The following is a 55,142-nucleotide window of genomic DNA, read 5'->3' as shown; positions in this document are numbered from 1 at the left end:
CCAGCTGGCTCAGCTGGTGCAGCTCGTTGGAGGCGAAGCCCGGGGCGTCGACGTTGTCCAGGATGTAGGCGCCGTGCTTGTGGCAATCGCTGTGCGAGATCAGCGCGCCGATCTCGTGCAGCTGCGCCGCCCAGCCCAGCTTGCGCAGCGCGCGGCCGGCGCGGCTGGCGGTGCTGCCGCCCCGCGCGGCCGGGTCGAGCTGCACGTACAGCGCGGCCGCCGTCTCGCCGACCCGGCGCGCCTGCGCCGCGTCGGCAGCGAAGCGGGTGGCCAGCCGGGCCACGGTGGCGGCGCGCAGGTCGGCCACGCTGTCGTCGCGCTCCAGCAGCTCGTAGAGCACGCCGTGGCGCAGGGCACCCTGGGCGATCTTCATCTCGCGGATGTCGAGCAGGTCGAACACCGCGCGCAGCACGCTCACGCCGCCGCCGATCACGGCCTTGCGGTCCTCGCGCATGCCGTCCATGCGCAGCCGCTCGATGCTGCCGGCCTTGAGCAGGCGGTCGAGCAGCCAGTCGAGCCCCTCGCGCGTCACCAGGCCGGGTTCGGCGCCCGAGGCCGCCAGCACGTCGCCCACCGCGCCGATGGTGCCGGAGGCGCCGTAGGCCACGTCCCAGCGGTCGGCGCCGTAGCTCGAGAGCGCGTCGTCGAGCACGGCCTTGGCCGCGATCTCGGCCGCGCGGAAGGCCGGGGCGGTGAACTGACCCTGCGGGAAGTGCTTGAGCGACCAGGCGACGCTGCCCACGCGGTAGGACTCCATCACCTGCGCCTCGAGCGCGCGGCCGATGATCATCTCGGTCGAGCGGCCGCCGATGTCGACCACCAGCCGGCGCTCGCGGTCGGACACGTCGTTGTGCGGCAGCATGTGGGCCACGCCCTGGTAGATCAGGCGGGCTTCCTCGCGGCCCGGGATCACGTCGATGCCGAAGCCCAGCACGGTGCGCGCGCGCAGCAGGAACTCGTCGCGGTTGCGGGCTTCGCGCAGCGTCTGGGTGGCGACCACGCGCACCTGCGAACGCTTGAAGCCGGCCAGCCGCTCGCCGAAGCGCGCCAGCGCCTCCCAGCCGCGCTGCATGGCTTCCGGCGTCAGGTTGCGTGCGCTGTCGAGCCCGGCGCCCTGCCGCACGACCTCCTTGAGGTATTCGATGCGATGGATCTGCCCGTGGTCGACCCGACCGATTTCGAGGCGGAAGCTGTTGGAGCCGAGATCGACCGCAGCGAGGAGGGAGCCGTTTTGCATGGAGAAATAGGAGGCGATCGCTGGGAAATGGCGGGCTCCGATGGTAGCCGGGGCGGGGGTGTCGGATCGTGACGATTCTGTGACGGCGTCACATGTACACAGCGTCCCGGAGGCCTTTTTCATTGGGAAAAGGGGTGTCACATCGATGTCACACAAGCTTTCTAAAGTTCGCGGCAACCCCCAACCCGGGATTGCTGAACTTCACAAAGGAAGCCTCATGAAAACGACGATCAAATTTGCAGCAGCCAGCCTCGTGGCTGCCGCTTTCGCCCACGCGCCCGCCTTTGCGCAAGACGTGACCGGTGCCGGTGCCAGCTTCCCCGCACCCCTGTATTCCAAGTGGGCTTCGGACTTCAACAAGGCCACCGGCGTCAAGGTGAACTACCAGTCGGTCGGTTCGGGCGCGGGCCTGAAGCAGATCGAAGCCAAGACCGTCGACTTCGGCGCTTCCGACGCTCCCCTGAAGGACGAAGAACTGCAAGCCAAGGGCCTGATGCAATTCCCCACCGTCATCGGCGGCGTGATCCCGGTCGTGAACATCACCGGCATCAAGCCCGGCGATCTCAAGCTCAACGGCCAGGTCCTGGGCGACATCTACCTGGGCAAGATCACCAAGTGGAACGACCCCGCCATCAAGGCCCTGAACGGTTCGCTGGCCCTGCCGGACGCCACCATCGCGCCGGTTCGCCGCGCCGACGGTTCGGGCACCAGCTTCCTGTTCACCAACTACCTGAGCAAGGTCAACGCCGAGTGGAAGAGCAAGGTCGGTGAAGGCACGGCCGTCAACTGGCCCCTGGGCACCGGCGGCAAGGGCAACGAAGGCGTCGCCGCCTTCGTGAAGCAACTGCCGAACTCGATCGGCTACGTCGAATACGCCTACGTCAAGCAGAACAAGATGACGTACGCCCAGATGCAGAACGCCGCTGGCACCATCGTGTCGCCCGACGACAGCGCCTTCAAGGCCGCTGCTTCCGGCGCCGAGTGGAGCAAGAGCTTCTACCAGATCCTGACCAACCAGGCCGACAAGGGCGCATGGCCCATCACCGGCGCGACCTTCATCCTGATGCAGAAGGTGCAGGACAAGCCCGCCAACGCAGCCAGCGTGCTGAAGTTCTTCGACTGGGCCTACAAGAGCGGCGACAAGACGGCCGAAGACCTGGACTACGTGCCGATGCCCGACGTCGTGAAGACCTCGATCGCCAAGGCCTGGAACGACAGCATCAAGGACGCGTCGGGTAAGTCCGTCGCCGTCGCCAAGTAAGGTCCACCGGCGCGTCGCATGAGCCCTCATCCGCTCGACGACGCGCCGCCTTCCCCATTGCCGGAGCGACCCTTGTCATCCACCTTCCCCGCCAACGCCCAGACGCTCGACCTCGCGGCCGAGCGTGCCCGCGCTTCCGCCACCCCGCCGCCGGCCAAGCGCCCGCGCACCGGCGCCGCGACCGACCGACTGTTCGGCATGCTGGCCAAGGGCGCAGCTTTGCTGACGCTGGTCATGCTGATCGGCATCCTGTTGTCGCTGATCGTCGGCGCCTGGCCTGCGATCACCAAGTACGGCCTGGGCTTCCTGACCAGTTCCACCTGGGACCCGGTGCAGGACGAGTACGGCGGCCTGGTGATGATCTACGGCACGCTGGCGACCTCGTTCATCGCGCTGGTGATCGCGGTGCCGGTGAGCTTCGGCATCGCACTGTTCCTGACCGAGATGTCGCCGTCGTGGCTCAAGCGCCCGCTCGGCACCGCGATCGAACTGCTGGCCGCCGTGCCCTCGATCGTCTACGGCATGTGGGGCCTGCTGGTCTTCGGGCCGATCCTCTCGACCTACGTGCAGCAACCGCTGCAGAAGCTTTTTGACGGCGTGCCCTACCTGGGCGCGCTGGTGTCGGGCCCGCCGGTGGGCATCGGCATCCTGTCGGCCGGGATCATCCTGGCCATCATGATCATCCCGTTCATCGCCGCCGTGATGCGCGACGTGTTCGAAGTCACGCCGCCGCTGCTCAAGGAATCGGCCTACGGCCTGGGCTCCACCACCTGGGAGGTCGTCTCCAAGGTGGTGCTGCCGTACACCAAGGCCGGTGTGGTCGGCGGCATCATGCTCGGCCTGGGCCGGGCGCTGGGCGAGACGATGGCGGTCACCTTCGTGATCGGCAACGCCAACCAGCTCAAGTCGCTGTCGGTCTTCGAGGCCGCCAACAGCATCACCTCGGCGCTGGCCAACGAGTTCGCCGAAGCCGGCGCGGGCCTGCACCAGGCCGCGCTGATGTACCTCGGCCTCGTGCTGTTCTTCATCACCTTCGTCGTGCTCGCCCTGTCGAAGCTGCTGCTGCAACGCATGAAGAAGAGCGAAGGAACCAAGTCATGACCACCGCAGAACGCCTGTTGAGCATCAAGGCCCTCGACGAGACCCGCGCCGCGAAGTTCGCCGGCCGCAAGCGGGTCAACCAGATCGCGCTCACGCTGTCGCTGGCCGCCATGGCCTTCGGCGTGTTCTGGCTGGTCTGGATCCTGTGGGAGACGCTGCGCCAGGGCATCGGCGGCCTGGCGATCGCCACCTTCACCGAAATGACGCCGCCGCCCAACGAGGTCGGCGGTATCGCCAATGCGATCTTCGGCTCGGTCGTGATGGTGGCCATGGCCACCTTCGTCGGCACGCCGATCGGCATCATGGCCGGCATCTACCTGGCCGAATACAACCCCAAGGGCTGGCTGTCGAACGTGACGCGCTTCGTCAACGACATCCTGCTGTCGGCGCCGTCGATCGTGATCGGCCTGTTCGTCTACGCGGTGGTCGTCGCCTACTTCAAGAGCTTCTCCGGCCTGGCCGGCGGCCTGGCGCTGGCGCTGATCGTGATCCCGGTCGTGATCCGCACCACCGAGAACATGCTGCAACTGGTGCCGCCGGGCCTGCGCGAAGCAGCCTATGCGCTGGGCACGCCGAAGTGGAAGGTGATCCTGAGCATCACGCTGCGCGCGGCGCGTTCGGGCGTGGTCACCGGCGTGCTGCTGGCCGTGGCGCGCATCGCCGGCGAAACGGCACCGCTGCTGTTCACCGCGCTCAACAACCAGTTCTGGACCTCGGACGTGACCCAGCCGATGGCCAGCCTGCCGGTGACGATCTTCAAGTTCGCGATGAGCCCCTACGAGAACTGGCAGCAGCTGGCCTGGGCCGGCGTGTTCCTGATCACCGTCGCCGTGCTCGCCCTCAACATCCTGGCGCGCGTGCTGACGCGCAACAAGCTCTGAAAGCCCCCATGTCCGCTACTCTTTCGCAACCCGTGCGCTCCAAGCTCTCGGTCAAGGACCTGAACTTCTACTACGGCAAGTTCCACGCCCTCAAGGGCATCAACCTCGAGATCCCCGAGAACAAGGTCACGGCCTTCATCGGCCCCTCGGGCTGCGGCAAGTCGACGCTGCTGCGCACCTTCAACCGCATGTTCGAGCTGTACCCCGAGCAACGCGCCGAAGGCACCATCGCCCTGGACGGCGAGAACCTGCTGACCTCCAAGCAGGACGTGGCGCTGATCCGTGCCAAGGTCGGCATGGTCTTCCAGAAGCCGACGCCGTTCCCGATGTCGATCTATGACAACATCGCCTTCGGCGTGAAGCTGTTCGAGAACCTGAGCGCCAGCGACATGGACGACCGCGTCGAATGGGCGCTGAAGAAGGCCGCGCTCTGGACCGAAGTGCGCGACAAGCTGCAGCAGAGCGGCTCGGGTCTCTCGGGCGGCCAGCAGCAGCGCCTGTGCATCGCGCGCGGCATCGCCATCAAGCCGGAAGTGCTGCTGCTCGACGAGCCGTGCTCGGCCCTCGATCCGATCTCGACCGCCAAGATCGAGGAACTGATCGCCGAACTGAAGAGCGAATACACCGTGGTGATCGTGACCCACAACATGCAGCAGGCCGCCCGCTGCAGCGACTACACCGCCTACATGTACCTGGGCGACCTGATCGAGTTCGGCGCGACGGAACAGATGTTCTTCAAGCCGCAGCGCAAAGAGACGGAAGACTACATCACCGGCCGTTTCGGCTAAGGAGAAAGCGATGACCGAGAAACACCTTTCCAGCCAGTTCGACAGCGAACTCAACGGCGTCTCCTCGCGCGTGATGGAGCTCGGCGGCATGGTCGAGTCGCAGATCCACCAGGCGGTCTATGCGCTGGCGCAGTTCGACCCCGAAGCGGCCGACCGCGTGATGGAGACCGAGCACCGCGTGAACGCGATGGAGATCGAGATCGACCGCGAGCTGTCGTCGATCATCGCGCGCCGCCAGCCGACCGCGCGCGACCTGCGCCTGCTGATCGCCATCTCCAAGACCACCGCCAACCTCGAGCGCGTGGGCGACGAGGCCAACAAGATCGCGCGGATGGTCAAGTCGATCATCGAAAGCGGATCGGCGCGCGCGCTGCCCTCGACCGACCTGCGCATCGCCGCCGACATGGCCTCGGGCCTGCTGCGCAAGGCGTTGGACGCGTTCGCCCGGCTCGACACCGCCGCGGCGCTGTCGATCCTCAAGGACGACGACCTGATCGACAAGGAATTCGACGGCTTCGTGCGCAAGCTGGTCACCTACATGATGGAAGACCCGCGTACCATTTCGGCCAGCCTGGACCTGCTGTTCCTGGCCAAGGCCATCGAGCGCATCGGCGACCATGCCAAGAACATCGCCGAGTTCATCATCTACATCGTCAAGGGTGCCGACGTGCGGCACACCTCGATGAACGACATCGAAGCAGCGCTTCAGTAAGACAATCTGCGAATGAAGAAACCCCGCGTCCTGATCGTCGAAGACGAGTCGTCGATCGCCGAGCTGATCGCCGTCAACCTGCGCCACAACGGCTTCGAGCCGATCTGGTCGGAAGACGGCGTGTCGGCACAGCGCGAGATCGACGCCTTCCTGCCCGACCTGATCCTGCTCGACTGGATGCTGCCTGGCCAGAGCGGCCTGCAGCTCGCGCGCCAATGGCGCAAGGACCCGCGCACCAAGGCCATCCCGATCCTGATGCTCACGGCGCGTGGCGACGAACCCGACAAGGTGGCCGGCCTCGACGCCGGTGCCGACGACTACATCACCAAGCCCTTCTCCACGCAGGAGATGCTGGCGCGCATCCGGGCCGTGCTGCGCCGGCGCGCGCCCGAAGCCGTGGCGGAACGCGTCGAGATCGGCGAACTGGCGCTCGACACCGCCACCCACCGCGTGACCTGGCAGGGCGCGCCGCTGAAGGTCGGCCCGACCGAGTTCAAGCTGCTGGGCTACCTGATGCAGCATGCCGAGCGCGTGCACAGCCGCGCGCAGTTGCTCGACAAGGTGTGGGGCGACCATGTCTACATCGAGGAACGCACGGTCGACGTGCACGTCAAGCGCCTGCGCGAGTCGCTGGGCGCCGCCGCGCCGATGGTCGAGACCGTGCGCGGTGCCGGCTACCGCCTGACCGCCCAAGCCACGGTGTGAGGCGTCTCTCGCTTCGCGGCCGCGGCGGATAATCGCGCGCCATGCCTTTTCGCATTGCCACCTTCCTGATGGCCTCCGCCGTCGTGGCGGGGCTCGCCCAATGGTTCTTCGGCTGGCGCTTCGTCGGCTGGGGCGCCTGGATCGGCGCCCTGTTGTGGCTGGCGCTCGACGCCTGGCGCGCCGGCCGCCTGCTGGGCGTGCTGCGCCAGGGCGGTGTGGGCCTGCCGGCGCGCGGTGCCGGTGTCTGGGGTGAGCTCGCCGAACGCATCCGCAAGCTGCTGCGCGAACGCGAGCAGCAGACCCGCCAGGCCGAGGACCGGCTGCAGGAATTCCTGGCCGCGATCCAGGCCTCGCCCAACGGCGTGGTGCTGCTCGACGAGCAGGGCCGCATCGAGTGGTGCAACCAGACGGCGGCCGCGCAGTTCGGCATCGACGCCGAGCGCGATGTCCTGCAGCACCTGGCCAACCTGGTGCGCGACCCGGGCTTCGTCGCCTACCTGGCCTCCTGGAACTACAGCCGCGACGTGGTGATCGACGCCACCCATGCGCGCGGCCAGAGCGGCCATGCGCTGCGCCTGTCGGTGCAGGTGCATCCCTATGCCGGCAACCGCCGCATGCTGCTGACGCGCGACATCACCGCGCTCGAACAGGCCGAGGCGATGCGGCGCGATTTCGTGGCCAACGTCTCGCACGAGATCCGCACGCCGCTGACCGTGCTGGCCGGCTTCGTCGAGACGCTGCAGAACCTGCCGCTCGATGCCGAGGAGCGCGCGCGCTATCTCGCGCTGATGGCGCAGCAGTCGCACCGCATGGAAACGCTGGTCAACGACCTGCTCACGCTGTCGCGCCTGGAGGGCAGCGCGGCCCCCACGCTGATGCAGTGGACACGCGTGCGCGCGCTGATGGCGCAATGCGAGGACGAGGGCCGCGGCCTGTCGAGCCGGCTCGCGCCGCAGGCCGGGCATCGGCTGTCCTTCACGGTCGAGGGCGACCTGGAGATTGCGGGCGTGCCGACCGAACTGCAGAGCGCGATGTCGAACCTACTGAGCAATGCGGTGCGCTACACACCGGGTGGCGGCGAGGTCGCGGTGAGCTGGCGCCTGCTGCCCGACGGCCGGGCCGAGTACGCGGTGCGCGACAGCGGGCCGGGCATCGCCAAGGAACACCTGCCGCGGCTGACCGAGCGCTTCTACCGGGTCGACCGCAGCCGTTCGCGCGAGACCGGCGGCACCGGCCTGGGGTTGGCGATCGTCAAGCACATCGCGCAGCGCCACGGCGCCGAGCTGCGCATCGAGAGCACGGTGGGGAAGGGCTCGCGTTTCGCGATCCTGTTCCCGGTCACGCGCTTGCGGCCGGCGCGTCCAGCGGCGGGTGTGCCAGCCGTGTCCGCCTGAGGGTGTGCCAGAGCAGCGCCACGAAGAGCAGCGCGGTCAGCGCCAGCGCCGCGGCGCTCATCAGCCAGAAGGCCAGCGGTGACTGCATGGCCTCCCAGGGCCCGAGTCCGCGGTAGGCCAGCAGGTAGCTGCCGCCCAGCCCCACCACCCACAGCAGCGCGCAGTAGAGCAGCAGCGGCATGACCGTCACGCGGTAGCAGCGCAGCACGAACACGCACAGCGTCTGCACCGCATCGGCCAGGTGGTAGACGGCCGTCGCGAGCAGCAGGCCGGCGGCCACCGCGATCACCGCGGTGTCGTCGGAATAGATGCCGGCCAGCTGCCAGCGCAGCAGCGCCATCAGCGTGGCGACGACCAGGGCGCACAGCAGCATCAGCTCGAAGCCGCGGGCACAGGCGCGCCGCGCCAGCGTCGCGTCGCCGGCGCCCAGCCAGTAGCTCACGCGCGCGCTGGTCGCGATGCCGAGCGACAGCGGCACCATGTAGGCGGCGGCCGTGAGGTTCGAGGCGATCTGGTGCGCGGCCGAGGCGGCCGTGCCCAGCCGCGCGATGAACAGCGCCATCAGCGTGAAGGAGGTGACCTCGACCAGCACCGACAGGCCGCCCGGCACGCCCAGTTGCGCAAAGCGCCGCAGCTGCGCCCAGTCGGGCTTCTCCATGCGGGCCCAGAGCCCGTAGCTGCGGTAGAAGGGCTGGGTGCGCAGCAGCCAGACGGCCAGCACCACCTCGGCCCAGGTCACGACCAGCGTCGCCCAGGCACAGCCCACCAGGCCCATCGCGGGCAGGCCCGCGCCGCCGAAGGTGAACCAGATCGACAGCGGCACCTTGAACAGCAGCGAGCCCAGCTGCACCCAGGTGACCAGCTTCGGCTTGCCCAGGCCCTGGTTCAGCGTGCCGAAGAGCCGGAACAGCAGCGCCGGCGGCAGCGCGAAGGCCAGCACCGCCAGGTAGGCCTCGACGGCGCCGCGCATGGCATCGGGCACCTCGGTCCAGCGCAGCAGCGCGCCCGGCATCAGCAGCACGGTCATGCCCAGCACCATGGCGATGCCGCAGAGGTAGAGCGACTGCCGCACCGAGCGGCCGACGTCGGCCGAGCGCCGCGCGCCGTGCAGTTCGGCCCACACCGGCAGCAGCGCCTGCAGCACGCCCATCAGGGACACGAACACGCTGGCATAGATGGCGGCGCCGACCGACAGGGAGGCCAGCGCTTCCTGCGCATAGCGGCCGGCCACGATGGTGTCGGTGACGCCGAAGGCCATGGCCGCGAACTGGCCGGCCAGCACGGTGCCGGCCAGCCGCGCGATGCGTTGCCGCTCGCTCGTCACGGCGTGATGCGCTGGAACAGCAGGATGTCGTCGTTGGCGCTGGTCGGGCGCCGCACCGTGCCGGACAGGCGCCATTGCTTGAAGTCGACGGCGTTGCCGCGGCCGACCGCTTCCGGGCTCACCAGCAGCCAGGGGCAGGCGTCGGTGCCGTGGCCCGCGGTGTCCAGCGGACGCAGGTCGAAGTGGCCGTGGTAGCGCAGGGCCGCGATGTGCGGCCGGCTCAGCGACAGTGTGGCCACGCAGGGGGCCGAGCCGACGCGTTCGGAGATCGTGCGCACCTGCGGTGCGTAGCTCCAGGCATGGTCGAGCGCCGGCAGCCACAGCGTGGTGCCCAGCAGCCAGCACAGGGCCGCGCCGCCGCCCGGCAGCACCAGCGTCTTCCAGAGGGCCGCCTGGTGGCGCCCGGTGCGCCAGCGCACGAGCCAGCACCAGGCCGCCGTGGCCGCCAGCGCGAACAGCAGGGTGAGCCAGGAGAACTGCGGCACGAAGCCCGGAATCTGGCGCATGACGCTGGCCGCCATCTTGGGCGGCGTGCCTGTCAGCATGGCGATCCAGTAGGCCCAGATGATGAAGGCCACACCGCTGAAGAAGAGCAGGGTGAACCAGTCGATCAGCGCCGCGGCGCTGCGGCGGAAGGTGGGCAGCGCGAAGGCCGCCAGCGTCGCCAGCGCGGGCAGAGCGAGCAGCAGCGAGCGTTCGGAGAAATCGGTGGTCCAGGTCGCGGCCAGCGGTACCAGCGCGAACCACAGCGGCAGCGCCACATGGCGTGCCGTGAGCTGGCGGCGCCAGCGCCAGAGCGTCCAGAGGGCCAGCGGCCAGGCCGGCCAGGTGAACCACAGCAGCAGCTTGGCCTGGCTGCGGAGGTCGGCGATCAGGGTCTTGCCCGCATGCTGGCCCGGCAGCACGATCTGCCAGTGCCACAGGCCCAGCGCGATGACCAGGCCGGCGGCGAGCAGCGCCACCCCCGCGATCGTGAGCGCGGCGGTCGGGGCGTAGGCGGGGGCGTCGTCGACCTCCGCGCGGGCCTGGCGGTGCCGGTCGATCAGGACCAGCGCCACCGCACCGGCGCCCAGCGCCAGGCCGACCGTCGGCGCGCCGCTCAATGCCAGTCCGAGCGCGCCGACGCCCAGCGCGACGGTCGCGCCGGTGCGGTGGTAGGGCATGGCGGCCACGCCGTAGAACAGGTTCGCGACGAAGAACAGTTGCGCCAGCGCGGGCGTGGTCTCGTGGCCCAGCTGGGCCAGGCCCAGGCAGGCGATCAGCGCCAGCAGGGCGCCGTCCGCGATGGCGCGGGCGTAGTCGGTGGGATGGGCCTCGCCGCCGAAGGCGAAGGCCACCGGCTGGGCATTCGGCGTGCGCGCCAGGTAGTAGGCCGCGTACCAGGTGGCCGAGAAGGTGCACCACAGCAGCGCCGCGAAGACGATGCGCACCGCCAGGTCGGGGTGGACCCAGGCCGGCGCGATCTTGATGGCCAGGGCACCGAGCCAGTAGGGGAACAGCGCCGGTGTCTCGGGCCGCAGGCCCAGCAGCAGCGGATCGAGCCAGCGCATCCAGCCTTCGGTGCTGTGCGCCAGTTCGGCCATGTAGCCGTAGGCGGTCACGTCGGCGCTTTTCCAGGGACCGCGGCCGATCAGGCCCGGCAGCAGGTAGGCGGCGCACAGCAGCAGCAACGCCATGCGCGGCAGACGGCGCACGGCGCTCTGGGCAACGATGGCGGGCGTGGGTTGGCTCAACGGAAGTGGCGGTGGCGGTGCTGTTGTAAAGAAAAAGGGCAGCGCGGTAAACCGGGCTGCCCTCGACCTGGATGCGGCGAGCTTACTTGGAAGCGGTGCCGGTGGTCTTGCCGAAACGGTTGCGGAACTTCTCCACGCGGCCGCCCATGTTGTCCACCGACTTTTGGGTGCCGGTGTAGAAGGGGTGCGATTCGCTGGTGGTGTCGAGCTTGAACAGGGGCAGTTCGCGGCCGTCGTCGGTCTTGCCCATTTCCTTGGTGTTCGCGCACGAACGGGTCACGAACTTGAAGCCGTTCGACATGTCCTGGAACAGGACTTCGCGGTAGTTCGGGTGAATGCCTTCTTTTGCCATGGTGTTTCCTTTGGGGTCGATGCGAGAGCCACAAGCCGCCTGGGTCCGCCACCTGTGAAAGAAGGTCGGCGGGGCGTCGGTTCCGGGCCCTGCGCCCGGCTGCACTTTTCGCGAAGCCCGTGATTATCGCATACTGGCCCGTCCCGAGCTCCAGAACCCCTGCCATGTCTTCCTCTCCCTTGCGCGTCGGCCTGATCGGCTACGGTTTCGCCGGCCAGACCTTCCATGCGCCGGTGCTGTCGGCCGTGCCCGGCCTCGAACTGGCGGCGGTGGCCAGCTCGCAGCCCGACAAGGTGCGCGCCGACTGGCCCGGCGTGGCGGTCGAGCCCGACAGCGCCGCGCTGCTGGCCCGTCCCGACATCGACCTGGTGGTGATCGCCGCGCCCAACGCGCAGCACCATCCGCTGGCCCAGGCGGCGCTCGAGGCCGGCCGGCACGTGGTCGTCGACAAGCCCTTCACCCTCGACGCGGCCCAGGCGCGCGAGCTGGCGGCGCTGGCCGCGCAGCAGGGGCGCCTGCTCTCGGTCTACCAGAACCGCCGCTTCGACGCCGACTTCCTGACGCTGCGCGCGCTGCTGGCGAGCGGCCAGCTGGGCCGGCCGGTGTACTTCGAATCGCACTTCGACCGCTTCCGGCCGCAGGTGCGCGAGCGCTGGCGCGAGCAGGCGGTGCCGGGCGCGGGGCTGTGGGTCGACCTGGGCGCGCACCTGCTGGACCAGGCGGTGCAGCTCTTCGGCCGGCCCGACACGCTGCAACTCGACACCGCGGCGCTGCGCGACGGCGCGCAGGTCGAGGACTATTTCCACGCCGTGCTGCGCTACGAGACCGGGCCGCACGCCCCGCTGCGCGTGGTGCTGCATGCCACGACGCTGGCCGCCCATGCGGCGCCGCGTTATCTGGTGCACGGCACGCGCGGCAGCTATGTGAAACAGGGCGTCGATCCGCAGGAGGATGCGCTGCGCGCCGGCGCACGGCCGGGCGGTGACGACTGGGGCGTCGACCCGCTGCTGGGCGATCTGAAGGTGGTGGCGGTGGAGAACTGGGTGCGCGACAGCAGCGTGCCCAACCACCGCGGCAACTACGTCGCCTACTACGCCGCGGTGCGCGATGCGATCCTGGGCGTCGGACCGAATCCGGTGCCGCCCGAGCAGGCCGTGGCGCTCATGGAACTGCTCGACCTCGGCACTCGCAGCGCCCGCGAAGGCCGAGCACTCTCGCCATAGAAAAAGCGCGTCGGCCCGTGAGGGACGACGCGCTTCAGGCGACGATCGCGAGGGGGCTCAGCCGCCTCTGCGCATCATGTCGAAGAACTCGACATTGGTCTTCGTCGCCTTCATGTTCTTGAGCATCAGCTCCATCGACTCGATCTCGTCCATGTTGTACATCAACTGGCGCAGGATGCGGGTCTTCTGCAGGATCTCGGGTGCGAGCAGCAGCTCTTCGCGGCGCGTGCCGCTGCGGTTGAGCTGGATCGAGGGGAACACGCGCTTCTCGTAGAGGCGGCGGTCGAGGTGGATTTCGGAGTTGCCGGTGCCCTTGAACTCTTCGAAGATCACTTCGTCCATGCGGCTGCCGGTGTCGATCAGCGCGGTGCCGATGATGGTCAGCGAGCCGCCTTCTTCCACGTTGCGCGCGGCGCCGAGGAAGCGCTTGGGGCGCTGCAGCGCGTTGGAGTCGACGCCACCGGTCAGCACCTTGCCCGAGGAAGGCACGACGTTGTTGTAGGCGCGGGCCAGGCGGGTGATCGAGTCCAGCAGGATCACCACGTCCTTCTTGAGTTCGACCAGGCGCTTGGCGCGCTCGATCACCATCTCGGCGACGTGCACGTGGCGCGCGGCAGGCTCGTCGAAGGTCGAGGCAATGACCTCGCCCTTCACGGTGCGCTGCATTTCGGTCACTTCTTCAGGGCGCTCGTCGACGAGCAGCACCATCATGTGGACGTCGGGGTAGTTGGCGCTGATCGCATGCGCAATGTGCTGCATCATCACCGTCTTGCCGCTCTTGGGCGGTGCCACCAGCAGGGCGCGCTGGCCCTTGCCGATGGGGGCGATGATGTCGATCACGCGGCCGGTGATGTTCTCTTCGCTCTTGATGCCGTCGCGCTCGAGCTTCATCTGTTCCTTGGGGAACAGCGGCGTCAGGTTCTCGAACATCACCTTGTGCTTGTTCTGCTCGGGCGGGCCGTCGTTGACCTTGTCCAGCTTGGTCAGCGCGAAGTAGCGCTCGCCGTCCTTGGGCGTGCGCACTTCGCCCTCGACCATGTCGCCGGTGTGCAGGTTGAAGCGTCGGACCTGGCTCGGCGAGATGTAGATGTCGTCGGTGCTGGCGGTGAAGCTGGTGTCGGGGCTGCGCAGGAAACCGAAGCCGTCGGGCAGGATTTCGAGAACGCCATCGGCGAAGACCTGTTCGCCGGCCTTCGCGCGCTTCTTGATGATCGCGAACATCAGCTCCTGCTTGCGCATGCGGCCGACGTTTTCGATCTCAAGGGCTTCGGCCTGCTTGAGGACTTCAGACACGTGGAGTGCCTTGAGTTCGTTTAAGTGCATGGAGCGACCCCTCGCGGGGCGGTATCGAACGGAAAACGGGGGGAGGTTTCAGGAGAGGCGAGAACTGCCTCACGAACCGGGGAACTCAAACCGGGCGGGCCGGTGATCTGCAGGAGATTATGACAGGAAAAACAAGACGGCCGCCGCATTGCGCGACGGCCGCCGATTCGAAGCGACTCAGGCGAGTTGCTGATCGATGAAGGCGGTCAGTTGGGCCTTGCTCATGGCGCCGACCTTGGTGGCTGCCAGCTGGCCGTCCTTGAACAGCATCAGCGTGGGGATGCCGCGGATGCCGAACTTGGCGGGGATGTCGCGGTTCTCGTCGACGTTCATCTTGGCAATCTGCAGCTTGCCTTCGTAGGTGCTGGAGACTTCGTCGAGAATCGGCGCGATCATCTTGCAGGGGCCGCACCACTCGGCCCAGTAGTCCACCAGAACGGGCTTGCCGGACTTGAGCACGTCGGCTTCGAAGGAAGAGTCGGAGATGTGTTTGATGAGATCGCTTGCCATGATTTTTCCTTGTGACGCGAGTGGTTTCGGTGCGGCTAAAGTGCTGGTCATTGTGGCAGAAACCAAGTGTCGGCGTGGTGTGCGCACCCGCTATGGGCTCGATAGCCAAAGCCCTTCTTTCCTCTGAACTTGGAACCCCGAATGAGCATTGAAAACACCGTCGCCGTGATCGGCGGCGGCCCCGCGGGCCTGATGGCCGCCGAAGTCCTGAGCGCGGCCGGACGCCAGGTCCATCTCTATGACGCCATGCCCTCGGTGGGACGCAAGTTCCTGCTGGCGGGCCGCGGCGGCCTGAACCTCACGCATTCCGAAGACCTCGCGACCTTCGTGACCCGCTTCGGCGAGCGCCGCGCGCAGATCGAGCCGCTGCTGCAAAGCTTCGGCCCCGAGGCCCTGCGTGCCTGGGCCCAGGGCCTGGGCATCGAGACCTTCGTCGGCACCTCGGGCCGCGTGTTCCCGGCCGACATGAAGGCCGCGCCGCTGTTGCGCGCCTGGCTGCACCGGCTGCGCGCCGCGGGCGTGCAGTTCCATATGCGGCACCGCTGGCTCGGTGCTTCGGACGCAGCCTTGTCGCCGACCGCGCTGCGCTTCGCGACACCGGCGGGCGAGGTGCAGGCCGAAGCGTCGGCCGTGGTGCTGGCCCTGGGCGGCGCGAGCTGGCCCCGGCTGGGGTCCGATGGCGCCTGGGTGCCGTGGCTGCAGGCGCACGGCGTGGCGGTGGAGGCCTTGCAGCCGGCCAACTGCGGCTTCGACGTGGGATGGAGCGAACACTTCAGCACGCGCTTCGCGGGCCAGCCCTTCAAGTCTGTGGCCATCGCCTTCACCGACGGCCAGGGCCGCCACTTCGCGCGCAAGGGCGAGTTCGTGGCGACCGCGACCGGCGTCGAGGGCAGCCTGGTCTATGCGGCCTCCGGCCTGCTGCGCGACGAGATCGCGGTGCGCGGCAGCGCGACGATGCTGCTGGACCTGCTGCCCGACCGCAGCGCCGAGCAGGTGCATGCGGCCGTGATGCATCCGCGCGGCTCGCGTTCGTTGAGCAGCCATCTCAAGAGCCGCCTCGGCCTCGACGGCGTCAAGGCCGGCGTGCTGTACGAGGTGCTGGGGCGCGACGGCGTGCAGGCCGGCGAGGCCCTCTCGCGTTCGATCAAGGCATTGCCGATCCGGCTGGCGGCGGCCCGGCCCGTGGCCGAGGCCATCAGCAGCGCGGGCGGCGTGCGCTTCGACGCGCTGGACGAACAGCTGATGGCACGCGCGCTGCCCGGCGTGTTCTGCGCGGGCGAGATGCTGGACTGGGAGGCGCCGACCGGTGGCTACCTGCTCACCGCATCGATGGCCAGCGGCGCGGCTGCGGCCCGAGGGGTGTTGCAGCGCATGCAGGAATCGTCCTACAAGAGGTGAATACTTCCGGATTACATGCATGTGAAGTGTGACTCCCGAAAATCTTCGGTCACAAAAAGTTTCTCAAGCATGCATCCGCAAGTCGATATTCGCAAAATCCGCGACAGGTATTTCAACTATGGCGTCAGCATCGGCTCAGCCGACGATCGCCACCTGCGCGAGGGCCTCTGGTCCATCGCCGAGTGCCTGCACGACGCAGCCACCGCCCTGAGCCACCATTTCTCGGTGGCCGTCCTGAGCTACGAAGGGCGGCAGCTCGGCGCCTACCGCATTGCCGCCATGGAGCACGAAACGCTGGCGCTGGCGGAGACGCTGGCGGCCAAGTTGCGGGTCCGTGAGGCGGGCGCCTGCTTCCGCGCCGGTGCATCGCTGTCCAGTTGAGGCGCGCAGGACCACGTCCTGGCTCCGGTCGAAGCCGCTGATTTTTGCGCTTCGATTGCCCCGATCCGGTCGGTGCCCTTTCTTTGGGCAATGTGGCGGCAGGCCTTATGGCGCCTCGATTTGGCCCCCCTTGCCCCGGCAGAACTCACAGCTTTATCCACAGAAGAAGAGAACAACTTGGGGGTTGACGGCCGCGTCGGAATGATGGATGTGGGGCCGCACCCAGCCCCGTTCGGCTGCAAGCGGAGGGCCGTTTCTGTCTGGCGGGATCAGGCGAAGGATGTCGTCGAGGCGAGTTCGGGCCCAGCGATGGCGCGAGCCCGCGGGGGCTGGCCATGTCCGGCATCGACACTGGGGAGGGAGAGCTTTCGGGGCGCGGTGCGCCGCGCTTCGGGGTGGCGCTCGAGTTGTCCACAACTCAAGGCTTTTGGATGTGAGGTTGACGAGCCTTACCCCCGGCACTGACTACGCAGTTAGGGCTGCTTGGTTCCCCATCTGACCCGGTTGGCCGCTTCACCATGCGGGGAGGCCCGTCAGCGCCCATTGTAGCCGCCCCGGAGTACACGCCCCGCCCCGCATCTCCATATCCCTGCGGGGACATGCCCTTGTCCGGACCGCTCGGTTCGCCGCATTCAAGGCATTCGGCGGGAAGGGGGCGTCGCGCCTTTTAGAATGCCTGCAATGTCCTATCTCGTGCTCGCCCGCAAATACCGGCCCCGTAATTTCGAAGAAATGGTCGGCCAGGAGCATGTGGTCCAGGCCCTGTCGAACGCGCTGACCACTCAGCGGCTGCACCACGCCTACCTGTTCACCGGCACCCGGGGTGTCGGCAAGACCACGGTCTCGCGCGTGCTGGCCAAGTCGCTCAACTGCCAGGGCCCGGACGGGCAGGGCGGCATCACGGCCACGCCCTGCGGCGTCTGCCAGGCCTGCCGCGATATCGATGCGGGCCGCTTCGTCGACTACACCGAACTCGACGCGGCCTCGAACCGCGGCGTGGACGAGGTGCAGTCGCTGCTCGAGCAGGCGGTCTACAAGCCGGTCCAGGGGCGCTTCAAGGTCTTCATGATCGACGAAGTGCACATGCTCACCAACACCGCGTTCAACGCGATGCTCAAGACGCTGGAAGAGCCGCCCGAATACCTCAAGTTCGTGCTGGCCACCACCGATCCGCAGAAGGTGCCGGTCACGGTGCTGTCGCGCTGTCTGCAGTTCAACCTGCGGCCGATGGCGCCCGAGACCGTGCTGGACCACCTCACGCAGGTGCTGGCCGCGGAGTCGGTCGAGGCCGAGCCGCAGGCGCTGCGCCTGCTGGCGCGCGCCGCGCGCGGCTCGATGCGCGATGCGCTGTCGCTGACCGACCAGGCCATCGCCTTCGGCAACGGCCAGCTGCAGGAAGCCAGCGTGCGCCAGATGCTGGGCAGCGTCGACCGCGGCCATGTGTTCCGGCTGATCGATGCGCTGGCCCAGGGCGACGGCAAGACCGTGGTCGAAACCTCCGAGGTCCTGCGCCGCGACGGCCTGTCCGCCGCGTCGACGCTGGAAGAGATGACGACCGTGCTGCAGGGCATGGCGGTGCTGCAGGCGGTGCCCGCGCGCGCGGCGGCGGCTTCCGGCGACACCGATCCCGATGCGGCCGAGACCGCGCGCCTGGCCGCCACCATGCCGGCCGACGAGACCCAGCTGCTCTACAGCCTCTGCCTGCACGGCCGCGCCGAACTGGGCCTGGCGCCCGACGAGTACGCGGCGCTGACCATGGTGCTGTTGCGGCTGCTGGCCTTCAAGCCCGCGAACGCATCGGCGGCTGTGGCTTCGGCCTCCCCGGAAAAAAAAACTCTGAATGAAGGGTCGGCGGCCCCGCCGCCACCCGTTTCGGCCCCCCTTCCTGCCCCGGCCGCGGCCCCGGCCCGTCCATTGGCCGTGCGTGAGATGAGCGAGCCGGCGCCGGCGCCCAGGGTCGCTCCCGCTCCTGTGGCGCCGCCTGCGGCCGTCGTCGCCGCGCCCGCCCGGCCGGTGCCGTCCACCCCGCCGGGCCATCGCCTGCCGGTGCGCGAATCGCCGCCGTCGGCCGACGGGCCGCCGGCCTACTTCGATGACATCCCGATGGAAGAGCCGCCCGCGCGCGTGCTCGCCATGCCGGTGCGCGTGCAGCCGGCCTCGGATGCGCGCGAGCAGCCACGGGGCGCCGACAGCGTGGTCTCATCGCCCATTCCGCCCAGCGAGGACGGCGACTTCTGGTACGCGACGGTGACGCAGCTGGTGGTTGCCGAGGCCATCACCGCGCTGGCGCGCGAGCTGGCGCTGCAGTCGCAGCTGGTCGCGCGCGATGTCGACCAGTGGCTGCTGCGCGTCGAGCGCGAGACGCTCAATCAACCCGCGAGCCGGGAGAAATTGCAGGTCGCGCTTGCCGCGCTCGGCCATGGGGTGAGAATCGCCATCGAGATCGGCGGCGTGAGCGACAGCCCGGCGCGCCGCAACAAGCAGGCGGCCGATGCGCGCCAGCGCGCGGCGGAAGAGGCCATCCATGGCGACCCCGAAGTGCAACAGCTGATGCGCGACTGGGACGCGAAGGTCGTGCCCGGTACGCTGCGGCCCGTCTGATTTTTTCTTTCTTTCTTTCACCCACCCAACCTATCAGGACCAACGATGTTCAACAAAGGACAACTGGCCGGCCTCATGAAGCAGGCGCAGGCAATGCAGGACAACCTCAAGAAGGCCCAGGAAGAACTGGCGCACATCGAGGTCGAGGGCGAGTCGGGCGCGGGCCTGGTGAAGGTCGTCATGACCTGCAAGCACGACGTCAAGCGCATCACCATCGATCCCAGCCTGCTGGCCGACGACAAGGACATGCTGGAAGACCTGGTCGCCGCCGCCTTCAACGCCGCGGTGCGCAAGGCCGAGGAAACCAGCGAGCAGAAGATGGGCAAGCTCACCGCGGGCATGCCCGGCATGCCGGCCGGCATGAAGCTGCCGTTCTGATGGCTTCACCACCCCGCCCCCCGGGGCCGGGGTTTCCATGTCTCTTTCTCCGTGAGGTGACTGTTGGCTGATTCCAGTTCCCTCGACATGCTGATCGAAGCGCTGCGTCGCTTGCCGGGCGTGGGCATCAAGTCGGCGTCGCGCATGGCCTTCCACCTGCTGCAGCACGACCGTCCGGCCGCGCAGATGCTGGCGCGCGCATTGCAGGAAGCGGCGGCCGAGGTGCGGCACTGCGAGCGCTGCAACACCTTCACCGAGGCACCGATCTGCCAGGTCTGCAGCGATCCGCGGCGCGATGGCAGCAAGCTCTGCGTGGTCGAGACGCCGGCCGACCAGGCCGCGCTCGAACGCACCGGCGCCTTCCATGGCTACTACTTCGTGCTGATGGGACGCCTGAGCCCGCTCGACGGCATCGGGCCGCACGACATCGGCCTGCAGAAACTCTTCGACCGCGCGCTCGACGGCAGCGTGGTCGAGGTGATCCTGGCGACCAACTTCACCGCCGAGGGCGAAGCCACGGCCCACGTGATCGGCGAGACGCTGCGACAGCGTGGCCTCACGGTCACGCGGCTCGCGCGCGGCGTACCGGCCGGCAGCGAACTCGAGTACGTCGACCTCGGCACCATCGCGCATGCGCTGGTCGACCGTCGATAGGACGTGTTTTCCACCGGAGACATCGCATGAGCCTGCCTTTCCTGCCCCTGGCCTACTGGTGCGTACTGGTCGCCGCCTTGCTGCCCTATGTGTGTACCTGGATCGCCAAGGCCGGCAGCTTCGGCCCGCGCGACAACGTCTCGCCGCGCGACTGGGCCTCCAAGCAGAACGGCTGGCGCGCCCGCGCCAACGCGGCGCAGGCCAACAGCTTCGAAGGCCTGCCCTTGTTCATCGGCGCGGTGCTCATCGCGCACCAACTCGATGCCGCACAGGCGCGGACCGACATGCTGGCCGTGGCCTATGTGGTGCTGCGCGTGATCTACATCGCGCTCTATGTGCGCGGTGCGGGCACGGCGCGCAGCGCGGTCTGGGCGCTGGGTCTGCTGGTCAATATCGCGATCGTTTTCGCGGGTCGCTGATCGTCCTTCGGGAGGGCCATGACCCTCCTTTTTGCTTACGTGGAAACCCCCACGGGATGTTCCCGATGCAGCGGGTGCATGCGCGCGCCTAAGCTCGATTCGGTCTTCAAGCCGAACGACAAACCAGGGACCCAAGCGCCATGCTCAATCGCCGCACCTTCACCTCCGCCGCCGCGCTGGGCGCCGCATCGATCGCCGTGCCGCGGGTGGTGGCACAGGCCAAGCTCGAGAAGACCCGGGTGTCCATCGCCGTGGGTGGCAAGGCGGCCTTCTACTACCTGCCGCTGACCATCACGGAGCAGCTGGGCTACTTCAAGGCCGAGGGGCTGGACGTGGAGATCTCCGACTTCGCCGGTGGTGCGCGCGCGCTGCAGGCGGTGGTCGGCGGCTCGGCCGACGTGTGCTCCGGCGCCTACGAGCACACCATCAACCTGCAGGCCAAGAACCAGATGTTCCAGGCCTTCGTGCTGCAGGGGCGGGCGCCGCAGATCGCAGTGGGTGTCTCGACCAAGAACATGGCGGGCTACAAGAACATCGCTGAGCTCAAGGGCAAGAAGATCGGTGTCTCGGCACCGGGCTCGTCGACCAACATGGTAGCCAACCTGGTGCTGTCGCGCGGCGGGCTCAAGCCCAGCGACGTGAGCTTCATCGGTGTCGGCGTGGCCGCGGGTGCGCTCACCGCGTTGCGCTCGGGCCAGATCGACGCCATCAGCAACACCGACCCGGTAATGACCATGCTCGAGCAGAAGGGCGACGTGCAGATCATCAGCGACACCCGCACGCTCAAGGGCACGCACGACGTGTTCGGCGGCCTGATGCCCGCGGCCTGCCTCTACGCCTCCTCCGATTTCATCCAGAAGAATCCGGGCACCTGCCAGGCGCTGGCCAACGCGATCGTGCACGGCCTCAAGTGGCTGCAGACCGCTGGCCCCAGCGACATCATCAAGACCGTGCCCGAGACCTATCTGCTGGGCGACCGCGCGCTCTACCTCGCGTCCTTCGACAAGATCCGCGAATCGATCGCCATCGACGGCCTGGTGCCGGCCGAGGGCCCCAAGACCGCGTTGACCGCCATCGCCAGCTTCGACCCCAGCGTGAAGGCCGACAAGATCGACCTGAGCAAGACCTACACCAACGATTTCGCGCGGCGCGCGAAGGAGCGCTTCAAGGCCTGAGGCCGCGTTCATCGACCCGGCCCAGGCCGGGTTTTTTCTGGGACACCACCGCCGAGCGTCCGCCTTCATCCGCACCATGTCCGCCGATTCCCCCTACGCCCTCGAACTGATCGACATCCAGTGCACCTTCCGCGCGAAGGACGATGCGAGCCAGCGCTACACCGCGGTGGCCGACACCACGCTGCGCATCCGCGAAGGCGAGTTCGTCTCCGTGGTCGGACCCACGGGCTGCGGCAAGTCGACGCTGCTCAACGTGGGCGCGGGGCTGCTGCAGCCGTCGTCGGGCACGGTGAAGGTGTTCGGCCAGCCGCTCAGGGGCATCAACACGCGCGCCGGCTACATGTTCCAGACCGAGGCATTGATGCCCTGGCGCAGCGCGCGTGACAACGTGATGGTCGGGCTGCAGTACCGCGGCGTGTCCGATGCCGATGCGGCCGCGCAAGCCGAGCAGTGGCTCGCGCGCGTGGGGCTCGCGGGCTTCGGCGACCGCTACCCGCACCAGCTCTCGGGCGGCATGCGCAAGCGCGCGGCGCTGGCGCAGACGCTGGTGCTCGACCCCGACATCATCCTGATGGACGAGCCCTTCAGTGCGCTCGACGTACAGACGCGGCAGTTGATGGAGAACGAGGTGCTCGAACTCTGGAGCCGGAAGAAGAAGGCCGTGCTCTTCATCACGCACGACCTCGACGAGGCCATTGCGATGAGCGACCGAGTGGTGGTGCTGTCGGCCGGCCCGGCCACGCATCCGATCGGCGAATTCGCGATCGACCTCGCGCGGCCGCGCGACGTGGCCGAGGTGCGCACGCACCCGCGCTTCGTCGAGCTGCACACGCAGATCTGGAACGTGTTGCGCGACGAGGTGCTCAAGGGCTACGCGCAGCAGTTGAAGAAGGCTGCGTGAGCATGACTACGTTCCGACCCACCGAACGCAACGCCCGTGCCTGGCAGGTCGGCCTGCTGGTCGTGCTGCTGCTGGCCTGGCACCTGGTGTCGCGCGGCGACAAGGCGGCTTTCTTCCTGGGCGAACCGATCCAGGTCGCGGGACGCATCTGGAGCTGGTTCCTGCCCTTCGCCGTGCCGCCCAACCCGCTGTTCCCCGAAGGGCTGCCCGGCAACGCGGACATCTACCGGCACCTCGGCACCACGCTGCTCGAGACCGTGCTGGCCTTCGGCATCGGCACGGTGCTGGGGCTGGCCTGCGGGCTCTGGCTGGCGCTCGCGCCCACCGCCAGCCTGATCCTCGACCCCTACATCAAGGCCGCCAACTCGATGCCGCGCGTGATCCTGGCACCGATCTTCGCGCTGTGGTTCGGGCTGGGCATCTGGAGCAAGGTGGCGCTGGCGGTCACGCTGGTGTTCTTCATCGTCTTCTTCAACGTCTACCAGGGCGTGCGCGAGGTGAGCCCGGTGGTGCTGGCCAACGCGAAGATGCTGGGCGCCAACCAGCGGCAGCTGCTGCGCACGGTGTACCTGCCGAGCGCGACGAGCTGGGTGTTCTCCAGCCTGCACACCTCCGTCGGCCTGGCCTTCGTTGGCGCGGTGGTGGGCGAGTACCTGGGCTCGGCGCGCGGCGTGGGCTATCTGATCCTGCAGGCCGAGGGCACCTTCGACGTCAACACCGTGTTCGCGGGCATCGTGGTGCTCACGGTCTTCGCGCTGGCGCTCGACGGCATCGTGGGGCGTGTCGAGCGGCGCCTCATGAAATGGCAGCCGCGCACCGGCGAGACCGAGAAACTCTGAGCGCGGCGCGCGTCCTGCCGCGACGGCCGCTCAGCGTTTCTGCTTGGACGGCGTGCCGCCGCGCTTCTCGCGCACGATCGGGGCGGGCCTGCTCTTGACCACCACGGGCCGGGTCTTGACCACGGCGGTCTTGCCGGCCACCGCCTGGCGTGCCGGCAAGGCTGTCCTGGCGCTCGCGCCGCGCACCGCGGTGCCACTGCCCACGCGGGCCGCACGCGCGGCCTGCACCGGCAGGTAGACGACCACGCTCAGGCCGCGCGCGAACACGTGGTTGGCCTTGACGTCGTTCCATTCGGCCACGCTGGCGGGGCTCACGCGGTAGCGCCGCGCGATGCTGGCCACGCTGTCGCTGCGGCCGGCCTTGACGGTGGTGCGGCGCGTCACGATCTCGGGCTGGAAGCTCAGGTGGCCGGTGTCCGCCACCAGCGCGGCCACGTCTTCCTGCACCCGCGCGCCGCGCGGCACGATCAGCGTCGAGCCGGCCTTGATCAGCATCCGCGGCGGCACCTGGTTGATGGCGCGCAGATCCGATTCGCTCATGCCCGAGCGCTGGGCGGCATCGGCCACGGTCATGGTGCCGGGCACGGTCCAGGCGGTCCAGCTGGCGTACTGGCCCTGGCTGTAGGCCTCGAAGTTGCGCTGGAACACGGCGGCGTTGTCCCAGGGCAGCAGGATCTGCGGCGTGCCGGCGGCCAGCAGCACCGGCTTGTGGGCGGCGGGGTTGAGCGCGCGGAAGTCCTCGATGCGCACGTCGGCCAGCTTGGCGGCCAACGATACGTCGAGGTCGCGCGTGAGCGTCACGGTCTGGAAGTAGGGGTGGTTGGCGATCACCGGCAGGTCGACGTTGAAGCGCTGCGGATCGGCCACGATGTTCTTGACCGCCTGGAGCTTGGGTACGTAGCCGCGCGTCTCGGCCGGCATCGTGAGGTCCATGTAGCCGGTCGGCAGGCCCGCGCGCTGGTTCTTGGCGATGGCACGCCCGACGCTGCCTTCGCCCCAGTTGTAGGCCGCCAGCGCCAGGTGCCAGTCGCCGAACATGGTGTAGAGGCGCTGCAGGTAGTCGAGCGCCGCGCGGGTGGAGGCCAGCACGTCGCGCCGGTCGTCGCGGAAGATGTTCTGCTTGAGGTCGTAGTCGTTGCCGGTCGCGGGCATGAACTGCCACATGCCGGCGGCGCGCGCGCTGGACACGGCCTGCGGGTTGAAGGCGCTCTCGATGAAGGGCAGCAGCGCCAGCTCGGTCGGCATGTTGCGGCGCTCGAGTTCCTCGACGATGTGGAAGATGTAGCGGTTGGAGCGCTCGGTCATGCGCTGCACGTAGTCGGGCCGCACCGCATACCACTGCTCCTGTTCGCGCACCGTGTCGGTGTCGAGGTCGGGCATCTTGAAGCCGCGGCGGATGCGGTCCCACATGTCGACCGGAGGCGCCAGCGTGACCACGCTGCGTGCGCTCGCACCGGAACGTCCGGCGGTGATGGGGGTCAGCGCGCCGCCGGGGTAGACAGGCGCGGCGGAACCTTCGGGCAGTGCGACGGGTGGCATGCCGCCGTCGGTGGCGGGCAGGTCCGTCGACGAAGGCTGCTGCGTGCTGGCGCAGCCCGCGAGAAAGACGGCGCCTGCCAGGCAGACGGCGGAGAGAAATTTCATCGGAAGTCGTTTTTCCATTGGCGCAATGCAGCGAACACCTCGACCTCGGCCGCGTCGGCGCCGAGGTGGGCCTGTGCGCGCACGGCTTGAAGGACGGTGGCTTCGCGGCTGCGAAGAAAGGGGTTGATCCGGCGCTCGGTGCCGAGCTGCGAGGGCAGTGTCGGCGTACCGTGCGCGCGCAGCGATTCGCAATGCGCCGTGTAGTGAGTCAGGTCGGCGTTGCCGGGTTCCACCGCACGGGCGAATCGCAGGTTAGCAAGTGTGTATTCGTGGCCGCAGCAGACGCGGGTGTCGTCCGGTAGCGCAGCCAGCGTGTCGAGCGAGGCCAGCATCTGCGCTGGCGTGCCCTCGAAGATGCGGCCGCAGCCGCCAGAGAACAGCGTGTCGCCGCAGAACACGATCGGCGCCTGGCCGTGGCGCGCATCGGCGGGCAGGAAGAAGGCGATGTGGCCCGCGGTGTGGCCCGGGATGTCGAACACCTCGAAGCGCAGGCCCAGGGCTTCGGCGTGGTCGCCGCGCGCCAGGGGCGTGTAAGGCTCGGCAATGCTTTCGCCGGCCGGACCGAAGACCTGCGCCCCGGTGGCCTCGCGCAGCGCCACGACACCGCCCGTGTGATCGGCGTGATGGTGCGTGACTAGAATCGCGGCCAGTTGCAGATGAGCGCGCGCGAGCGCATCGAACACCGGTTGGGCGTCGCCCGGGTCCACCACGATCGCGTGGCTCCCGTTCTGCAGCATCCAGATGTAGTTGTCAGCGAAGGCGGGCAGCGGAACAAGGGTCATGAGCGGTCAAATTATAGGTTTGCAGGATTGGTTCGAGACCCCGCCTGGCCAGTACCTGCTGGCATGGGAGCAGGCGCAGTTCGACCAGGCGGTGGCCGATGTCTTCGGCTACCACGCGCTGCAGCTGGGCTCGGGGCGTATCGACGCGTTGCGCACCAACCGCATGCCGCACCGCTGGCTGGCCCTCGCCGACACCGTGCCCGCGGGCCGTGCGGCGCTGCTGACCGAATTCTCCGCCTTGCCCTTCCCCGCGAACAGCCTTGACTTGATCGTGCTGCCGCACACGCTCGAACTCAGCCCCGATCCGCACGCGACGCTGCGCGAGGTCGAGCGCGTGCTGGTCCCCGAGGGCCGGGTCATCATCTGCGGGTTGAACCCGACCAGCCTCTGGGGCATGCGCCAGCGGCGCGCCCATCTTTACAAAAAACTGGGCTTCGGCGAGCTGTTCCTGCCCCAGACCGGCGATTTCATCGGCTACTGGCGCATGCGCGACTGGCTGCGCCTGCTGAGCTTCGAGGTGGAATCGGGGCGTTTCGGGGTGTACCGTCCGGCGGTGCGCAGCGAGGCCTGGCTCGAGCGCCTGCGCTGGTTCGACACCGCCGGCGAGCGCTGGTGGCCGATCTTCGGCGCCGTCTATTTCCTGGTCGCGGTCAAGCGGGTGCGCGGCATGCGCCTGCTGAGCGCCGACTGGCGGCGTGCCTCGCAGCGCGCCAGCGCACCCGTGCCGATCGCCGGCCGGATGCACCGCGAACCCGGTTCGCACCACCCATCGTCATCCAAAGGAACAGGTTCTTGAACGAAGTACAGATCTATACCGACGGGGCTTGCAAGGGCAACCCCGGCCCGGGCGGCTGGGGCGCATGGCTCAAGTCGGGCCCGACCGAGAAGGAGTTGTTCGGCGGTGAGCTCGCCACCACCAACAACCGCATGGAGCTGCAGGCCGTGATCGAAGGCCTGGCCGCGCTCAAGCGGCCCTGCAAGGTCATCCTGTACCTCGACAGCCAGTACGTGCGCCAGGGCATCACGGAATGGATCAAGGGCTGGAAGGCCAAGGGCTGGATGACCGCCAGCAAGCAGCCGGTCAAGAACGTCGAGCTCTGGAAGCGCCTCGATGCGCTGGTGCAGGAGGGCGGTCACCAGATCGAATGGCGCTGGGTCAAGGGCCACTCGGGCGATCCGGGCAACGAGCGGGCCGACATGCTGGCCAACAAGGGCGTCGACAAGGCACTGGGACGCCTCTGAGCCATTGGTTGGGCCCAGGTCATTCGTGAAACACCGCGGAACCGGCTTTGCCGGGCCGATGGTGTTGCCCCCTGCGAGGGGGGACGCGACGCAAAGTGCGCGCTAGATGCAGCCGTCGAACAGCATCACGTCGACGGGTTCGCCCGCGGCCACGCTGCCCTGGTCGTGGTGCAGCACCACCAGGCCGTTGGCCTCGGCCATCGAGCGCAGCACGCCCGAGCCCTGGTTCGTCGCCACACACACCTCGGGCAATGCCCCCGGCACGGTGCGCACGAAGCCGCGCTGGTATTCGGTGCGGCCCGGCTTCTTGCGGATCGCGCTGGCCGTGGTCGCGCGCAGCAGCGGCGGCGGTGCGCGGTGCGCGGCATTGCAGCCCATGCGCTGCAGCAGGGCCGGGCGCACGAAGGCGAGAAAGGTCACCATCACGGCCACCGGGTTGCCCGGCAGACCGAACAGCAGGGCGTCGCTGCCGTCGTCGCGTGCAACCAGGCCCACGGCCATCGGCCGGCCCGGCCGCATGGCGATGCGCCAGAAAGCGATGTCGCCGAGTCGCTGCATCACGGCGCGCGTGTGGTCGGCCTCGCCCACGCTCACACCGCCGCTGCTGATGATCACGTCGGCCTGCCGCGCGGCCTCGCGCAGCGTGGCTTCGAGTGCCGCCGGATCGTCGCGCACCACGCCCAGGTCGACGATCTCGCAGCCCAGCCGCGTCAGCAGGCCCAGCAGCGTGTAGCGGTTGCTGTCGTAGACCGCGCCTTCGCGCGGTGCCTCGCCCAGGCTCAGGATCTCGTTGCCGGTGGAGAAGCTGGCGACACGCAGCCGCGGCCAGACCGGCAGCGTCGCCAGCCCGAGGCTGGCGGCGAGGCCCAGCGCGGCCGGGCCCAGGCGGTCGCCTTCGCGCAGCGCGGCGCGGCCGGCCGCGAGGTCTTCGCCGGCCAAGCGGCGGTTGGCGCCGCGGCGCAGCAGGGTCGTTGCGAAGCGCACTTCGCCCTGGTCGACCGTGCACAGCTCCTGCGGCACCACGGTGTCGAGGCCTGGCGGCATCACCGCGCCGGTCGTGATCCGGACCGCCTGGCCCGCGTCGATCCGGCCGCGCCAGCAGGTGCCCGCGAGCGCCGTGCCGGCGATCTGCAGGCGGAGCTCGCCCGCGGCGCCGTCGAGCGCCGCGCCATCGAAGGCGAAGCCGTCCATGGCCGAGTTGTCGTGCGGCGGCACGTCGAAGGGCGAGACGATGTCCCGGGCCAGCACACGGTCGAGCGCCAGATGCAGCGGCACCGTCTCGTGGGGCCGCTCCGCGGCCGGGCCCACGAGGCGGGCCAGGAAGGCGTGCACGCCCTCGACGCTCAGCGCCTGCGGGTCATGGCCGCTCAGCGCGGCCGCGATCTCGGCGATGCGCTTCATCGCGACGCCAGTGCCTCGAGCGCCTGCAGTTCGTCCAGCGTGTTGGCGTTGGCGAAGGCGCCGGGTGCGTCGAAGCGCACCTGCACCGTGCGATGCCCGGCCGTCCAGGCGTCGATCTTGCGGCCGCCCTGGGCGATGAAGCGCGCGAGGCTGTCGCGCAGCGCGGTCGGCAGCAGGCAGAACACGGGTTGCGGGCGCCACACGGTGGCACCTTGCGCATCGGCCTCGGGGGCGCAGGCGACGGCGATCTCGGCCTCCGCGGCCGCCAGTGCATCGGCCAGGCGGCGCGCCAGGTCGAGCGGGAACAGGGGCGTGTCGCAGGGCACGGTCAGCAGCCAGGGCGTGTCGCAATGCGCGAGCCCGGCCAGGAAGCCGGCCAGCGGGCCCGGCCGGCTGTCGTCGGCATCGGGCCAGACCGGCGCGCCGAAGGCTTCGTAGGCCGCGCGGTGGCGGTTGGCATTGAAGCGCAGCGCGCCGACCTGCGGCGCGAGCCGCCGCGCCGCGTGCTGGGCCAGGGGCAGGCCGTCGAAGGGCTGCAGGCCCTTGTCGACGCCGCCCATGCGCGCGCCGCGCCCACCGGCGAGCACCAGGCCCGTGATGTCTTGGGTGGAGATCGTCATCCGCCGATGTAGCTCATCTCGACCCGGCGGGGCGCGCCCGGGTCGCTCGTGTCGGGGGCGCGCAGCGCGCGCAGTTCGGAGTAGCGGTCGGACCGGCCCTGCCAGATGTGGCCGATGGTCGACAGGATCGCGTCGTCGGATGACTCGGGGGCCCGCAGCAGGGGCCGCAGGTCGTGGCCGCTGCTGGCGAACAGGCAGAGGAAGAGCTTGCCTTCGGTCGACAGCCGGGCCCGGCTGCAGTCGCCGCAGAAGGCCTGGGTCACGCTGCTGATCACGCCGATCTCGCCGGCGCCGTCTTCATAGGCCCAGCGCTGCGCCGTCTCACCGGGCGCGGAGGCCTGCAGCGGGCGCAGCGGGAACTCGGCGCCGATGCGCGCGACCACCTCGGCCGAGGGCAGCACCTCGTGCATGCGCCAGCCGTTGGTGGCGCCGACGTCCATGTATTCGATGAAGCGCAGCACCGCGCCGGTGCCGCGGAAGTGGCGCGCCATCGGCAGGATCTCCTGGTCGTTGGTGCCGCGCTTGACCACCATGTTGATCTTGACCGGCAGCCCGGCGGTCCGGGCCGCATCGATGCCGGCCAGCACCTCGGTCACCGGGAAGTCGACGTCGTTCATGCGGCGGAACACCGCGTCGTCGAGGCTGTCGAGGCTCACCGTCACGCGCTGCAGGCCGGCGTCCTTGAGGGCCCGGGCCTTGCGGGCGAGCAGCGAGGCGTTGGTGGTCAGCGTCAGGTCCAGCGGCTGGCCGTCGGGCGCGCGCAGGGCCGCGAGCTGTTCGACCAGCGATTCCAGGTTCTTGCGCAGCAGCGGCTCGCCGCCGGTGAGCCGGAGCTTGCGCACGCCGTGCGCCGCGAACAGCCTGGCCAGCCGCGTGATCTCCTCGAAGCTCAGCAGCGCGCCGTGCGGCAGGTAGCGGTAGTCCTTGTCAAACACTTCCTTGGGCATGCAGTAGCTGCAGCGGAAGTTGCAGCGGTCGGTCACGCTGATGCGCAGGTCGGTGAGCGGACGGCCGAGACGGTCGTGCAGCAGGCCGGTGGCCGGCACGCGCTGCATCGCCACCGGCGCGCGCGTCGAGGCGCGGCCGATGTCGGCGAGGGGGACGAAGGTCTCATTCATGGCGGGGTGGCGTGCAGAAGCCAATTTACCTGATCGCTCCGGCCGTTTCGTCATCCGGGACAAGCCGACCGGGGGCAGGGCGGGTTCGCCCTCGTCGGTAAAACCCCTGGATGGACGTCTTTGGTGCGAATGACTATCATTTGATGACCCGAGTACGCAAAGCTCCATTCGACGCAAAGGGTGAACCGAGAGGAGCTTTGCATGAACCGATCTCCGGGTCTCCCGCTCACGCCCGTCGTGCCGCCGCCCTCCGGACTGCCCGAATGGGAAGGCCTGATGCGCGGCGTTGGCGATGCCATGCGGCGCGGCCAAGCCGTGCTGGCCGAGCGCACCTGCCTGCAGGCGCTGGCCATCGCGCAGGCCTTGCTGGCGTCCGGCGACGCCACGCGGGCGGACGACCGCATGGCGGCCTTCGTCGTCACGCACCTGCAACTGGCGGACCTCTGCCGCAACGCGGACCGCGAGCACGATGCCGCGGCGTACCTGCGCACCGCCCACTGCACGCTTATGGCGCTGCTGCGCAGCGCCACGGCCGACCCCGCGCTGCAACAAGCCGCCTTCCGCCACAGCCGCGAGACCCACGCCGCGCTGCTGGCGCACCTCGCCGAGCACGGCAGCGATCCGGCCATCGTGGCCGCGCTGCGTGCCGGCTGCATGCCTTTTTCGCACGCCGCGCACGGCGCCACGCTGCACTGAGCGATCTCCCGATTTTTTCAAAGCCAAGGAACCTTGCCATGCCTCACGTCCTCCCCAGCCTGCCTTACGCCTATGACGCGCTGGAGCCGCACATCGACGCGCAGACGATGGAGATCCATTTCACGAAGCACCACCAGGCCTACGTGAACAACCTCAACGCCGCGCTCGCGGGCACGGCCTTCGCCGAGCAGCCCGTGGAGCAGCTGATCGTCGAGCTCGACAAGCTGCCCGAAGCCCTGCGCGCGCCGGTGCGCAACAACGGCGGCGGCCACGCCAACCACAGCCTGTTCTGGACCGTGATGTCGCCCACCGGCGGCGGCGTGCCCGACGGCGAACTGGCCCGCGCCATCGACGCCGACCTGGGCGGCTTCGACGCCTTCAAGGAGGCCTTCACCAAGGCCGCGCTGACGCGCTTCGGCAGCGGCTGGGCCTGGCTCGGCGTCTCGAAGGAGGGCAAGCTGGCCGTCGAGAGCAGCGGCAACCAGGACAGTCCGCTGATGCGGGGCATCGGTTCGGGCAACACGCCGATCCTCGGGCTCGACGTGTGGGAGCACGCCTACTACCTCAAGTACCAGAACCGTCGCCCCGAATACATCGCGGCGTTCTACAACGTGGTGGATTGGGCCGAAGTGGCGCGGCGCTACGCCGCAGCGCGTGCCTGAGGAGGACAGGATGGACGAGACACGGTCGGTGGCGGTGCGCCAGGGGTGGTCGATGCGGCAGTGCGTCGGCTGGCTGATCGTGGCGGCCGGGGTGGCGGTGCTGCTTGCCCAGTTCTGGCAGTTCGTGGCCGGCAACGCCGTCGTCTTCAATGCCTTCGTCGGCGGTTCGGTGGCGGCGCTGGCCACCGCGCTGGGCACGCTGCCGGTGCTTTTCTCGCAGAAGCTCTCGGACCGCGTGCAGGACACGCTGTTCGGCTTCGGCGCCGGCGTGATGCTGGCCGCCTGCGCGTTCTCGCTGATCATCCCGGGCCTCGAGGCCGCGCGTTCGAGCCAGGCCTTCGGCGGCGGCCCGTGGGCGGCCGGCGGCGTGGTGGGCAGTGCGATCCTGCTGGGCGCACTGGCCCTGCTGATGCTCGACCGTGTGCTGCCGCACGAGCACTTCATCAAGGGGCGCGAGGGCCATTCGGCGCAGAAACTGCGGCGCACTTGGCTGTTCGTGATCGCGATCGCGCTGCACAACCTGCCCGAGGGCCTGGCCATCGGCGTGGGCTATGCCGGCAACGAAGGCCTGCGCGCCAACGCGCTGGCCACCGGCATCGCGATCCAGGACGTGCCAGAAGGCCTGGTGGTGGCGGTGGCGCTGCTGGCCGCGGGCTATAGCCGCGCCTTCGCGGTCGGGCTGGGCATGGCTTCGGGCCTGGTGGAGCCGATCGGCGCCGTGATCGGCGCCGCCGTCGTGGGCTACTCGGCCGCGCTGCTGCCCTGGGGCCTGGGTTTCGCGGCCGGCGCCATGCTGTTCGTGATCAGCCACGAGATCATCCCGGAGTCGCACCGCAAGGGGCACGAGGCCTTCGCCACGGGCGGGCTGATGATCGGCTTCGTGCTGATGATGATGCTGGACACCGCGCTAGCCTGACGAGCGCGTCTTCCGGTCTGTTCGTGAAACACCGCGGAACCGGCTTCGCCGGGCCGCTGGTGTTGCCCCCGGAAGGGGGAGGGCGAAGCGACACGCAGTGCGCGAAGCCCCGGGGGAGAGCCCAGTCCTACCGCGGAACCGGCTTTGCCGGGCCGCTGGTGTTGCCCCTGGAAGGGGGAGGGCGAAGCGACACGCAGTGCGCGAAGCCCCGGGGGAGAGCCCAGTCCTACCGCGGAACCGGCTTCGCCGGGCCGCTGGTGTTGCCCCCGGAAGGGGGGAGGGCGAAGCGACACGCAGTGCGCGAAGCCCCGGGGGAGAGCCAGTCCTAGCCGTGCTTGACCGCGATGGTCTTCAGCGTGGTGAAGCCGTACAGCGCCTCGAAACCCTTCTCGCGGCCGTAGCCCGAGGATTTCACGCCGCCGAAGGGCAGCTCCACGCCGCCGCCGGCGCCGTAGTTGTTGATGAAGACCTGGCCGGCGCGCACGCGCTTGGCCATGCGGAACTGGCGGGCGCCGTTCTCGGTCCAGACGCCGGCCACCAGGCCGAACTGGGTCGCGTTGGCCAGGGCCACGGCCTCGTCCTCGTCGCGGAAGGACATGGCGGCCAGCACCGGGCCGAACACTTCCTCCTGCGCCAGGCGGTGGTCCACCGGCACGTCGCGCAGCAGCGTCGGGGCCTGGTAGAAGCCGGTTTCGGGCGCCTCGTCGACCACCACGCCCTGCGCCACCATCGGGATGCCGGCGACCTGCGCGTCGGACAGGAAGTCCCAGACGCGCTGCTGCTGGGTCTGGCGGATCAGCGGGCCCACGTCCAGGTCCATCGCGGCCGGGCCGACGCGCAGCGCCTCGAAGGCCTTGCCCAGGCGCTCGAGCACCAGTTCGTAGATGTCGCGCTGGATCAGCACGCGCGAGCCGGCCGAGCAGGTCTGGCCGGCGTTCTGCACGATGGCGTTGATCAGCGTCGGGATGGCGGCGTTGATGTCGGCATCGGCGAACAGGATCTGCGGGCTCTTGCCGCCCAGCTCCAAGGTGACCGGGCAGTGGCGCTCGGCCGCAACCTGCTGGATCAGCGTGCCGATCTTGGGGCTGCCGGTGAAGCTGATGTGGTCGATGCCTTCGTGGCGCGCCAGCGCGTCGCCCACTTCATGGCCGTAGCCGGTCACGATGTTGAGCGCGCCGGCCGGGAAGCCGGCTTCGGCCGCCAGCTGGGCCACGCGGATCAGCGACAGGCAGGCGTCCTCGGCCGGCTTGACCACGCAGACATTGCCCGCGGCCAGGGCGCCGCCCACGCTGCGGCCGAAGATCTGCATCGGGTAGTTCCAGGGGATCACGTGGCCGGTCACGCCGTGCGGCTCGCGCCAGGTGAACACGCTGTAGCCGTCCTGGTAGGGAATGGTCTCGCCATGCAGCTTGTCGCAGGCGCCGGCGTAGAACTCGAAGTAGCGCACAAGCGCCAGCGCGTCGGCGCGGGCCTGCTTGACCGGCTTGCCGCAGTCGCGCTGCTCGAGCAGCGCCAGTTCGTCCACGTGCTCGGCGACCTTCTGCGACAGGCGGTAGAGCAGGCGGCTGCGTTCGGCCGCGCTCACCTTGTGCCAGACGCTCTCGAAGCAGTCGCGCGCGGCGCGCACCGCGGTGTCGATGTCGGCGGCGTTGCTGCGCTGGATCTCTTCGAAGACCTGGCCGTCCGACGGGTCGATGACGGGCAGGGTGCGGCCCGACGAGGAGGGCACGTCGGCATTGGCGATGTAGTTGAGTTGCATGTCGGATCACGCGGCGGGGAGCCGCTCGGAAGGGGGTCTTGGAAAGCGTCTGGAAGGGTCGGTCCGCAAGCGCGGTATGGTCGGTACCCAGCCGCCAATGGTAAGAGGCCTGCGCTCGTCGCGCCGGCACTGCCTGGCGCGGACCTTGCAAACGGCCCTGAATGCCCCAACTTCGATCCATGAACGCAACTCCCAAGATCAACCTCGACGTCACCGAAAGGTTGGCCCAGCTCCTCGAGCGGCTCGACCACAGCGCCGTGCCGGTGGGCGCGGACCAGTACCGTTCGGTCGTGATGCACCTCGTGCACGAATTCGCCGACGTGGCCCCCGGCGCGGCTTTGGGCCAGCTGCTCGACAGCTACCCGGCGGCCGCCGAGGTCTATGAAAACCTCCAGTACCCGTACGCCGGCCTGTGCCGCTCCGGCCTGGACGCCGCCATGGCCGCCGAACTGCGCGCCAAGGAAGCCATCGCCCGCGCCATGGCCACCCCTCCCGCACCGGATGCCGCCCATGTCCAAGGATGAGGTGAAGACGGCCGTGGTGGCCGACGGACTGCGCTACAAGTCCAAGCCCTCGGGTTCGCCCTTCCGGGCGTCCTCGTCCTTCAGCGGCGCGACCATGTCCTGCTTCATGTGCGGCAAGCACCGCCTGCGCTCGCAGATGCGCACGCGCCAGGTGCTGGGCAAGTCGCAGAGCGTCTGTGCCCCGTCCTGCAAGGCGCTGGCCGAGCAGCTCGAAGGCGCGGCGCCGCTGCCCGAGGGCGGGTAATCGCTGATTGCACCCGAAGGATTTCCGTACTTTCGAACGATGTAGTTCAAACGGGTACTTGAAATTCGGGAGGCGGTGCAGTGAAATGGTGTGTAAGAGTTAGAAACAAATGATTCTTGAGTTTTCGATTGTTTTCTGATTCTTGAGCGAAGGGTCGGCCGTTCTGCGTGGAGACACGTTCTCCCGTGACGATCACCGACCCGGCCTCAAGGAGGACCATTTTGAACAACCCGCGCCACGTCATCATGCAGGTCGTCAAGCGCTCCGGCGGTGCCACGCACCATGTGAGCTTCACCATCGACGATCACTTTGTCGAGCGCCTGGCCCAGTTGCGTTCGCTGGTACCGCCGCTGACCACCCTCAACAAGCAGCGTGATCTGGTGATCGACAAGGTGCGCGTGCGCCTGCCTACCGCCGTCTGGCGTGCCGGTTCGCAGGTCGAAGACCAGGTCGAGGGTTCCTGCATCGTGATCGCCAACGAAGGCCTCTTCAGCTGCGGCGGCAAGGACCGCCGCACCAAGGAGAAGCTGGTGACCTATGCCTTCTCGATCGCGCGCCTGAGCGAGCTGCATGCCGAGCGGCGCGCGGGCGAGACCTTCTACATCCGCGACGGCGTCTTCACCAACGACGAGCCGGCCGATTCGGCCGCCGGGCGCTGGGTGGCTTCGCTGCTGGAGTTCGAGGAGGTGCGCGTGCCCGAGGCGCCCTCGGATTTCGACACCCTGCAGGGCGTGCCGCTGCGCAGCGAGCAGAGCAGCCCCGTGCGGCCCGGGGTGCGCTTCAACTGAGCGCCGGGCGGTGCTCCAGTAGACTGCGCGGCCTGAGGCTGTTGCGATCTCCGCATCGGCGACGGAGACAACACTCGACATGAATCGCAAGACACTGCTATCGCTGCTGGCCCTCTCGGCCCTCTCGACGTTCACGCTGGCCCCGAGCGCCGCCCTGGCGCAGGGCACGGCCGCCTACCCCAACAAGCCGATCCGCCTGATCGTTCCCTTCCCGCCGGGCGGCGGCACCGACATCCTGTCGCGCATCGTCGGCCAGCGCCTGACCGAAGCCAACAAGTGGACCGTGGTGGTCGACAACCGGCCGGGCGCCGGCGGCACCATCGGCATCACCGAGGCGGTGCGCATGCCCGCCACCGGCTACGAGATGGTCATGGGCCAGAAGGACAACCTGGCCGTGGCGCCCTGGCTCTACAAGGGCCTGAGCTACGACCCGTCGAAGGACCTGACGGCGGTGGCGCTGGTGGCCGAGTCGCCGCTGGTGATCGTCACCGCCGCCAACTCGCCCTTCAAGAACATGGCCGACGTGATCGCCGCGGCCAAGGCCGCGCCCGACACCATCACCTACGGCAGCCCGGGCAACGGGACCACCATCCACCTGGCCGGCGAGATGTTCAAGATGGACGCCGGCATCAAGATCACGCACGTGCCCTACAAGGGCTCCAACCCGGCGGTCATCGACACGATGAGCGGCACGGTCTCGATGATGGTGTCGTCCATTCCCTCGGCGATCTCGCAGATCAAGGCCGGCAAGCTGCGTGCCCTGGCCGTGACCTCGGCCAAGCGCAGCGTCAGCCTGCCCGACGTGCCGACGATCGCCGAATCGACCCCGCTCAAGGACTTCGACGTGAGCTCCTGGTACGGCGTCTTCATGCCGGCCAACGCACCCAAGGACGTGGTCGCGGCCATGAACGCCGCCATCAACAAGCAGCTGGCGCTGCCCGAAGTGCGCGAGGCGATCCATGCCCAGGGCGCCGAGCCGCGGCCGCTCACGCCCGAGGCCTTCGGCGCGCTGGTCAAGGCCGACTACCTCAAGTGGAAGGGCATCGTCGCCGCTTCCGGCGTCAAGGTCGAGTGAGCGCCCGCAGGCCGATGAGCGCACCGGTGGCCGACTGATGGGCGCGGCTTTCCAGTCCTTGTCGCTGCCCGCGGTGATGCTCTGGGGCCTGGCCTTCTTCGGCGGCCTCTACCTGAGCTTCGGCGCGATCACCTGGCTGCTCACGCAGCGGGTGCTGCCCGCCCTGGGCATCGGCCGCGTGCTCGATCCACGGCCGGTGCGCGCCGAGCAATGGCGCCGCGAGTTCACGCAGTCGGGCCTGTCGGTGCTGATCTTCGGCCTGGGCATGGTCTTCCCCTGGGGCCTGCTGCAGCTGGGCTGGGCCCGGCTCGCGGTCGATGCCAGCGGCTGGCAGATCACGCTCGAAATCCTGGTGCTGGCGGTCTGGAACGACGTGCATTTCTGGATCAACCACCGGCTGCTGCACACCAAGCCGCTGCGGCGCTTTCACGGACCGCATCACCGCTCGGTGGTCACGACGCCGTTCTCCACCTACAGCTTCCATCCGATCGAGGCCCTGATGCTGGGCAACGTGATCCTCTGGCCGATGCTGGTGCATGACTTCAGCTTCTGGTCGCTGGCCTCGGTGCCGGTGTTCAGCCTGTTCTTCAACTGCATCGGCCACGCCAACTACGACTTCTTCACCCGCGTGTCCTACGGCCACTGGTTCGCCGCCAGCCGGCGCCACCACCTGCACCACGCGGCGCATGCGGGCAACTACGGTTTCCAGTTCACCTTCATGGACCGGCTGTTCGGCACCCGCCTGCCGGCCGATGCGGCCGAGGTGCAGCTCGAGGCCTTCCGCCGCAAGCAGGCGACACAAGGGCCTGGCGCCTGACCCGCGCACGCATGCCGCGCCTGCGCCACTTCCGCGACTGGCAGAGCCTGGCCTACCTGGTGGCGCTGCCCGCGCTCGCGGCCTGGCAATGGGTGCACGGCTTCTGGTGGCCGCTCTATGCGCTGATGCTCTTCCTCACGCTGGGCATCGGCGTGATCCACCACAACCACACGCACCTGCGCATGTGGCGCGGGCGCCGGGCCAACCGGGCCACCGACCTCTGCATCACGCTGCTGCAGGGCCATCCGACCTTCGTGTTCTGGCCGGCGCACGTGGCCAACCACCACCGCCATCGGCACGGCGAGCGCGACGTGGCGCGCACCTACCGCTTCGGCGGCGACACCAACCACCTGTGGGGCTACCTGCTGCATCCGCTGCAGGCGGTGTTCGTGCTGTACCCGCACATCCTGGGCTGGCTCGCGGCGCTGCGCCGGCGCGGCCCGGGCGCCTTCCGCTACTGCCTGGCGCAGTACGCGGTGTGGCTGGGCTCCTGGGCGCTGCTGCTGGCGATCGACTGGCGCCGGGCGCTGCTGTTCGTGATCGTGCCGCAGCTGCACGGCCTGCACTGGCTGCTGGCCACCAACTACCTGCAGCATGCGCATGCCGATGGCCGTTCGCAGCGCGAAAAAGTCGCAGCAGGCGATACGCAACGGGGCGCGTTGAACTACGCGCGCAACTTCGAGGGGCTGGTGAACCCGCTGTTGTTCAACATCGGGCTTCACACCGCTCACCACGAGAACCCACATGCCCATTGGTCCGAACTCACCCGACTGCACCGCGACACCTACCGCGGGCGCGTCGACCCCGCGCTCAACGAAGGCGGCCTGCTGCCGTACATGTTCCGCGTGTTCGTGCTCGGCACCGTCGTGCCGCGCTTTCGCAGCCGCTCGCTGATGCCCGCGCGTCCTGCCGTCGACCCTTCCTCGCACTGAATCCCATGCCCGTTCCCTTCCAACGCGTCTATCTCCAGAGTGCCGGCAGCTTCCTGCCCGGCGACCCCGTCGACAACGAGCGCATGGACGACTACATCGCACCGCTCAACCGCCTGTCGCAGCGCATCAAGCGCCGGATCCTGGCCGAGAACGGCATCCGCGCGCGCCACTACGCGATCGATGCCGAGGGCCGCACGACGTTCACCAACGCACAGCTCGCCGCCGGCGCGATCCGCGACTGCCTCGCGCGCGGCGGCGCCGACCTGACGCAGGTGTCGATGCTGGCCAGCGGCTCCTCGGGCGGCGACACGCTGATGCCCGGCTTCGCCAACATGATCCAGGGCGAACTGGCTGCGCCGCCGATGGAGACGCTGTCGGTGCACGGCATCTGCGCGGCCGGCGTGGGCGCGATCCAGGCCGCCGCCCAGGGCATCGAGCTGGGCGCGCACCGCAGCGCGCTCGCGGTGGCGGCCGAGATGCCCTCGCGCCTGTTCAAGCGCTCGCGCTTCGCCGCGCGCGGCTACGAGACCGACTTCGACTCGCACTTCCTGCGCTGGATGCTGTCCGACGGCGCGGGCGCGCTGCTGCTGTCCGACGGCGCGGCGCTGGCCGGCGACAAGGGCCTGAAGCTCCGGCTCAAGTGGGTGCACCAGCGCGCCTTCTCGGGCGACTACCCGGTCTGCATGCAGCTCGGCCTGACCGAGGACCGCGAGCGCGGCCACCTCGACTTCGGCTCCTGGGCCGAGGCCGAGGCCGCGGGCGCGCTGTCGCTGCGCCAGGACATCCGGCTGCTGCCGCACCTGTTCGACATCGGCATCCACGAGTACGCGCAGCTGGTGAAGGACGGCTGGGTCGACCCGGCGCGGGTCGACCATTTCCTGTGCCACTACTCCTCGGAGAAATTCATCCCGGTGGTGGAGGACCTGATGGCCAAGGCCGGCCTCGCGATCCCGCGCGAGCGCTGGTACAGCAATCTGGCCTGGCGCGGCAACACCGGCGCGGCGTCGATCCTTGTGATGCTGGCGGAATTCCTGCAGACCCGCACCCTCCAGCCCGGCGAGCAGATCTTCTGCTACGTGCCGGAGTCGGGCCGCTTCATGGCCGCCTACATGCTGCTCGAGGTCGAAGCCGCCGACGCGCCGCCGGCCACGGTCGCCGCGCCGCAAGCCAAGGCGGCCCCGGCCGAAGACGAGTTCATCGCGCCGCCGCACGATCCCGGCGCCGCCCCCGACGGCCTGCGCGACCTGCTCACCGAGCTGGCCTCGGTCTGGCACGACTACCGCTCGCAGGTCTGGCGCACGCCGCTGGTGCGCAAGATCCGCGAGCGCCGCTTCGCCGTGCCCGACTACCTGAACTGGATGGCGCAATGGGTGCCGCAGGTGCGCGAGGGCAGCCTCTGGATGCGCGAAGGCGCGGCCTCGCTGACCGGCGACTACCAGACGCTGGCCGCGCTGATCGACGTGCATGCGGGCGAGGAGCAGAACGACTTCCAGATCCTGTTCGACGACTACCGCAAGGCCGGCGGCCCGGTCAACGACATCGCCCAGTTGCACCGCAATCCGGGCGGCGAGGCGCTCAACGCCTACCTGCACGGCCTGGCCGCCACGCCCAACCCGATCGGGCTGCTGGGCGCGATCTACGTCATCGAAGGCACGGGCCAGCGCATCGTGCCGGCGCTGCTGCCGCTGCTGAAGGCCGCGTTGAAGCTGCCACCCGACGTGTTCCGTTTTCTCGAGTACCACGGCCACAACGACGAGCACCACCTGAGCCGCTGGCTGATGGCGGTCGAGATGGTGATGGCGATCGACCCCGCGGGCGATGCACCGCGGAAGATCGTCGAGACCGCGCGCCACACGGCATCGCTTTACCTGATGCAGTTCCAGCACATCACGCAAGGATGAAATGAGCCGCCACCCGATCCCGGAATTTCTCTCCAAGCCGCACGACGAACGCGACCCCAGCCCCTGGCGCGCGCTCTATCTGGACCAGAGCACGCCGCTGCCGGACGAGGTCAAGGCGGCCTGGCTGGCCGATTCGAGCTCGGCCTCGCGGCAGTTCCTGCTGCCCTTCCTGCGGCCGCTGGCGCGCACCTTCATCGTCCTGTTCCAGGTCGTGAAGGTCTTCGTGCCGCGCAACTGGTCGCACTCGGGGCTGCTGCACCGCTTCCTGGCCTGGGGGCTCCAGCACTTCGTGTCGCCCGAGGCCAACTGGCTGATCCTGCGGCACTTCCACCTGGGCTCGCAGGTGCTGGCCTTCATCGGCGCCAATTCGCCGGTGCCGGTGGCCACCACGCCGCTGACGCCGATGGACATCGACGCGCTCAAGGACCACACCTTCCTCAAGCACGACCTGAACCTGTTCAACTTCGTGATCCGCCTCAACACGGCGCTGCGCGAGAAGGGGCTGGAGCTGTGCAAGCCCGAGCACGTCGATTTCTCGATGATCCGCGACCCGGGCCTGAAGCTGGAGGACATGCCGCACGGCAAGCTCAACTTCCTCGACCTGCAGAGCGCGATCGAGCTGTTCACGCCGCTCTACCAGCTGATGCTCACCGACAACGATTTCTGGCGCGCGGCCAACTCGCTGCAGCTCGACGAGACCATCGGCATCTACGCGGCCACGCTGCTGGCGGCGCCCGAGCACCTGGTGCTGGTCAACAACAAGCATCCGCTGGTGCCGCTGTCGACCCTGCGCGCGGGCTACCGGCTGGTGATCCACGGCCTCTCGACCGAGATGCTGCACAGCCTGCTCGACCGCTTCCGCGCGGCGCAGGAGGAGGGCGTGGCGGTCAACACCACCAGCGGGCCTGCCGACGCCGGCTGAGCGGCCTTACTTCTTCGCCGCCGAGGGCAGGTCCTTGACCGCCGCCAGCATCTTCTCGACATGCTTGGCCGGGTTCAGGCTCTGGTAGTAGAAGGCGACCGCGCCGTTGGGCGCGATCACGTAGGAGATCCGGTTGGCATACTCCGGCCGCGTCTGCATCAGCGCGTCGAAGGACTTGCTGATGGTCCGGGTCTGGTCGGAGGCCACCGGGAACTTGCCCTGGCAGGACTGGCTGGAGAATTTCGCCAGCGTTTCCGGGTCGTCGGTCGAGACGCCGATCACGGTGGCGCCGGCGGACTTGAAATCCTCGATGGCTTCGGCGAAGGCATGGGCCTCCATCGAACAGCCGGTGGAAAATGCGGCCGGAAAGAAGTACAGCACCACCGGTCCCTTCTGCAGCGCCTCGCCCAGCGAATAGGTGAAGGGCTTGCCGTCGAGGGCGGCCGGGGCGCTGAAGCGCGGGGCCGCTTCGCCGATGTCGAGCGCGGCCGAGGCTGGCGCCGAGACCCCGAAAGCGAGCATCATCAGCGGTATGACAAGAAATTTGGGAGCCATGGACAGCATGATTTCATCCCCGGAAAAACGATGATGCGCATCTTAGTCCGACCGGCCCTGGGGCGCTGCGCCGCGCGGCTGGCCTTGCTGGGTGCCGTGGTCTTGCTGGCAGCCTGCGGCGGCCTGCCGATCGCCAAGCAGATGGAACCCACGCTGTCGCGGCCGGTCGATCCGACGACGCCGCTGGCGAAGATCGTCCAGGCCTCGACGCCGCCGGGCGAGCATTCGGGCTTCCGGCTGATGCCGCTGGGCGTCTATTCGCTCGACGCCCGCATCGAACTGGCGCGCCGGGCCCAGCGCACCATCGACGTGCAGTACTACGTGCTGGCCAACGACGGCGCGGGCGGCCTGCTGCTGCGCACGCTCAAGGAGGCAGCGCTGCGCGGTGTGCGGGTGCGGCTCCTGGTCGACGACCTCTACACCGTCGACACCGACCAGATGCTGCTGGCGCTCACGGCCACGCCCAACGTCGAGGTGCGCCTGTTCAACCCCTTCTGCTGCGCGCGCGGCAGCCTGGCCGGCCGCTTCGCCGCCTCGGCCTTCGACGTGCAGCGGCTCAACCACCGGATGCACAACAAGCTGTTCATCGCCGACGGCGTGATGGCGGTGGCCGGCGGGCGCAACATCGCCGACGAGTACTTCACGCTGAACAGCGCCCAGAACTTCATCGACATGGACGCGCTGGTGGTGGGCAAGGTGATCCGGGAACTGGAGGTGATCTTCGACCTCTACTGGAACAGCGAGGAGGTCTACCCGATCGCCGCCATCGTCCAGCCCTACGCGGGCAAGACGGCCATGGACAGCGACTTCGACGCCCGCGTCGGCATGGGCGCGCCGCCGCCCAAGGTGGTGCTGCCGCCGGCCGACGTGCTGGGTTACGGCCCGATCGGCGAGGAGTTCGACGCCGGACAGGTCGGCTTCCTCTGGGGCCAGGCCGGCGCGGTGGCCGACCCGCCCGCCAAGCTGCGCTACATGACGGCCGACGAGGCCTTCTCCACCAGCGTCACGGCGCACTTCTGGCAGCAGCTGCTGCGGGCGGAGAACGACGTGGTGCTGACCTCGCCCTACATGGTGCCGGGCGAGCGCGGCATGGAAGGTTTCAAGCAGCTGCGCGAGTGGGGCGTGAACGTCACGCTGCTGACCAATTCGCTGGCCGCCAACGACGAGCCGCTGGTGCACAGCGGCTACGCGCGCTACCGCAAGCCCTTGCTGGAGCTGGGCGTGGACCTCTACGAACTGAGCCCGGAACGCACCACGCGCAACAAGCGCCTGGGCGTCTTCGGCAGTTCGCTGGGGCGGCTGCATGCCAAGACCGCGGTGGTCGACAAGCGGCGGGTGTTCATCGGTTCGGTCAACCTCGACCCGCGCTCGGCCACGCAGAACACCGAGCTCGGCATCTCGGTCGACAGCCCGCAGCTGGCGCGCGAGATGCTGCGCATCATCAACATCAGCAAGTTGGAGAGCGCCTACCGCGTGCGGCTCGACGGATCGCGCGGGCGGCTGGAGTGGCTGTCGATGGACGACGAGAAGGAACTGATCCTCTACGACGAGCCCGAATCGACCTGGCGCCAGCGCTTCTACATCAACCTCTTCGGGCCGCTGGTGCCCGAGGGATTGCTGTAGGGCGCTGCCGCGCCGTCCTTACTTCTTGACCGTGACCTCCACCCGCCGCGCCTCGGCGGGCGGCCCGTCGGCCTGGGTCTGCGCGGGCTTGGCCAGCTCGACCTTGTCGGCCGGCGCGCCCGCCGCCTTGAGCGCCTCGCCCACCGCTTCGGCGCGCTGCTTGGCGAGCTCGGCGTTCTTCGCCGGATCGCCGCTGGCATCGTGGTAGCCGCTGACCAGCGCGGTGCCGCCGCTCTGCACGGCCTTCACCACATCGGCCAGGGCCTCGCGGCCGCCGGGGGCGACATCGGCCTTGCCGGTCGCGAAGTAGAACTTCACGATGCCGTTCTCCACCTTCACCAGCGCGCTCTCGGCCGCGGCCATGGCTGAAGCGGGCGCGGCCGGCGCCATGGCCGCGGGTGGCGTCACCGGCGCGGCGGCCACCTCGCCGCCATGGAACTTGACCACCAGCGGCACGATCAGCAGCGCCACGATGTTGATGATCTTGATCAGCGGGTTGACGGCCGGACCGGCCGTGTCCTTGTAGGGGTCGCCCACGGTGTCGCCGGTGACGGCCGCCTTGTGCGCCTCGCTGCCCTTGCCGCCGTGGTGGCCGTCCTCGATGTACTTCTTGGCGTTGTCCCAGGCACCGCCGCCGGTGCACATCGAGATCGCGACGAACAGGCCGGTGACGATGGTGCCCATGAGCAGCCCGCCCAGCGCCTTGGGGCCCAGCAGCAGGCCGACCAGGATCGGCACCACCACCGGCAGCAGCGAGGGGATCATCATCTCCTTGATCGCCGCGCCGGTCAGCATGCCCACGGCCTTGCCGTACTCGGGCTTGGCCGTGCCTTCCATGATGCCGGGGATCTCGCGGAACTGGCGCCGCACTTCCTCCACCACCGCGCCGGCCGCTCGGCCCACGGCCTCCATCGCCATCGCGCCGAACAGGTAGGGGATCAGCCCGCCGATGAACAGGCCGACGATCACCATCGGGTCGCTGAGGTTGAAGCTGATGGCCTGGCCGTAGCTCTCGAGCTTGTGGGTGTAGTCGGCGAACAGCACCAGCGAGGCCAGGCCGGCCGAGCCGATCGCATAGCCCTTGGTCACGGCCTTGGTGGTGTTGCCCACCGCGTCGAGCGGGTCGGTCACGGCGCGCACGCTGGCTGGCAGCTCGGCCATCTCGGCGATGCCGCCGGCGTTGTCGGTGATCGGGCCGTAGGCGTCGAGCGCGACCACGATGCCGGCCATGCTCAGCATGGCCGTGGCCGCCACCGCGATGCCGAACAGGCCGGCCAGCGAATACGAAGCCAGGATCGCGATGCAGACGAAGATCACCGGCCAGGCGGTCGAGCGCATCGACACGCCCAGGCCCGCGATGATGTTGGTGCCGTGGCCGGTGGTCGAGGCCTGCGCGATGTGCTGCACCGGCTTGTACTGGGTGCCGGTGTAGTACTCGGTGATCCAGACCAGCGCCGCGGTCAATGCCAGGCCGACGAAGCAGGCGCCGAAGAGCTTGAGCTGGCTGCCGCTCGCGGCGATGGCGTTGTCGGGAATGATCCAGCTGGTGACGAACCAGAAGGCGATCAGCGACAGCACGCCGGCCACCGCGAGGCCCTTGTAGAGCGCCGGCATCACGTTGGTCATGCCCGGCGAGGCCTTGACGAAGAAGCAACCGATGATCGACGCGATGATCGACACGCCGCCCAGCGCCAGCGGGTAGAGCACCGCGTTGACCGGCGCGGCCGTGACCATCAGCGCGCCCAGCACCATGGTGGCGATCAGCGTGACGGCATAGGTCTCGAACAGGTCGGCCGCCATGCCTGCGCAGTCGCCCACGTTGTCGCCCACGTTGTCGGCGATCACCGCCGGGTTGCGCGGGTCGTCTTCCGGAATGCCGGCCTCGACCTTGCCCACCAGGTCGGCACCGACGTCGGCGCCCTTGGTGAAGATGCCGCCGCCCAGCCGGGCGAAGATCGAGATCAGCGAGGAGCCGAAGGCGAAGCCGATCAGCGGATTGAGCAGCGCCGCCAGGCCCGGGCCCTGCGCCGGGCTGTGGCCCGCGAGGAACCAGTAGAAGCCCGCCACGCCCAGCAGCCCGAGCCCCACCACCAGCATGCCGGTGATGGCGCCGCCGCGGAAGGCCACGTCGAGCGCCGGGCCGATGCCCTGCGTCGCGGCCTGGGCGGTGCGCACGTTGGCGCGCACCGAGACGTTCATGCCGATGAAGCCGCAGGCGCCCGAGAGCACCGCGCCGATCACGAAGCCGATGGCGGTGGTGGCGTCGAGGAACAGGCCGATCAGGATCGCCAGCACCAGGCCCACGATGCCGATGGTGCGGTACTGCTTGGCCAGGTAGGCGGCGGCGCCCTGCTGGATCGCGGCCGCGATCTCCTGCATGCGGGCGTTGCCGGGGTCTTTCGCGAGGATCCAGCTGCGGGCCCAGAAACCATAGCCGACGGCCACGAGGCCGCAGACGATGGCGAGGACGAGAGGGGTGTTGCCAATCATGCCTTGCATCTCCATTCGTTCGTTGTGACTTGTGGAGACGAGAGCCGGACCCGGTGCGCAACGCGTACGGGTCAGGCTGCCGTCGCGTTGCTTCCTCGAAGCCTGCACCGTGGAACGACGCAGGCCGATTGGCCAACGGCGGCAATTTACAGGCAAATGCGAAGGCGTGGTGCGGTCCGGGCAGGCCACGAAAGTAAACTTCGGGTTTGTCCGAATCCACCCCAAACTTTTCACTACACCGCTAAAACCATGTCCCTCGACAAAGTTTCCCCCGGCAAGAACCTCCCCGATGCCTTCAACGTGGTCATCGAGATCCCGATGAATTCGGACCCGATCAAGTACGAGGTGGACAAGGAATCGGGCGCGCTGTTCGTCGATCGCTTCATGACGACCGCGATGTACTACCCCGCCAACTACGGCTACGTGCCGCAGACCCTGAGCGGCGACGGCGACCCGGTCGACGTGCTGGTGATCGCACCGTACCCGCTGCTGCCGGGCGTGGTCGTGCCCTGCCGCCCCCTGGGCATCCTGATGATGGAAGACGAAGCCGGTGTCGACGGCAAGGTGCTGGCCGTGCCCACCACCAAGGTGCTGCCGATCTACAGCCACTGGAACTCGATCGACGACGTGAACCCGATGCGCCTGAAGGCCATCAGCCACTTCTTCGAGCACTACAAGGACCTCGAAGCCAACAAGTGGGTGAAGATCCTGGGCTGGGAAGGCATCGACGCGGCCAAGAAGGAAATTCTGGACGGCATCGCGAACTACAACAAGTAAGCCGGTCCCGGCACGCAAAAGCGCCACCGCCCCTCGGGGGCCGTGGCGCTTTTTGCTGCGCGCCGTGCGTGCGGGAGCGGACGGCGCGGCCGCCCGGAACGGGCCTCTACAATCCATCGCCTTCACCGCTTCCCCTTCGCCATGCTGTTTCCCACGGTCGAGTACGGCCTCTTCTTCCTGCTCGTGCTCGCGGTGGCCTGGGGACTCTGCCGCTGGCTGGATGCGCACAAGGCCTTCCTGCTGATCGCCAGCTATGTCTTCTACGGCTTCTGGAACTGGGCCTACGTGCCGCTGCTGTTCGGCATCTCGCTGTTCGCGGGCCTGGTGGCGCAGCGCATCCAGCGCAGCGAGGACGCCAGGGTGCGCAAGCGCTGGCTGGTGTTCGGCGTGGTGGTCTGCCTCGCGGTGCTGGTCCACTACAAGTACACGACCTTCCTGCTGCTGGCGCTGATCGACGCCTGGGGCGCCTTCGGCACGCCGCCCGCGATCCAGCTCGACAGCGTGGCGCTGCCGCTGGGCGTGTCCTTCTTCGTCTTCCACGCGATCTCGCTGCTGGGCGACGTGTACCGGCGCAAGCTCAAGCAGGCGGTGCGCATCCCCGACGTGCTGCTCTACGTGGCCTTCTTCCCGCAACTCATCGCCGGCCCGATCCTGCGCGCCTCGCAGTTCATGCCGCAGCTGCTGGAGCGCCGCCGGCCCGATGCGGTGCGCGTGAACCGCGGCCTGATGCTGATCGTGGTGGGCCTGTTCAAGAAGGTGGTGGTGGCCAACCTGCTGGCCACGCAGCTGGTCGACCCGGTGTTCTCCAACCCGCGCATCTACGGCGGCTGGGACATGCTGCTGGCGGTCTACGGCTACGCGGTGCAGATCTACTGCGACTTCTCGGGCTACACCGACATCGCGATCGGCTGCGCGCTGCTGCTGGGCTACCGCTTCCCGCGCAACTTCGACGCGCCCTACGTCTCGGGCAGCCCGCAGGAGTTCTGGCGCCGCTGGCACATCTCGCTGTCGACCTGGCTGCGCGACTACCTCTACATCCCGCTGGGCGGCTCGCGCGGCGGCCCCTGGCGCACCAGCCTCAACCTGATGGTCACGATGCTGCTGGGCGGCCTGTGGCACGGTGCCGCCTGGACCTTCGTGGTCTGGGGCGCGCTGCATGGCCTGTACCTGGTGATCCACCGCGCCTGGGCCGCCTTGCCCTGGCCCGCGCTGGTGCGCTGGCGTGCCACCGTGGCCTGGCGCTGGATCGCGCGGCTGCTGCTGTTCCATGCGGTGTGCGCGGCCTGGGTGTTCTTCCGCGCCCCCAGCTTCGACCTGGCCTTCGCCGTCTTCGGCCGGCTGGCCGAGCCGGGCGTGCTGACCTTGGCCACCGGCCCGGTGCTGATCGCGCTGACCATCGGCCTCGCGGGCCAGTACGTGCCGCGGCGCTGGTTCAATGCGTTCGAGCTCGGCCTCGGGCGCTGGCCCGCGCTGCTGCGTGGCGGCGCACTGGCCACGGCGGTGTTCGCGATCGACCTGCTGGGCCCGACCGGAATCGCGCCCTTCATCTACTTCCAGTTCTGACGATGGTGCCGACGTCCCGCTCTTCCTCGCCCAGCATGCTGCGCCGCGTGCTGCGCAACGACCGCCGCCAGCTGGCGCTGGTCGCGGCCGGCTTCGCGCTCGTGATCGCCCTGCTCGAATCGCGCGGCCTGATCGTCTGGGCCGACCGGCTCGAGGTGGGGCCGCTGCAGCAGCAACTGGCGCGGGGCACGCGCGCGCTCGACGGCGCGCTCACGCCGCTGGGCATCGCGGCCTGGCGGCCGCGCGCGCTCGAGACCCTGGCGCGCAGCGGCTGGAGCGACATGCCGCAGGACGATGGCAAGGGGGCGCCGCCGGCGATGGTGCTGGCGACGCAGGCGGCGACACCGTCGCCGTTGCCGTCGCCTGCAGCGTCGGCGCCCGTGGCGGCGGCGACCCCAGCATCGCCGCCGGCACCTGCGGTAGCCGTCGTGCCTGCAGTGCTTCCGCCGGCCGGCCCGGTCGAGGCCCTGCCCGTGGCCCAGGCGCTGCAGGGCGGCACCGTGCTGACCCCGCTGCCGCAGGCCACGGCCGCGCGCCCGCGCGTCGTCGCGCTGGCCGGCGATTCGGTGATGGCCGTGGGCCTGAGCGCGCAGCTGCAGCGCGACCTCGCGCCCTACCGCGACAGCATCGTCACGCTCAAGGCCTACCGCTCGGCCACCGGCCTGGCCCGGCCCGAGGTGTTCGACTGGCTCAACGAGTACCCGCTGATGCTCGAGCACCGGCGGCCCGACGTGGTGATCGTCGCCATCGGCGCCAACGACGGCCAGGGCTTCGTCGAAGGCGGCAAGGTCAAGGCCTTCGGCACGCCCGAGTGGCACGCGGCCTACGCCAAGCGCATCGCCGACTACCTGGCCATGCTGGCGCGCGACGGCGCGCTGGTGCTGTGGCTGCAGCTGCCGCCGATGAAGTCGGCCAAGTTCAATGCGCGCATGGAGACCATCAACGAGATCGCGCGCGAGGCCGTGGCGCGCGAGCCGCGCGCGATCTGGTGGAACCCCATGGGCCGCATCGCCGACGCCAACGGCGAGTTCCGCGAGTTCGGACCGCGCGCCGACGGCAAGAAGACGGTGCGGCTGCGCGAGGCCGACGGCATCCATCTGTCCGACGAGGGCGCCGGGCTCATCACGCCGGACCTGGTGCGCTGGTTGAACCCCGCGGCGCCGCCCGCGCCGGCCCCCCGCAGCGGCTCCTGAAGCGCCAGCGCTTCAGCGGCAGGGGTCTTCGAGGCGCGCCGGCTTGTAGGGTGTGCCGTCGGGCCAGCTGCCCAGCGACAGCTGCTCGGGCGTGCCGGGGCCGAACACCACGGGTTGCAGCGTGCCCAGCCGCAGGCTGTCGAGCACGCCGTCGACCACCTTCCAGTAGCCGTGGAAGTCCAGCTGGTTGAGCGAGCCCGAGGCCTCGTAGGCGGGGCGGCCGATCAGCGTGGACGGGAAATCCTGCGAGGACAGCGCGAAGTCGTAGCGGCTGTCCGGCGCGCCCGGCGAGCCGTGGCCGGCCATCACCTTGCGGCCGTTGTTCTCGTCCGAGGGCAGCACCATCATCACCCGGCGTTCGCGCGGGATGTGGCACAGCTTGGCCATCAGCTTGCGGGCCGTGGGCAGGCCGATGGGGTCGGCTTCGCCGGTCACGATCGCGATCGGCAGGGCGGGTGGCAGCAGCTGGATCGGCCCGATGATGCTGCGGCCGAGCTCGCCGCGCGCCACATGGTGCGCGTCGCCCGGGCCGGTGAGCACGATGGCGTCGGGCGGCGGCAGGTTGAAGCGCTGCGGGTCGAGCGCCAGGCCCAGCGAGATCGCCGCGCCCATCGAGAAGCCGTAGTAGAGCGTGCGGCCGGGCTCGGGCCGCAGGCCGAAGCTTTTCTCCAGCACGTCGAGCGCGCGCCGGTTGGCCGCGCCCGCGGTCTCGGTGACGGTCTGCGGCGAGGTCTTGTCCGAGTCCTGGTAGACCGGGTAGACCACCGCATGGCCGCTGCGCGCCAGGTGGTCGATCATGGCGCCGAAGTTGAGCGGGCTCATGCCCAGCCAGCCGTGGTGCAGCAGCACCACCGGCACCTGGCCCACCGGCCGCGGGCGCGCCGGCACGAACAGGTAGGCGCGCTGGGCGCCGTCGCCGACCACGCGCACGTCGACGGCGGCGTGGGTCTCGCGCGCCTTGTAGCTTTCGGGGCTGTAGGAAGAGGTCATGGCGCGCGGGGCCTGGGCATGGGCCGGGGCGAACAGCAGCAGGGTGCTCAGGCCGGCCGCGAGGGCTGGGCGCAGGGCGGAGGACAGGAGAGACGAGGGTCGGGAAGGCTGAAAGGGCATGCGGGGTTCCGGTGCGCGACAGCCTCGATTGTCATGCCGCACGCCGTCAGACCTTGGCCTTGAACGGGCTGCGCTCGTCCAGGTGTTCCATGTAGTTCTCGATGCCCGCGCCCTCGCGCGCCAGAAAGCGTTCGACCGCATCGGCGAAGGCCGGGTGCGCGAGCCAGTGCGCGCTGGTGGTCTTGACCGGCATCAGCGCGCGCGCCATCTTGTGCTCGCCCTGCGCACCACCTTCGAAGCGCTGCACCCCATGCGCGATGCACCAGGCCAGCGGCTGGTAGTAGCAGGCCTCGAAGTGCAGGCAGTCGACGCGCTCGAGCGCGCCCCAGTAGCGGCCGTAGGCCGCGGTCGGCGCCTCGGTGCCGTCGAGCGACAGCGCGATCAGGCTGGAGGCGATCGGCTGGCCCTCGCGCTCGGCCACGAACAGCAGCCAGGCCTCGGGCAGCGTGTCGGCCATGCGCTGGAAGAAGTCGCGCGTGAGGTAGGGCGCGTTGCCGTGCTCGCGGTAGGTACGGGCGTAGCAGCGGTAGAAGAAGTCCCAGTCGGCGGGCGTGATCTCGCGGCCGCGCGCCGAGCGGAAGACGACGCCCGCCTCGGCGACCTTGCGGCGCTCCTGACGGATCTTCTTGCGCTTGTCGTGCGAGAGGCTGGCGAGGAAGGACTCGAAGTCGGTATAGCCGGTGGGCGCTTCGTTCGTCCAGTGGAATTGCACCGTATTGCGCAGCATCAACCCCGCTTCGCTGCAAGCGGCAATGTCTTCGTCCGAGCCGAACAGCAGGTGCAGCGAGGACAGCTCCGCCTGCTTGCAGAACTGGATCAGGCCCTGCACCAGCAGCGCGCGGCTCGCGGCGTCGCGCGCCAGCAGGCGGGCGCCGGGCACGGGCGTGAAGGGCACGGCCACCACCGCCTTGGGGTAGTAGGCCAGGCCGTGCTGCTCGTAGGCATTGGCCCAGGCCCAGTCGAACACGTACTCGCCATAGGAATGGTCCTTGACGTACAGCGGGCAGGCGGCCACCAGTTTCTTGCCGCGCCACAGCGTGGCGAACTGCGCGGTCCAGCCGCTCTCGGGCGTGGCGCTGCCGCTGCGGTGCAGCGCGTCGAGGTACTCGTGCCGCATGAAGGGGCTGGGCGCGGGCTGGGCGGCCAGCAGCTCGTTCCAGGCCGCGGCATCGATGTCGGAGGGAGCGCCGTGAAGGCGCAGCACGGGATCGGCCATGCTCACGCCTTGGCCAGCCGGCGCGCGCCGAGGTGCTCGGCCACGTAGATGCCGCCCAACACCAGCGCCAGCGCGGCCGCGTGGTAGAGCCACAGCGGCTCGCCCAGCACCAGCACCGCGAGCAGCGGGCCGAAGATCGGCACCAGGTTCATGAACATGCCGGCGCGCGCGGGGCCGATCAGGCTCACGGCCTGGATGAAGGTCAGCTGCGAGACGAAGGAGGGCAACAGGCCGATGAACAGGATCAGCAGCAGGCCCTTGCCCGTGGGCAGGTAGGACTGGCCCATGGCGATCTCCACCGCCACCAGCGGCAGCGAGACCAGCGCGGCCACCGCGGCCGTGGCCGCGAAGAAGACGATGGCCGGCACCGGCGGGCGTCGACGCAGCCCCAGCGCATAGCCGGCGTAGAACAGGCAGGCGATGATCATCCAGACGTCGCCGATGTTGAACTGCAGGCCGGCCAGCACCGCCAGCCGGCCCTGCGAGGCGACCACCGCGATGCCGGCGATGGTCATGGCCACGCCCACCAGCTGCAGCGCCGTGATGCGCGTGCGGTAGAAGAAGAAACTGCCGATCAGCACCAGCATGGGCATCGTGCCCTGGATGATCGCGATGTTGATCGCGGTCGTGTGGTACGCCGCCGCGTAGAACAGCGCATTGAAGGCGGTGAAGCCCATGGTGCCCATCAGCGCCACGTAGCGCCACGAGGGCAGCAGCGTGCGCCAGTGGGTGGCGATCTGCCCGCGCGAGGTGAGCACCAGGGCGGTGCAGCAGATGCCCCAGCGCAGGAAGGTCAGCAGCATCGGCGGCACCTCGCCGACCGCCAGCCGCGCCGCCACCGCGTTGGCGCCCCAGATCAGCATGGTGAGCACGAGCAGCACATAGGCCTGCCCGTTGAACCACGCGAAGAAGGTGGCGAAGAAAGTCGGACGGGGGGAGCTGGCGCGCATCGGCGGGGAGCCTAACAGCCCGCGGCCGCCCCTGCTGAAGCGGGGATTCGCGCACGCGCATGAAGGGCCGATGACATAATCGTCCGGCGCCATCTCACTTCGAAGAGGCAAAAGACACCGCAGGACGACCCGCCCCATGAAACTCATCACCGTCATCGTCAAACCCTTCAAGCTCGACGACGTGCGCGAGGCGTTGGCCGAGGTCGGCGTCACGGGTCTCACCGTCACCGAGGTCAAGGGCTTCGGCCGCCAGAAGGGCCACACCGAGCTCTACCGCGGCGCCGAGTACGTGGTCGACTTCCTGCCCAAGATGAAGATCGAGGTCGTGGCCAACGAGGCCGACGTCGACCGCTGCGTCGAGGCCATCATCGGCGCGGCGCGCACCGGCAAGATCGGCGACGGCAAGATCTTCGTGACCGAGGTCGAGCGCGTGGTGCGCATCCGCACCGGCGAAGAGGGCGAAGCGGCGGTCTGACCGCCTCTTTTCTCCCCCGTCAGACGATTTCCGCCAGCTTGTCGCCGCCCGGCCGGCTGCGCGCTTCGGTCACCAGCGCTTCGAGCAAAGCTTCGGCATCGGCCCCGCTGCGCACCAGGTCCATCTGCCATTCGCCCATGAAGCCCTCGCGCACGCAGTTGCCGAGGAAGGCCAGCAGGCTCTCGTAATAGCCCGCGGTGTTCAGGATGCCCACCGGCTTGTCGTGGTAGCCGAGCTGGCGCCAGGTCCAGATCTCGAACAGCTCCTCGAAGGTGCCGATGCCGCCGGGCAGCGCGATGAAGGCGTCGGCGCGCTCGCCCATCATGGCCTTGCGCTCGTGCATGGTGTCGACGACGTGCAGCTCGTCGCACAGGCGGTTGGCCAGTTCCTTGTCGACCAGGGCCTTGGGGATGATGCCGACCACGCGGCCGCCGGCGGCGCGCGTGGCTTCGGCCACCGTGCCCATCAGGCCGGTACGGCCTCCGCCATAGACCAGTTGGCCACCCCGTTCGCCGATCCAGCGGCCGACGGCTTCGGCCACCGCGGTGAACTCGGGACGCTCGCCGGGACGCGAGCCGCAATAGACGCAAATCGAAAAAGTGGGGGTCATGTGTCGATCATGCCGCGACCGTGTGACGGCGTTGGCGCAGGAGAATCAGGCGAAGAAGCGTTGCCAGAGCGCGGCCAGCCAGACGCCGCCGCACAGCAGGATGGACAGCAGCACCGCGGCGCTGCCCATGTCCTTGGCGTCCTTGGAGAAACTGTGCCATTCGGGGCCGATGCGGTCGATCGCGGCCTCGATGCCGCTGTTGAGCAGTTCGACAATCAGCACCAGCACCACGGTGGTGATCAGCAGGGCGGTCTCGACCCAGCTGCGGCCGACCCAGAAGGCGGCCGGCAGCATCACGATGGCGCACACCACTTCCTGGCGGAAGGCCGGCTCGCGCCAGCCGGCGCGGTAGCCGTCGATCGAGATCAGCGCCGCATGCCAGACGCGGCGCAGGCCGGTGCGCGATTTCTGCGGGTTGACCGGTGCCGAATCGCTCATATGCGGCTCATGGGCTTGGAGGTGATCAGCCGCGTGCCGGCCCAGGCATCGTGCCAGAACTGCTTTTGCGGATGGAAGCGCGCCAGCAGCGCCCAGACGACCACCCAGCCACCCACCAGCAGCGCCGATTCGCCGCCCGAGAGCTTGAAGGGCGCGATGGCCGCCAGCGGCGGCAGGAACCAGACCCAGCTCAGCAGGTAGCGCAGCAGCGCGCGGGCTTGGGAGATCGCGCGGCCCTGGCGGTCGACCACGCGGATGTTCCAGGTCTTCATGGCCAGGGTCTGGCCTCGGGCCCAGAACCAGCCGAAGTAGACGCCAAAGATCACGAAGAGGAAGGCCTGCAGCAGCGAGCGGCGCGAGTCCATCGCGTCGCGCATCTGGCCCAGCGTGCTGAACAGCCAGGCCGCGACGAAGACCACGGCGAACATCAACATGCCCTCGTAGAGCCAGCAGGCCATGCGGCGCCAGAGGCCGGGGGTCACCATCGCGGGGCGCACGGCGCCGCCGACGGGCTCGCCGGCGGCGCCGGCGACCTCAGGAAAACTCGAAGTCATCGACAAAAAAGGATCAGGGCGCGGACGAAGGCTGCTCTGTCATGCGCGCCGGCGGCACGGGGGCCGGGGCCGGGGCGGAGCAGCCTTCGTCCGCGCCCTGATCCTTTTTTGTCGATGACTTCGAGTTTTCCTGAGGTCGCCGGCGCCGCCGGCGAGCCCGTCGGCGGCGCCGTGCGCCCCGCGATGGTGACCCCCGGCCTCTGGCGCCGCATGGCCTGCTGGCTCTACGAGGGCATGTTGATGTTCGCCGTGGTC

Annotated in this window: 55 protein-coding genes, 1 other RNA gene and 1 pseudogene (1 of these 57 running past the window's edge); 36 read left to right on the top strand and 21 right to left on the bottom strand. The window is 69.0% G+C overall.

Going from position 1 to position 55,142, the window contains the following annotated elements:
- A protein-coding gene (locus A9977_RS04730; protein ID WP_183023736.1) for a Ppx/GppA phosphatase family protein crosses the window boundary here: on the bottom strand, nt 1–1,237 show its 5' portion. 278 nt of this gene lie to the left of the window's left edge; the window shows 1,237 of its 1,515 coding nt (coding positions 1–1,237); its start codon is at nt 1,235–1,237; its stop codon lies beyond the left edge, outside the window.
- 217 nt (nt 1,238–1,454) lie between these two features.
- On the opposite strand from A9977_RS04730, the gene pstS reads away from it, so the two are divergent.
- From pstS to phoR, 7 genes are read left to right on the top strand one after another with little or no spacing between them, the layout of a single operon-like run.
- Complete coding sequence (gene pstS / locus A9977_RS04725) at nt 1,455–2,498, top strand: phosphate ABC transporter substrate-binding protein PstS (protein WP_183023735.1); 1,044 nt, start codon at nt 1,455–1,457, stop codon at nt 2,496–2,498.
- Nucleotides 2,499–2,516: 18 nt separating this feature from the next.
- Nucleotides 2,517–3,599 carry a phosphate ABC transporter permease PstC gene (gene pstC, locus A9977_RS04720; RefSeq protein ID WP_183023734.1) on the top strand — a complete coding sequence of 361 codons (1,083 nt, stop codon included), beginning with the start codon at nt 2,517–2,519 and terminating at the stop codon, nt 3,597–3,599.
- Complete coding sequence (pstA, locus tag A9977_RS04715) at nt 3,596–4,480, top strand: phosphate ABC transporter permease PstA (protein WP_183023733.1); 885 nt, start codon at nt 3,596–3,598, stop codon at nt 4,478–4,480. The genes pstC and pstA overlap by 4 nt, the downstream gene beginning before the upstream one ends.
- A gap of 8 nt (nt 4,481–4,488) precedes the next feature.
- The gene (gene pstB, locus A9977_RS04710) at nt 4,489–5,268 is read left to right on the top strand and encodes a phosphate ABC transporter ATP-binding protein PstB (protein WP_183023732.1); all 780 of its coding nucleotides are present in this window, start codon (nt 4,489–4,491) and stop codon (nt 5,266–5,268) included.
- Nucleotides 5,269–5,278: 10 nt separating this feature from the next.
- A complete protein-coding gene (phoU, locus tag A9977_RS04705) occupies nt 5,279–5,980 on the top strand; it encodes a phosphate signaling complex protein PhoU (protein ID WP_183023731.1) in 702 nt (233 codons plus the stop codon).
- A gap of 12 nt (nt 5,981–5,992) precedes the next feature.
- On the top strand, nt 5,993–6,685 hold the full coding sequence (phoB, locus tag A9977_RS04700) for a phosphate regulon transcriptional regulator PhoB (protein ID WP_183023730.1): 693 nt from the start codon (nt 5,993–5,995) through the stop codon (nt 6,683–6,685).
- 41 nt (nt 6,686–6,726) lie between these two features.
- Entirely contained in the window at nt 6,727–8,079 is a 1,353-nt protein-coding gene (gene phoR, locus A9977_RS04695) for a phosphate regulon sensor histidine kinase PhoR (protein ID WP_183023729.1), read from the top strand.
- Here the strand turns inward: phoR and A9977_RS04690 are convergent.
- From A9977_RS04690 to A9977_RS04680, 3 genes are all read right to left on the bottom strand, one after another.
- Nucleotides 8,024–9,403, bottom strand: coding sequence for an MATE family efflux transporter (locus A9977_RS04690; protein WP_183023728.1), 1,380 nt, complete (start codon nt 9,401–9,403; stop codon nt 8,024–8,026). The genes phoR and A9977_RS04690 overlap by 56 nt on opposite strands.
- A complete protein-coding gene (locus tag A9977_RS04685) occupies nt 9,400–11,136 on the bottom strand; it encodes a hypothetical protein (protein WP_183023727.1) in 1,737 nt (578 codons plus the stop codon). Before A9977_RS04685 ends, A9977_RS04690 begins: the two co-directional genes overlap by 4 nt.
- An 82-nt stretch (nt 11,137–11,218) precedes the next feature.
- Nucleotides 11,219–11,488 carry a type B 50S ribosomal protein L31 gene (locus A9977_RS04680; RefSeq protein WP_183023726.1) on the bottom strand — a complete coding sequence of 90 codons (270 nt, stop codon included), beginning with the start codon at nt 11,486–11,488 and terminating at the stop codon, nt 11,219–11,221.
- A gap of 164 nt (nt 11,489–11,652) precedes the next feature.
- Between A9977_RS04680 and A9977_RS04675 the strand changes: the two genes are divergently transcribed.
- Nucleotides 11,653–12,711 carry an oxidoreductase gene (locus tag A9977_RS04675; protein WP_183023725.1) on the top strand — a complete coding sequence of 353 codons (1,059 nt, stop codon included), beginning with the start codon at nt 11,653–11,655 and terminating at the stop codon, nt 12,709–12,711.
- A 57-nt stretch (nt 12,712–12,768) separates the two neighbouring features.
- Here A9977_RS04675 and rho read toward each other — a convergent pair whose 3' ends face one another.
- Nucleotides 12,769–14,034 carry a transcription termination factor Rho gene (gene rho / locus A9977_RS04670; protein WP_183023724.1) on the bottom strand — a complete coding sequence of 422 codons (1,266 nt, stop codon included), beginning with the start codon at nt 14,032–14,034 and terminating at the stop codon, nt 12,769–12,771.
- A 177-nt stretch (nt 14,035–14,211) separates the two neighbouring features.
- A complete protein-coding gene (gene trxA, locus A9977_RS04665) occupies nt 14,212–14,544 on the bottom strand; it encodes a thioredoxin TrxA (protein WP_183023723.1) in 333 nt (110 codons plus the stop codon).
- A 141-nt stretch (nt 14,545–14,685) separates the two neighbouring features.
- Between trxA and A9977_RS04660 the strand changes: the two genes are divergently transcribed.
- Together A9977_RS04660 and A9977_RS04655 are read left to right on the top strand one after the other, a co-directional pair.
- Nucleotides 14,686–15,942, top strand: coding sequence for a TIGR03862 family flavoprotein (locus A9977_RS04660; RefSeq protein ID WP_183023722.1), 1,257 nt, complete (start codon nt 14,686–14,688; stop codon nt 15,940–15,942).
- A gap of 69 nt (nt 15,943–16,011) precedes the next feature.
- Nucleotides 16,012–16,323, top strand: coding sequence for a hypothetical protein (locus A9977_RS04655; protein WP_183023721.1), 312 nt, complete (start codon nt 16,012–16,014; stop codon nt 16,321–16,323).
- Nucleotides 16,324–16,761: 438 nt separating this feature from the next.
- Here the strand turns inward: A9977_RS04655 and ffs are convergent.
- An RNA gene (ffs, locus tag A9977_RS04650) (signal recognition particle sRNA small type) lies at nt 16,762–16,858 on the bottom strand.
- 146 nt (nt 16,859–17,004) lie between these two features.
- On the opposite strand from ffs, the gene dnaX reads away from it, so the two are divergent.
- The 7 genes from dnaX (at nt 17,005) to A9977_RS04615 (ending at nt 23,290) form a co-directional block, all read left to right on the top strand.
- Entirely contained in the window at nt 17,005–18,924 is a 1,920-nt protein-coding gene (gene dnaX / locus A9977_RS04645) for a DNA polymerase III subunit gamma/tau (protein WP_183023720.1), read from the top strand.
- 45 nt (nt 18,925–18,969) lie between these two features.
- Nucleotides 18,970–19,302, top strand: a complete 333-nt coding sequence (locus tag A9977_RS04640) for a YbaB/EbfC family nucleoid-associated protein (protein WP_183023719.1) — start codon at nt 18,970–18,972, stop codon at nt 19,300–19,302.
- Nucleotides 19,303–19,365: 63 nt separating this feature from the next.
- Entirely contained in the window at nt 19,366–19,956 is a 591-nt protein-coding gene (gene recR, locus A9977_RS04635; RefSeq protein ID WP_183023718.1) for a recombination mediator RecR, read from the top strand.
- A gap of 26 nt (nt 19,957–19,982) precedes the next feature.
- Entirely contained in the window at nt 19,983–20,375 is a 393-nt protein-coding gene (locus A9977_RS04630; RefSeq protein ID WP_183023717.1) for an MAPEG family protein, read from the top strand.
- Between the two features lie 140 nt (nt 20,376–20,515).
- Nucleotides 20,516–21,550, top strand: a complete 1,035-nt coding sequence (locus tag A9977_RS04625) for an ABC transporter substrate-binding protein (RefSeq protein WP_183023716.1) — start codon at nt 20,516–20,518, stop codon at nt 21,548–21,550.
- 76 nt (nt 21,551–21,626) lie between these two features.
- On the top strand, nt 21,627–22,451 hold the full coding sequence (locus tag A9977_RS04620) for an ABC transporter ATP-binding protein (protein ID WP_183023715.1): 825 nt from the start codon (nt 21,627–21,629) through the stop codon (nt 22,449–22,451).
- 2 nt (nt 22,452–22,453) lie between these two features.
- Nucleotides 22,454–23,290 carry an ABC transporter permease gene (locus A9977_RS04615; protein ID WP_183023714.1) on the top strand — a complete coding sequence of 279 codons (837 nt, stop codon included), beginning with the start codon at nt 22,454–22,456 and terminating at the stop codon, nt 23,288–23,290.
- Between the two features lie 30 nt (nt 23,291–23,320).
- Here the strand turns inward: A9977_RS04615 and A9977_RS04610 are convergent, their stop codons facing one another.
- Nucleotides 23,321–24,934 carry a transglycosylase SLT domain-containing protein gene (locus A9977_RS04610; RefSeq protein ID WP_183023713.1) on the bottom strand — a complete coding sequence of 538 codons (1,614 nt, stop codon included), beginning with the start codon at nt 24,932–24,934 and terminating at the stop codon, nt 23,321–23,323.
- Complete coding sequence (gene gloB / locus A9977_RS04605) at nt 24,931–25,716, bottom strand: hydroxyacylglutathione hydrolase (RefSeq protein WP_183023712.1); 786 nt, start codon at nt 25,714–25,716, stop codon at nt 24,931–24,933. Before gloB ends, A9977_RS04610 begins: the two co-directional genes overlap by 4 nt.
- 19 nt (nt 25,717–25,735) lie before the next feature.
- Here gloB and A9977_RS04600 point away from each other — a divergent pair, with 19 nt between their 5' ends.
- Both A9977_RS04600 and rnhA read left to right on the top strand, forming a co-directional pair.
- On the top strand, nt 25,736–26,512 hold the full coding sequence (locus tag A9977_RS04600; protein ID WP_183023767.1) for a methyltransferase domain-containing protein: 777 nt from the start codon (nt 25,736–25,738) through the stop codon (nt 26,510–26,512).
- Complete coding sequence (gene rnhA, locus A9977_RS04595) at nt 26,509–26,958, top strand: ribonuclease HI (RefSeq protein WP_183023711.1); 450 nt, start codon at nt 26,509–26,511, stop codon at nt 26,956–26,958. The genes A9977_RS04600 and rnhA overlap by 4 nt, the downstream gene beginning before the upstream one ends.
- A gap of 102 nt (nt 26,959–27,060) precedes the next feature.
- On the opposite strand, the gene glp is transcribed toward rnhA, so the two are convergent.
- From glp to moaA, 3 genes are read right to left on the bottom strand one after another with little or no spacing between them, the layout of a single operon-like run.
- A complete protein-coding gene (gene glp, locus A9977_RS04590) occupies nt 27,061–28,359 on the bottom strand; it encodes a gephyrin-like molybdotransferase Glp (RefSeq protein WP_183023710.1) in 1,299 nt (432 codons plus the stop codon).
- Complete coding sequence (gene mobA / locus A9977_RS04585; RefSeq protein WP_183023709.1) at nt 28,356–28,979, bottom strand: molybdenum cofactor guanylyltransferase MobA; 624 nt, start codon at nt 28,977–28,979, stop codon at nt 28,356–28,358. The genes glp and mobA overlap by 4 nt, the downstream gene beginning before the upstream one ends.
- The gene (gene moaA, locus A9977_RS04580) at nt 28,976–30,097 is read right to left on the bottom strand and encodes a GTP 3',8-cyclase MoaA (RefSeq protein WP_183023708.1); all 1,122 of its coding nucleotides are present in this window, start codon (nt 30,095–30,097) and stop codon (nt 28,976–28,978) included. Before moaA ends, mobA begins: the two co-directional genes overlap by 4 nt.
- 201 nt (nt 30,098–30,298) lie before the next feature.
- Between moaA and A9977_RS04575 the strand changes: the two genes are divergently transcribed.
- From A9977_RS04575 to A9977_RS04565, 3 genes are read left to right on the top strand one after another with little or no spacing between them, the layout of a single operon-like run.
- Complete coding sequence (locus tag A9977_RS04575; protein WP_183023707.1) at nt 30,299–30,793, top strand: hypothetical protein; 495 nt, start codon at nt 30,299–30,301, stop codon at nt 30,791–30,793.
- Between the two features lie 38 nt (nt 30,794–30,831).
- On the top strand, nt 30,832–31,455 hold the full coding sequence (locus A9977_RS04570; protein ID WP_183023706.1) for a superoxide dismutase: 624 nt from the start codon (nt 30,832–30,834) through the stop codon (nt 31,453–31,455).
- 10 nt (nt 31,456–31,465) lie between these two features.
- Nucleotides 31,466–32,371: a ZIP family metal transporter gene (locus A9977_RS04565; protein ID WP_183023705.1), complete on the top strand. Its 906-nt coding sequence runs from the start codon at nt 31,466–31,468 to the stop codon at nt 32,369–32,371.
- Nucleotides 32,372–32,696: 325 nt separating this feature from the next.
- Here the strand turns inward: A9977_RS04565 and A9977_RS04560 are convergent, their stop codons facing one another.
- Nucleotides 32,697–34,130, bottom strand: a complete 1,434-nt coding sequence (locus tag A9977_RS04560; RefSeq protein WP_183023704.1) for an aldehyde dehydrogenase family protein — start codon at nt 34,128–34,130, stop codon at nt 32,697–32,699.
- A gap of 179 nt (nt 34,131–34,309) precedes the next feature.
- On the opposite strand from A9977_RS04560, the gene A9977_RS04555 reads away from it, so the two are divergent.
- The 8 genes from A9977_RS04555 to A9977_RS04520 all read left to right on the top strand — a co-directional run bounded on the left by A9977_RS04555 (nt 34,310) and on the right by A9977_RS04520 (nt 41,333).
- On the top strand, nt 34,310–34,654 hold the full coding sequence (locus tag A9977_RS04555) for a hypothetical protein (RefSeq protein ID WP_183023703.1): 345 nt from the start codon (nt 34,310–34,312) through the stop codon (nt 34,652–34,654).
- Nucleotides 34,641–34,898: a hypothetical protein gene (locus tag A9977_RS04550; RefSeq protein WP_183023702.1), complete on the top strand. Its 258-nt coding sequence runs from the start codon at nt 34,641–34,643 to the stop codon at nt 34,896–34,898. The genes A9977_RS04555 and A9977_RS04550 overlap by 14 nt, the downstream gene beginning before the upstream one ends.
- 221 nt (nt 34,899–35,119) lie before the next feature.
- The gene (locus A9977_RS04545) at nt 35,120–35,686 is read left to right on the top strand and encodes a hypothetical protein (RefSeq protein ID WP_183023701.1); all 567 of its coding nucleotides are present in this window, start codon (nt 35,120–35,122) and stop codon (nt 35,684–35,686) included.
- A 79-nt stretch (nt 35,687–35,765) separates the two neighbouring features.
- Nucleotides 35,766–36,761: a tripartite tricarboxylate transporter substrate binding protein gene (locus A9977_RS04540; protein WP_183023700.1), complete on the top strand. Its 996-nt coding sequence runs from the start codon at nt 35,766–35,768 to the stop codon at nt 36,759–36,761.
- A gap of 37 nt (nt 36,762–36,798) precedes the next feature.
- A complete protein-coding gene (locus tag A9977_RS04535) occupies nt 36,799–37,578 on the top strand; it encodes a sterol desaturase family protein (RefSeq protein ID WP_183023699.1) in 780 nt (259 codons plus the stop codon).
- A gap of 11 nt (nt 37,579–37,589) precedes the next feature.
- Nucleotides 37,590–38,510, top strand: coding sequence for a fatty acid desaturase (locus A9977_RS04530; RefSeq protein WP_183023698.1), 921 nt, complete (start codon nt 37,590–37,592; stop codon nt 38,508–38,510).
- Between the two features lie 5 nt (nt 38,511–38,515).
- Nucleotides 38,516–40,411 (top strand): beta-ketoacyl-ACP synthase III, encoded by a 1,896-nt coding sequence (locus A9977_RS04525; protein WP_183023697.1) that lies wholly within the window; start codon nt 38,516–38,518, stop codon nt 40,409–40,411.
- A gap of 1 nt (nt 40,412) precedes the next feature.
- Entirely contained in the window at nt 40,413–41,333 is a 921-nt protein-coding gene (locus tag A9977_RS04520) for a DUF6999 family protein (RefSeq protein WP_183023696.1), read from the top strand.
- A gap of 6 nt (nt 41,334–41,339) precedes the next feature.
- On the opposite strand, the gene A9977_RS04515 is transcribed toward A9977_RS04520, so the two are convergent.
- Nucleotides 41,340–41,888: a peroxiredoxin gene (locus A9977_RS04515; RefSeq protein WP_183023695.1), complete on the bottom strand. Its 549-nt coding sequence runs from the start codon at nt 41,886–41,888 to the stop codon at nt 41,340–41,342.
- 33 nt (nt 41,889–41,921) lie between these two features.
- Here A9977_RS04515 and A9977_RS04510 point away from each other — a divergent pair, with 33 nt between their 5' ends.
- Nucleotides 41,922–43,511 carry a phospholipase D family protein gene (locus tag A9977_RS04510; RefSeq protein WP_183023694.1) on the top strand — a complete coding sequence of 530 codons (1,590 nt, stop codon included), beginning with the start codon at nt 41,922–41,924 and terminating at the stop codon, nt 43,509–43,511.
- An 18-nt stretch (nt 43,512–43,529) separates the two neighbouring features.
- Here A9977_RS04510 and A9977_RS04505 read toward each other — a convergent pair whose 3' ends face one another.
- Nucleotides 43,530–46,001: a sodium-translocating pyrophosphatase gene (locus A9977_RS04505; protein WP_183023693.1), complete on the bottom strand. Its 2,472-nt coding sequence runs from the start codon at nt 45,999–46,001 to the stop codon at nt 43,530–43,532.
- Between the two features lie 249 nt (nt 46,002–46,250).
- Between A9977_RS04505 and ppa the strand changes: the two genes are divergently transcribed.
- The 3 genes from ppa to A9977_RS04490 all read left to right on the top strand — a co-directional run bounded on the left by ppa (nt 46,251) and on the right by A9977_RS04490 (nt 49,534).
- Entirely contained in the window at nt 46,251–46,778 is a 528-nt protein-coding gene (gene ppa, locus A9977_RS04500; RefSeq protein WP_183023692.1) for an inorganic diphosphatase, read from the top strand.
- Between the two features lie 141 nt (nt 46,779–46,919).
- Nucleotides 46,920–48,341, top strand: a complete 1,422-nt coding sequence (locus A9977_RS04495; protein ID WP_183023691.1) for an MBOAT family protein — start codon at nt 46,920–46,922, stop codon at nt 48,339–48,341.
- Between the two features lie 2 nt (nt 48,342–48,343).
- Nucleotides 48,344–49,534, top strand: coding sequence for a DUF459 domain-containing protein (locus A9977_RS04490; RefSeq protein WP_183023690.1), 1,191 nt, complete (start codon nt 48,344–48,346; stop codon nt 49,532–49,534).
- Nucleotides 49,535–49,546: 12 nt separating this feature from the next.
- Here the strand turns inward: A9977_RS04490 and A9977_RS04485 are convergent, their stop codons facing one another.
- Genes A9977_RS04485 through A9977_RS04475 form a run of 3 tightly spaced genes read right to left on the bottom strand, consistent with a single transcriptional unit; the run spans nt 49,547 to nt 52,810 of the window.
- On the bottom strand, nt 49,547–50,644 hold the full coding sequence (locus A9977_RS04485; protein ID WP_183023689.1) for an alpha/beta hydrolase: 1,098 nt from the start codon (nt 50,642–50,644) through the stop codon (nt 49,547–49,549).
- Between the two features lie 46 nt (nt 50,645–50,690).
- Nucleotides 50,691–51,860, bottom strand: coding sequence for a GNAT family N-acetyltransferase (locus A9977_RS04480; protein WP_183023688.1), 1,170 nt, complete (start codon nt 51,858–51,860; stop codon nt 50,691–50,693).
- Between the two features lie 2 nt (nt 51,861–51,862).
- Nucleotides 51,863–52,810 (bottom strand): DMT family transporter, encoded by a 948-nt coding sequence (locus A9977_RS04475; protein ID WP_183023687.1) that lies wholly within the window; start codon nt 52,808–52,810, stop codon nt 51,863–51,865.
- A gap of 136 nt (nt 52,811–52,946) precedes the next feature.
- Here A9977_RS04475 and A9977_RS04470 point away from each other — a divergent pair, with 136 nt between their 5' ends.
- Entirely contained in the window at nt 52,947–53,285 is a 339-nt protein-coding gene (locus A9977_RS04470) for a P-II family nitrogen regulator (RefSeq protein WP_183023686.1), read from the top strand.
- Nucleotides 53,286–53,304: 19 nt separating this feature from the next.
- Here A9977_RS04470 and A9977_RS04465 read toward each other — a convergent pair whose 3' ends face one another.
- Genes A9977_RS04465 through A9977_RS04455 form a run of 3 tightly spaced genes read right to left on the bottom strand, consistent with a single transcriptional unit; the run spans nt 53,305 to nt 54,887 of the window.
- Nucleotides 53,305–53,895, bottom strand: a complete 591-nt coding sequence (locus A9977_RS04465) for a TIGR00730 family Rossman fold protein (protein ID WP_183023685.1) — start codon at nt 53,893–53,895, stop codon at nt 53,305–53,307.
- 45 nt (nt 53,896–53,940) lie between these two features.
- Nucleotides 53,941–54,333 (bottom strand): diacylglycerol kinase, encoded by a 393-nt coding sequence (locus A9977_RS04460; RefSeq protein ID WP_183023684.1) that lies wholly within the window; start codon nt 54,331–54,333, stop codon nt 53,941–53,943.
- A complete protein-coding gene (locus A9977_RS04455; protein WP_183023683.1) occupies nt 54,330–54,887 on the bottom strand; it encodes an RDD family protein in 558 nt (185 codons plus the stop codon). Before A9977_RS04455 ends, A9977_RS04460 begins: the two co-directional genes overlap by 4 nt.
- A 183-nt stretch (nt 54,888–55,070) precedes the next feature.
- On the opposite strand from A9977_RS04455, the pseudogene A9977_RS34735 reads away from it, so the two are divergent.
- A pseudogene (locus A9977_RS34735) lies at nt 55,071–55,142 on the top strand (RDD family protein); the annotation flags it as partial.

This window comes from Variovorax sp. UMC13 (genome assembly GCF_014170375.1).
GTDB lineage: Bacteria > Pseudomonadota > Gammaproteobacteria > Burkholderiales > Burkholderiaceae_C > Variovorax.
The sequence above is the reverse complement of the archived record's forward strand: the minus strand, read 5'-3'. Positions and strand labels throughout refer to the sequence as shown.

Coding starts and splice junctions, on each gene's coding strand:
- pstS (WP_183023735.1), top strand. CDS start 1,455: ATGAAAACGACGATCAAATTTGCAGCAGCCAGCCTCGTGGCTGCCGCT.
- pstC (WP_183023734.1), top strand. CDS start 2,517: ATGAGCCCTCATCCGCTCGACGACGCGCCGCCTTCCCCATTGCCGGAG.
- pstA (WP_183023733.1), top strand. CDS start 3,596: ATGACCACCGCAGAACGCCTGTTGAGCATCAAGGCCCTCGACGAGACC.
- pstB (WP_183023732.1), top strand. CDS start 4,489: ATGTCCGCTACTCTTTCGCAACCCGTGCGCTCCAAGCTCTCGGTCAAG.
- phoU (WP_183023731.1), top strand. CDS start 5,279: ATGACCGAGAAACACCTTTCCAGCCAGTTCGACAGCGAACTCAACGGC.
- phoB (WP_183023730.1), top strand. CDS start 5,993: ATGAAGAAACCCCGCGTCCTGATCGTCGAAGACGAGTCGTCGATCGCC.
- phoR (WP_183023729.1), top strand. CDS start 6,727: ATGCCTTTTCGCATTGCCACCTTCCTGATGGCCTCCGCCGTCGTGGCG.
- A9977_RS04680 (WP_183023726.1), bottom strand. CDS start 11,488: ATGGCAAAAGAAGGCATTCACCCGAACTACCGCGAAGTCCTGTTCCAG.
- A9977_RS04675 (WP_183023725.1), top strand. CDS start 11,653: ATGTCTTCCTCTCCCTTGCGCGTCGGCCTGATCGGCTACGGTTTCGCC.
- rho (WP_183023724.1), bottom strand. CDS start 14,034: ATGCACTTAAACGAACTCAAGGCACTCCACGTGTCTGAAGTCCTCAAG.
- trxA (WP_183023723.1), bottom strand. CDS start 14,544: ATGGCAAGCGATCTCATCAAACACATCTCCGACTCTTCCTTCGAAGCC.
- A9977_RS04660 (WP_183023722.1), top strand. CDS start 14,686: ATGAGCATTGAAAACACCGTCGCCGTGATCGGCGGCGGCCCCGCGGGC.
- A9977_RS04655 (WP_183023721.1), top strand. CDS start 16,012: ATGCATCCGCAAGTCGATATTCGCAAAATCCGCGACAGGTATTTCAAC.
- dnaX (WP_183023720.1), top strand. CDS start 17,005: ATGTCCTATCTCGTGCTCGCCCGCAAATACCGGCCCCGTAATTTCGAA.
- A9977_RS04640 (WP_183023719.1), top strand. CDS start 18,970: ATGTTCAACAAAGGACAACTGGCCGGCCTCATGAAGCAGGCGCAGGCA.
- A9977_RS04630 (WP_183023717.1), top strand. CDS start 19,983: ATGAGCCTGCCTTTCCTGCCCCTGGCCTACTGGTGCGTACTGGTCGCC.
- A9977_RS04625 (WP_183023716.1), top strand. CDS start 20,516: ATGCTCAATCGCCGCACCTTCACCTCCGCCGCCGCGCTGGGCGCCGCA.
- A9977_RS04620 (WP_183023715.1), top strand. CDS start 21,627: ATGTCCGCCGATTCCCCCTACGCCCTCGAACTGATCGACATCCAGTGC.
- A9977_RS04615 (WP_183023714.1), top strand. CDS start 22,454: ATGACTACGTTCCGACCCACCGAACGCAACGCCCGTGCCTGGCAGGTC.
- A9977_RS04610 (WP_183023713.1), bottom strand. CDS start 24,934: ATGAAATTTCTCTCCGCCGTCTGCCTGGCAGGCGCCGTCTTTCTCGCG.
- gloB (WP_183023712.1), bottom strand. CDS start 25,716: ATGACCCTTGTTCCGCTGCCCGCCTTCGCTGACAACTACATCTGGATG.
- glp (WP_183023710.1), bottom strand. CDS start 28,359: ATGAAGCGCATCGCCGAGATCGCGGCCGCGCTGAGCGGCCATGACCCG.
- mobA (WP_183023709.1), bottom strand. CDS start 28,979: ATGACGATCTCCACCCAAGACATCACGGGCCTGGTGCTCGCCGGTGGG.
- moaA (WP_183023708.1), bottom strand. CDS start 30,097: ATGAATGAGACCTTCGTCCCCCTCGCCGACATCGGCCGCGCCTCGACG.
- A9977_RS04575 (WP_183023707.1), top strand. CDS start 30,299: ATGAACCGATCTCCGGGTCTCCCGCTCACGCCCGTCGTGCCGCCGCCC.
- A9977_RS04570 (WP_183023706.1), top strand. CDS start 30,832: ATGCCTCACGTCCTCCCCAGCCTGCCTTACGCCTATGACGCGCTGGAG.
- A9977_RS04565 (WP_183023705.1), top strand. CDS start 31,466: ATGGACGAGACACGGTCGGTGGCGGTGCGCCAGGGGTGGTCGATGCGG.
- A9977_RS04560 (WP_183023704.1), bottom strand. CDS start 34,130: ATGCAACTCAACTACATCGCCAATGCCGACGTGCCCTCCTCGTCGGGC.
- A9977_RS04555 (WP_183023703.1), top strand. CDS start 34,310: ATGAACGCAACTCCCAAGATCAACCTCGACGTCACCGAAAGGTTGGCC.
- A9977_RS04550 (WP_183023702.1), top strand. CDS start 34,641: ATGTCCAAGGATGAGGTGAAGACGGCCGTGGTGGCCGACGGACTGCGC.
- A9977_RS04540 (WP_183023700.1), top strand. CDS start 35,766: ATGAATCGCAAGACACTGCTATCGCTGCTGGCCCTCTCGGCCCTCTCG.
- A9977_RS04535 (WP_183023699.1), top strand. CDS start 36,799: ATGGGCGCGGCTTTCCAGTCCTTGTCGCTGCCCGCGGTGATGCTCTGG.
- A9977_RS04530 (WP_183023698.1), top strand. CDS start 37,590: ATGCCGCGCCTGCGCCACTTCCGCGACTGGCAGAGCCTGGCCTACCTG.
- A9977_RS04525 (WP_183023697.1), top strand. CDS start 38,516: ATGCCCGTTCCCTTCCAACGCGTCTATCTCCAGAGTGCCGGCAGCTTC.
- A9977_RS04520 (WP_183023696.1), top strand. CDS start 40,413: ATGAGCCGCCACCCGATCCCGGAATTTCTCTCCAAGCCGCACGACGAA.
- A9977_RS04515 (WP_183023695.1), bottom strand. CDS start 41,888: ATGGCTCCCAAATTTCTTGTCATACCGCTGATGATGCTCGCTTTCGGG.
- A9977_RS04510 (WP_183023694.1), top strand. CDS start 41,922: ATGCGCATCTTAGTCCGACCGGCCCTGGGGCGCTGCGCCGCGCGGCTG.
- A9977_RS04505 (WP_183023693.1), bottom strand. CDS start 46,001: ATGATTGGCAACACCCCTCTCGTCCTCGCCATCGTCTGCGGCCTCGTG.
- ppa (WP_183023692.1), top strand. CDS start 46,251: ATGTCCCTCGACAAAGTTTCCCCCGGCAAGAACCTCCCCGATGCCTTC.
- A9977_RS04495 (WP_183023691.1), top strand. CDS start 46,920: ATGCTGTTTCCCACGGTCGAGTACGGCCTCTTCTTCCTGCTCGTGCTC.
- A9977_RS04490 (WP_183023690.1), top strand. CDS start 48,344: ATGGTGCCGACGTCCCGCTCTTCCTCGCCCAGCATGCTGCGCCGCGTG.
- A9977_RS04485 (WP_183023689.1), bottom strand. CDS start 50,644: ATGCCCTTTCAGCCTTCCCGACCCTCGTCTCTCCTGTCCTCCGCCCTG.
- A9977_RS04480 (WP_183023688.1), bottom strand. CDS start 51,860: ATGGCCGATCCCGTGCTGCGCCTTCACGGCGCTCCCTCCGACATCGAT.
- A9977_RS04475 (WP_183023687.1), bottom strand. CDS start 52,810: ATGCGCGCCAGCTCCCCCCGTCCGACTTTCTTCGCCACCTTCTTCGCG.
- A9977_RS04470 (WP_183023686.1), top strand. CDS start 52,947: ATGAAACTCATCACCGTCATCGTCAAACCCTTCAAGCTCGACGACGTG.
- A9977_RS04465 (WP_183023685.1), bottom strand. CDS start 53,895: ATGACCCCCACTTTTTCGATTTGCGTCTATTGCGGCTCGCGTCCCGGC.
- A9977_RS04460 (WP_183023684.1), bottom strand. CDS start 54,333: ATGAGCGATTCGGCACCGGTCAACCCGCAGAAATCGCGCACCGGCCTG.
- A9977_RS04455 (WP_183023683.1), bottom strand. CDS start 54,887: ATGACTTCGAGTTTTCCTGAGGTCGCCGGCGCCGCCGGCGAGCCCGTC.